Genomic DNA, 40,575 nt, shown 5'->3' with positions numbered 1-40,575 from the left:
GTATTGAATTCTATATACGGCATGTGCCGAAAAGTTAACTTCCATCCCTATAGAATACAGGCAAAGGAGTCATTCATCCACGGGCATGCCCGTGGTGTTCTGGTTGCTACGCAACCCCTAAGATAAAAAACCCCGCATTACTGCAGGGTTTTTGTTTAAACGAATTTCAGCTTTTGAATTAAGACTTTAAGTCATCAAAAAATTTCTTAACGCTATCAAAAAAGCCCGTCTCTTTTGGACTATGCTTTTTTGAGCTTGAGCTCATTTTTGATTCTAGTTGACGCAATAGCTCAACTTGATCTCCAGTAAGGTTGACTGGTGTTTCGACAACAACCTTACACATCAAATCACCCACACTGTGACTGCGTACTGATTTAACACCCTTACCACGCAAACGGAACATTTTGCCTGTTTGAGTCTCTTTAGGTACTTTAAGTTTTACCTTACCTTCAAGCGTAGGTACTTCAATTTCTCCACCTAGCGCCGCTGTAGCAAAACTTATTGGCATTTCACAGAACAAGTTATTTTCGTCACGAACAAAAATTGGATGGTCTTTTACATGTACCTGTACGTATAAATCGCCTGCTGGTGCACCTTGCTCACCGGCTTCACCTTCACCAGTAAGACGAATGCGATCGCCCGTATCAACACCTGCTGGAATTTTTGCGTTAAGTGTTTTGGTTTTTTGTACACGACCTTGACCATGACACGCATTACACGGATCAGAAATAACCTGACCTTTGCCGCTACATGTTGGACAAGTTTGTTGTACCGCAAACATGCCTTGGCGCATTTGTACTTGACCGTGCCCATGACACGTACCACATGTTTTAGGCTGTGTACCTTTTTTAGCACCAGAGCCTTCACAAGTACCGCAGTGCACATAGGTAGGCACTTTAATTTCAACCGACTTGCCTTTTACAGCATCTTCTAGTGTCAATTCTAAGTTATAGCGTAGATCGCTACCGCGACGAGCTCGTTGGCCACCACCGCCACGACGACCACCGCCAAAAATGTCACCAAAAACGTCACCAAATATATCGCCAAAGTCAGCACCGCCGCCAAAGCCGCCGCCACCGCCGCCCATACCACCTTGTTCAAATGCAGCATGGCCATACTGATCATAAGCAGCACGCTTTTGATCGTTAACTAGCACTTCATAGGCTTCTTTAATTTGCTTAAAGGTTTCTTCTTTCTCTTTATCGCCTTGAGTACGATCAGGGTGATACTTCATCGCAAGGCGCTTGTATGCCTTTTTAATGTCACGTTCAGACGCGTCTCTAGCAACGCCTAGCGTTTCATAATAATCTTTCTTTGACATAGCCTATTCTTTCTTTTTACTACTAATTTCGAAAATTAATTTATTTATTGGCTGTTAAAACCATTAAACAAATTATTTCTTGATTTATGTGCTTTTAGAACACAATAAAGCGTCGGTGACGACGCTTTATTCACATACTCAAGATAAAGTTTTAAGTAATCTGGTTTAAGAGCCGCCTACTAGCGGCTCTGGGACACAATTACTTGTCGTCTTTAACTTCTTCAAATTCTGCATCGACTACGTCGTCAGCAGCGTTTGAGCCAGCATTTTGTGCTTGACCAGCGTCAGCACCTGGTTGCGCACCATTTTGTTGTGCTTTAGCTTGAGCAATTTCCATTAGCTTGTGAGAAGCTTCGATAACCGCTTGTGATTTAGCATCGATTTCTTCTTTGCTGTCACCTTTGATTGCCGTTTCAAGCTCAGCTAATGCCGCTTCAATTTTCTCTTTGTCTTCAGCAGGTAAATCATCACCAGCTTCAGTGATTTGAGTACGCGTAGCGTGTACCATGCCATCAGCTTGGTTACGTGCAGTCACTAACTCTTCAAATTTAGCGTCAGCGTCAGCATTTGCTTCAGCATCACGTACCATTTGCTCTACTTCATCGTCTGATAAACCTGAAGAAGCCTTGATAGTGATCTTTTGCTCTTTACCTGTATTTTTGTCTTTAGCAGACACATGTAAAATACCGTCAGCATCAATATCGAAAGTCACTTCGATTTGTGGCATACCACGTGGAGCTGGGTCAATACCTTCTAAGTTGAACTGACCAAGAGACTTGTTAGCAGACGCTTGTTTACGCTCACCTTGAATCACGTGAACAGTTACTGCAGCTTGGTTATCTTCAGCTGTAGAGAAAGTTTGTGATTGCTTTGTTGGGATAGTTGTATTCTTGTCGATAACTTTAGTCATCACGCCACCCATTGTCTCAATACCTAGAGATAATGGCGTTACGTCTAGAAGTAATACGTCAGTTACGTCACCCGCTAAAACACCCGCTTGTACTGCAGCACCTGAAGCAACTGCTTCATCAGGGTTAACATCTTTACGCGGCTCTTTACCGAAGAAATCTGTTACTGTTTTTTGCACAAGTGGCATACGTGTTTGACCACCTACTAAAATAACATCAGTAATGTCAGACGTTGATAAGTCTGCATCAGCTAGTGCTGTTTTTAGTGGTTCTAACGTTGCTTTAACCATGTCTTCAACTAAAGACTCTAACTTAGCACGAGTCACTTTGATGTTCATGTGCTTAGGACCTGAAGCATCAGCTGTGATGTATGGTAAGTTAACATCTGTTTGTTGGGCAGAAGAAAGTTCACACTTCGCTTTTTCAGCTGCTTCTTTTAAGCGCTGCATCGCAAGAGGATCTTTTGTTAAATCCATGCCTTGGTCTTTTTTGAACTCTTCTACTAAGTAGTTGATTAAACGGTTATCGAAATCTTCACCACCTAAGTGAGTATCACCATTGGTTGCAAGAACTTCGAACGTGTGCTCGCCTTCAACTTCGTCAATTTCAATGATTGAAATATCGAAAGTACCACCACCTAAGTCATATACCGCAACAACTTTGTCGCCTTTAGACTTGTCCATGCCGTACGCAAGAGCAGCGGCTGTTGGCTCGTTGATAATACGTTTAACTTCTAAACCAGCAATACGACCAGCGTCTTTAGTTGCTTGACGTTGTGAATCGTTAAAGTATGCAGGTACAGTGATTACCGCTTCAGTTACTTTTTCACCTAAGTAATCTTCAGCTGTTTTCTTCATTTTCTTCAATACTTCAGCAGAAACTTGTGGTGGCGCCATTTTTTCGCCTTTAGCTTCTACCCAAGCATCGCCATTATCGGCTTTAACAATACCAAATGGCATAATGCCGATATCGCGTTGTACTTCTTTGTCTTCAAAACGACGACCAATTAAACGCTTAATCGCGAAAAGTGTGTTTTGAGGATTAGTTACCGCTTGACGCTTTGCTGGTTGACCAACAAGTGTTTCACCGTCTTGTGTATATGCGATAATTGAAGGAGTTGTGCGATCGCCTTCCGCATTTTCAATAACACGTACTTTGTCGCCGTCAAGAACAGCTACACATGAGTTAGTTGTCCCTAGGTCAATACCAATAATTTTGCCCATCTTAAGGATCTCCAAATTCTTTCATTACAATTTATTACTTTGTTGATCCAATTAGTGGGGGCTGCAAAATCGATTTCAACTGTAAAAAATGAAAAAAGTAAAAAAATATTAAAAAATTTGTGGGTATTAATGAAAAAACCGAGCACAAAGCTCGGTTTTACACGTTAAATTGTGTTCTTTTAAGTTAAGCTTGAGTATCTACCACAGGCTTAGCTTTAGACACCATCACCATCGCAGGACGAACTAAACGGCCGTTCAGTTCATAACCTTTTTGCATCACAGCGATAACGGTATTAGGTTCTACACCTTCAATTTCTTGCATCGACATAGCTTGATGATGTTCTGGGTTAAACGGTTGGTCTTGTGGGTCAATCGCTTTAACATCAAATTTTTCAAGTGTGCTTAAAAAGCTTTGTAATGTTAGCTCTACACCTTCAAGCATCGCTTTGTGTTCATCATTTTCTTTATCAAATGCTGCGATAGCGCGCTCAAGGTTATCAACAACAGGCAACAACTCACCAACAAACTTTTCTAAAGCAAACTTACGCGCTTTATCTACGTCTTGTGCACTGCGGCGACGCACGTTATCAACTTCTGCTTTAGCACGGATTACAGAATCTTTTTGATCTGCAACCGTTGCCTGCGCAGCTGCTAACGCTAACTCCAGTTCGTTAATCTTTTCTTGCTCTGCACTGATAACTTCATGTGCGTGTTCATGCTGCTCTTCCACTTGGGCTTCAGCTTCGTTAATTATTTCTGCAGCTAATTCTTCAGCTGACTTATTTTGATTTGCTTCGTTCGACATGAAGAAACTCCAGGATATCTCATTCTAACGGGGTAACTATAGACAATGTTGCTAATTATGGGGATTGAATCGTTTGATTCAAGCAAAATGTGCAATAAAGTTAAATTAGTTATCTTTACAAGGGGGCAAAATACAGCGAAACTTTCGGTATTCCAAGGAGATGTTTAAACCTAATGACAAAACAGTTATATAAAACCGTCGGGCTTATTGGTAAACCAAAACACCAAGGAGCAAAAGCAACTATCGAAACCTTGCTTGAGTATCTCAATCAGCGGGGATATCAAGTGTTGATTGAAAGTTCTGTCGCCACCTCAATAGAAGGTGGGCAATTTGAATCTCGCTCATTAGTCGCAATAGGCGAACAAGCAGACTTAGCGATAGTTGTTGGCGGCGACGGCTATATGCTTGGCGCTGCTCGCGTTTTATCTTGTTATAACATTGGTGTTATTGGGGTAAACCGCGGTAATTTGGGGTTTTTAACGGATCTGTCTCCAGACAACTTAATAGAGCCTTTGGAAAAAATTCTCGAAGGTGAATCGCGCTCTGAACAGCGTTTTATTATTGAAGCTGAAGTGTACCGTCATGGAAAACTAAAAAGCTCAAACAGCGCAGTAAATGAAGCGGTACTTCACGCCGGTAAAGTCGCCAGCATGATTGAGTTTGAAGTATACATTGACGGAAGTTTTATGTTTTCTCAGCGCTCTGATGGTTTGATAGTTTCTACGCCTACAGGGTCAACCGCTTATTCTATGTCGGCAGGTGGACCGATTATGACACCAAACCTAAACGCCCTATCTTTAGTGCCGATGTTTCCTCACACACTAACCAGTAGGCCGATAGTGGTAGACGGTGATAGCGAAATCAAAATGGTTTTAGCAAACGAAAACTATGAGAACTTACAAGTTAGTTGTGACGGCCATGTCATCTTAGCTGTTATGCCAGGTGATGAAGTTATTATTCGCAAGTCAAAAAATACACTGAGGTTAATTCATCCAATTGATCACAGCTATTTTAACGTACTGCGCCAAAAACTAAGTTGGGGCAACAAACTTTATTAATATTTTCAATTACTAAACATTAACTGTTTAAATATTAATAAAGATAGCTTGCACAAAATCAAATTACTGTATAAATTAACACCTATATATTTAAACAGTATTATTTAATCATGTTATTGCAGCTAACTATTCGACATTTTGCCATCGTAAAATCATTGGATATCGACTGGCGTTTGGGCATGACCACCATCACAGGTGAAACAGGTGCTGGTAAATCAATTGCAATTGATGCCTTAGGTTTATGTTTAGGTGAACGGGCAACAACTAATGTTGTTCGTCCAGGCTATAAACAGGCAGAACTGACCGCTAGTTTTGATGTGGAAAAAAACAAACTCGCTAAAAGTTGGCTAAAAAAGCATGACTTTAATACTGACGATATCTGCATATTGCGCCGTATTATCTCTGCTGAAGGCAGATCTAGGTCTTACATTAATGGCACACCTGTTCCACTAACCCAGTTAAAAGAAATAGGACAGTTGCTTATTAACATTCACGGGCAACATGATCATCAGCTTATTACTAAATCTTCAACACAGCGTGCTATGTTGGACGATTACAGTAATCACCAGCACTTGTTAGATGACGTTAAATTTCATTACCAACAATTTCAACACTTGTCACATGAACTTCAACAACTACAAGAAGCACAATCACAGCGAAGTGCTGAGCAGCAGCTACTCGCTTATCAAGTGAAAGAATTAGACGAATTTAACTTAGCAGAAGATGAGTTTAATCAGCTCGAAGCTGACTATAAAAAATTTAGTAACTACCAACATATTCTTGATAATTCGTTACGCTCTGTAGAGTTATTATCAGAGAATGATGAGTTCACTATTACCGGAGCGCTGCGCACAGTACTTGACCTAACCGCTGAATTAGCCGAGGTTGATACCAACTTAGCGCCACTAGTTGAGCAACTAAATGATGCGCTTATTCAAACAGAAGACGTTAGTCATGAGCTTCGCGCCTATGCCGAGCGACTTGAACTTGACCCTCAGCAATACCAGTTGATAGAAGACAGGTACTCAACCGCAATTCAATTAGCGAAAAAACATCAAGTTGCGCCAGAGGATTTAGCAAATTTCCATTTGTCTTTGCAGCAGCAAATTCAAAACTTTCACTCTGACGAATCTAGACTTTCAGGCATACATCAAGAAATAGAGTTAGCCAAAACTAATTATCTAGATGCTGCGAAAGTATTAAGTGAATCGAGACACCACTTTGCTACAAAATTAAGTACCTCAATCACTAAAAGTATGCGTGAACTTAATATGGAACACGGGCAGTTTAACATTGACGTTTCTACAGATTACGCCAGCAAAATGACAACTTTTGGTTGTGATGATATTTGTTTTAAAGTCAGTTTAAACCCAGGACAAGAGCTAGGAGTAATGAGTAAAGTCGCCTCAGGTGGTGAACTTTCACGAATTAGCCTTGCTATGCAAGTGATTTTGTCGAATAAAGTAACAACACCTTCATTAATATTTGACGAGGTCGATGTTGGTATTAGTGGTCCAACTGCCGCCAAAGTTGGTGCAAAACTAAAACAGCTTGCTAAGAATACCCAAGTAATTTGTGTGACCCACCTACCTCAAGTTGCGTCTAAAGGTGATCAACAATTGTTTGTTAGCAAAATTACTGATGGCGAACATACTGAAACCAGTGTGACGGAACTAAGTGATAAAGCAAGAGTCAAAGAAATCGCTAGATTACTTGCAGGTGATAAAGTGACAGATTCGAGTTTAGCCAATGCACAGGAATTATTGGCCGGCTAATAACTTGTCCTAGTGATTACATTGCGCTTTATAATCAAGTAAAGTAAATGACAAACGACTAACACTTCACTTTCAAATGCAAGGAATAGTGTTAGTCTACTAAAAAAACTTTGTATAAAAGCAAATGCTTGGTTATTATCCTCACTCTTTAAAAAAGGTTAGTTATATAAGTCATGTTGTATCGTGTTATTCCATTAATTGCAGTTTTAACCCTGTCCGCTTGTACTGGCTGGATATATCGTATTGATATCCCACAAGGGAACTTTCTAGAGCAAAAAGACATAGACAAACTACAAATAGGCATGACCAAAGAACAGGTAAAGTTTGTATTAGGAACACCTGTTGTTACTGACGCCTTTAATGATGATGTTTGGCATTACGTATACCGTTTTAAATCGGGTAGAGATGAAGCCTTTAACAAAGAAAAAGTCTTCGTGGTAAGCTTTCAAGAAAATAAACTAACCAAAGCCGAAGGTGATTTTGAATTACCTGAAAGTTTCTATAATCCTATCGTAAATGACTAAATTATGTTTCGGTCACTCAGTTAAAAAAAAGCAGCTTTTTAGCTGCTTTTTTATTTAAGATTTTGTATCACCGCGTAGTGGATTAACTCTGCCGCCAGTCACTTTATCAGCGCGCCCTTCTTCTTTGGCTTTGTCAGCCCGGCGTTTTCTGACTTCTTTTGGATCGGCAATTAAAGGACGATAAATTTCAATACGATCCATGTCTTGTACAATATCGTTCAATTTAGCGGCTCTATTCCAGATACCTACTTTATTTTCTTTTAAATCAATTTCTTTAAATACCGTTAACATACCTGAAAGTTCAATAGTTTGCTCCACCGTAGAGCCTTGAGGTACGCTAAGTGATAACAGCTCTTGGCGAGTAGGTGTGCCATAAACCACTTCTACTTGAATATCAGAGTGTTGTTCTAACTCTTGCACGTTGTTATCCAATGGTTATGCTCCATAAACTTGTTTTGCACGTTGAGTAAATGCCTGCACCATATTATTGGCGATACCATTAAAAACTCGACCAAACGCTAAATCAAATACTTTACTTGAAAACTCATAATCTAATTGCAAACTAACTTTACACGCCTCGTCAGATAACGGTGTAAGTAGCCACTTACCCGTTAAATATTTAAACGGGCCATCGATTAATGACATATTTACTTCTTGATTAGTCACTAGCGTGTTTTCTGTGGTAAACCACTTTTTTAATCCGCCTTTTGACACTAATAACGAAGCGGTAACTTTATTATTATCACTGGAAATAATTTTGCTATCACCACAATCGGGTAAAAACTCGGGATAAGCGAGTATATCGTTAATTAACTGAAACATTTGCTCTGCATTAAACATGACTAATGCATTACGACTAATACTTGGCATTGAACCCCCTACTCATCAGCCCCATATAATATCAAAGGCTTGGGCAAAAGACATTATTGTTAAAAAATCGATTTCAATCATTGCAACTCTGCGTATAATGAGCACCGTTATGGGAAAGAAAAAATCAAAACAATCAAATAGCAACACCATTGCGCTAAATAAAAAAGCACGCCACAACTATACTTTATCTGACAAATTTGAAGCGGGAATGAGCCTTCAAGGTTGGGAGATCAAAAGTATTCGGAGTGGCAAAGTGAACATTTCAGATTGTTATGTCATGCTTAAAGATGGTGAAGCTTACTTGGTAGGTTCAGAAATACTACCACTAAATGCAGCGTCTACTCACGTTGTATGCGATCCAGTGCGTTCTAGAAAGTTATTACTTAATAGACGAGAACTCGATCGACTTATCGGCTCAGTAGAACGTGACGGTTTTTCATTAATTGCCACGGCAATGTATTGGAAACAATGTTGGGTAAAACTAGAATTTTACCTCGGTAAAGGTAAAAAGACTCACGATAAGCGTGCAGATATTAAAGATCGCGAATGGCAAATTGACAAAGGCCGTTTGATGAAAAACAAAAATCTGAATAAATAACGCACAATCAATTGGTTAAAAAATACCACGTTGTTTATTTAAGTAAATCGCAGTAAAATGCGTACTTGAGATTTATCTCAACAACTTTGGGGCGGATTTAGGATTCGACGGGATTCGCGAAACCCAAGGTGCATGCCCAGGGGCGGTTGGCCTGGTAAAAAGCCGCAAAACTATAGTTGCAAACGACGAAACGTTCGCACTAGCAGCTTAATGCTAGCCATCCCCACGAAGTTTTACCTTTAGACTTGTGGAGCGATGGTCATACTATAAAGGTTAGCGAGGGAACCTTGTCTGAGGGTGAACCGCAAAACAGTATCAGACTCACCAGAAAGAAGCCTGTCGTTCGGCGTCTAACTGGTTAAACAAAAGATCGACTAAGCATGTAGTACCGAGGATGTAGGTTTTTCGGACGGGGGTTCAACTCCCCCCCGCTCCACCAAATTCCAAAATAGAAAAGACGCTTTAAAGCGTCTTTTTTGTGTCTGAAATTTACCCTTAATTGATAACACTACTATATATCAACGACCTTTTTTATAGCATTTACTTCTGCAAGCACTATTTCCATTACCTGTTTAATATCCTTGCGGTAATGTCGAAGTAAAAGACTTGTCGTGGGCATATGCGTTGCCGCTGGGGATTTAGCTTCAACAATAGGTGTATAATAAAAGTTAAGTTCGTCATTAACGCTAATATAACCTGTTGTGCTGTTTTTGCTTGTATCGGCAATTTGTTGAAGGACTACTTTCGCCGCCATCTGCGCAGTAGGAGCTTTCCTCACGCGCTTAATATATTCACTGAATTTACCTGACTTATTAGGTAATAATTGAATTGAGCTTGTATCGATAAGCCAATGACCATCTTTAGCAATATAGGCGGTCGCATTTTCATGCTTGATGGGTTTAAGCCAATCAAATGACTGTGCAATTGATGAAACAGAATTAAACAACATTAACATCAGTAAAAGCTTCATTGCACTTTTCATAATAACATCCCTATTTTGTTTTAATCAGCTCTAGACATTAAATGACGCAAGATTAACATCCGTGAAGGTCTAGTAACATCCAACACTTTACCCTTATTTGTCAACATCATGTTATCACAACTCATTGCTATTCCTTTGTTCATCACCCCAACGATTTAGCCGTGTTAATAAGAATATTGAAACTTTGTTAAGTGTTTTTAATAAACTCTTTAAAGAAGGTCACTAGACCACTGACCGCAGCTAACACTAGGCATAACCAAAATAGAGGGATAAGGGCAAATGGCTCAACAAGCATGCCATTTTCATCAATATAAGAGCCTTGCAGTTGATAACTCACCAAACATATTAAGCTTATGATCAACAAAGCGATGCTTAATTTATAGGTCGTGATGAACTTCATTTATCCTCCAAACGCCGTAATTTATAATGACTATAAGCTTCTTTTTTTCAGCAGTTGTTTCACTTGCTCAACGCCCTGTTTACCCATTTGTTGATACTGTTCAGGGGTATGGGCGGGTAAGGCTTTACTTGAATCAAACCATTTATGCTCTGGTACTTTTTGTAATTCTTCTTTTTCGCCTAGTACCACTTGGATAAATTCAGGGATGCTAGGAGCAAACGCACCACCATGCAGTGAAAAGTACTTTATGGCGTTATTAATTTTTTGCTCATCAATTTTGTCGCGCACTAAAAATAAGGCTCGGGTTAATTCAGCTTTGTACAAATTGGTTTTTTCTTGGCTGCGATTACCTGTGTATTGGTAAATACCTTCAAAGCGCTTAGTGATGTTATTCACCAAATTAACCACTTGCTCAGTCACCACAGCTTTGTTTTGCTGTGTTGGGTGTTGTCCTACTTGCGCCTGAACATTAGACGATAATTCACGTAAACTTTTCATGTATTAACCCTCTAAATCTAAACCATCAGCCCAACTGGTGTCGTCAAAGTTCACTTGAGGTTTGGCTGTGCTTCCGCCGGTAAAGTAAGCTTTGTTTTCATTGGAAATCCAAGTATTTAAATAACTATTAAAACCGATTTCCACTTGAGAATAATGCTTTAATGGGATCTCTTGTTCAAATGCTTTGTTGATAAAAGAATCCCACACTTGCACTATCGGAGTACGCAAGGTCGAAGTGTTCACATTATTAACCAGCTGCATGTCTGGCTTACCTTTGAGCGAAAGCCATTTTTCCACCAGTTTCTTACGTTCTTGCTCTTTGCGCTGAACCGTTTGGTTGTATCGATAGTTTCCTTGTTTAAAACCAATCATCACTTTGCGAGCATAGGCCTTAAAACGTTTACGCGCGATATCCATGGTGGGTACACGTTCGCCGTCTGAGTCCATTTTGGCCGCGAAGGTTTGCCAAATATCCATGTAGAAATCACGATCATAACCATTGGAAGCAATAAGGCTTGCCACTTCTTGTTCAATAGCAGCAGGCAAAATATCTTCCCAGCAAAACTGTTTTTTCGCCGCAGGTTGTGCCTGTTGCCTCGCTTGGCTCATATCGATAATCGGTACATCAGATTCTGTTTGATTAGTGTGCGGTAAAACACTAACTTTGCCGATTTCAGGCATTGAGTACCAAACAGAGTTTTTAGATTTTTGCGAAGAAAATTCTTTCTTTTGCACAAAACCTTTTTCCACTAATCGATACAGCAACCTTTTCAGTTTTCCCTTTTCAATATAAGGAAACAGCTCTTCAAGGCTGGTGGTTGACAGCTCAATCCAATATTTGTCTTCAATAAAGTTGGTGTCTAACTTTTTATATACATCCAATATTGATCGAAACTGAAACAAAATAGCCGCAGCTTCAACGCCTAACTCTTTTGCCTCTTCAATATTGAATTGATGGAACTGTGTCATAAAACTACTAACCGTATAACCTGAAACTGTTTTGCAATGCTGTGGCAAATTATCACATAGTTAAACAATATTTGATATTATTCGTTACCGACATTTTTAGCGAAATCAACGTACCTTTTAAATGAGCTATAACCTAAATACACCAGAGACTTTTGATAACGGCGACGATGATTCTATTCACAGCGCCTACAACGCCGGTTTTAGAGCGGGTAAAAATAACAAACCTGCTGCTTGCCCTGAACAATATGGCGTTCAGGAACAGTCTTGGTTAAAAGGTTGGCAAGATGGTGATGAAGTCAGATATGAGCAACAAAAGGTATTTGATAAAAGAGCAGATACCAGTGCCAACGAAGGCGTGGCAAAAATTTTGCGCCAGCTGCTAGCTAACGCAAAAAACAACAAACAAAATAAAAATTAGCATACTGCTAACAAGGCTATACACTTAGTTGTCAGATTGTTTGGCTAAATTGAGTTTAGGTGAAATAAGCTGCGTCAACACCTGCTTTGCTAAGCGAGGTTGCTGATGTTCGATATACCAAAAATAACACAAAAAATCATAAGCTAACTGGAAGCAATTTAGCTTTTTAACTGCCAGCTCATTAGTTATTGTTAGCTTACAATGAGCTAAATAATAGGTTAACAATCGAGCTTTATCTTCAGTACCTAGCAGTAAACTTGAGCTAACCGACGCTAAATCAAAAAACACATCATTGTTCCCAGAGTATTCAAAGTCGATTAACTTCACTTCGTTATCACACTGCAACATGTTGTCTAACACCAAGTCGTTGTGACAAAAACCAAGGTGTTTATCAAAAGCACTTAATTTGGCCTTTAGCACCTCAATGACAGGCCTGTGTATAGCAAACTCAGCCAAACCTTGATATTGATTAAACTTTTGCTGAAAGTCCATGCATGCACTGTTGTGTTTAATTTGGTGTAGTCGGCTAAGCAGTTCACCGATTGCAGGAAGTTGCTCAGCGGTGCACGGCGTCTTAGACGGCCAATATTGTGACAATTGCAAACCTTTAGCAGGCTCAGTTGCTAACACTTCAGGAGTAATAGCCAATTCATGCAGTTTAGGTTGAATCGCTATTTGTGATGTTATTAGCGGCTGATGGGCAAATTTAAGCACGTATTGTTGCCCATTTGCGGACACTAAATAGTTATCGCTAGAAAACCCTTGTGCCAGCAGTGTCATACTGCTAGCACTAAGGTTAACGTTTAACACGTCCAGTGCTTTTTGAATATCAGTGAGTGTGCGCAAGCTGATATTGCCCTTGGTAATGATTTCGCCAAGTAAAATAGCCCGCTACCGCAAGACCAGTATATATAATGAAAAGCACCACCGTAGGGTAATAACCTTTGGCTAAAAATAGATAAATGGATACTGCATCGATCACCACCCAATACAGCCAATTTTCAAGTACTTTTTTCGCCACTAAATAGGTTGTTACCACGGCAAAACAACTGGTTGCTGTATCTAGATAAGGGAAATCAGCATGGGTATAGTTATCCATCACATAACCTAATATCAAGGACACCAATGCTGTTACGCCTACTATCGTCAGGTGTTTCGACATCGACCAAGACGTGATAGGCAAGGATTGGTTTTCATTTGTTGATACGCTAGTGTTTTTCCAACAATAAAAGCCATAAAACGCCATCAATAAATAGTAAAAGTTTAACGCTGACTCCATCAACAAAGCACCATTCCAAAAAAGCACCATGTAAATTAGCGTATTAAAAAAAGCGCAAGGCCAAGCCCATAAACTTTCTTTCATGGCAAATACGATGTAACCAACGCCAAAAAGCACCGCTAAATATTCCCAATAACTCATCGCGGTAAAGCCAGCCAAAGCTTGTGATACAAACTCCATAACGCTGCCTTATTGATTTGGCGACAAATTGCCACCAATAAACTTACAAACAAATATCGATTTGCCGTAAGTTTGATGTGAGCGTTTAATTTCTTCACTTAGCACTTTCATTACCGTGTCATGGTCGCCAAAAAGTTGTGTCGACATGGTGTTGGTGATGACTTCTATTCCCTGGTGTTGATTTAATCGTTCAATAAAATCTTTGATATATGGGATGTAATCTTGGTGCAGTGGATATTTACTAATTTCGACAGATAATTGCATATTAATATCTCATTTAAAGAGCGCGGCAAGCCGCGCCCTCGGTTAGTTAAAATGAATAATTCATGTTAAGGCCAAACATACGTGGTTCAGCAAACTGAAGGTAAGTATGCGGCGCATAATAATCACGAGGATCATTCCCAAAGCGGAAGCCTCTTGTGGCGTAGTCACGTTCAAAGGCGTTTCTGATCCAAAGCGTAAATTCAACATCGTTAATTTGATAATTGACGTTAGCGTTCACTAAATTAACGTGCTCTGCTTTTTCATCGTGGCTATCGGAGAAAAAGTATTCGTCTTTACCTTCAACGCTAACACTCAGCGACAGCGCGTTATTAACACTGTAACGTACTTGTGTTGAATAGGTATAACGTGGTGCTTGTGCCTGATCACGGCCGTTTTGACTTTGTCCATCAGCGTTAACATAGTCTTCAATTTTAGTGTCTAACCAGCCAAGTGCCGTTTGCCATGATAAGTTGTCAGTCACTTGATAACTAACTTCTAGTTCTACGCCATAATTAACGCCACTTGCAGCATTGCCTATATACCCGACAAAGGTTGGCTCTTTGTCGTCACCCGCAGGGTACTCTTTGTATGATTTGAGCTGCATATCGTCACGGTGCATGTAAAATGCGGCAAGTCTATAAGCAATATTTTGCTCTGGTATCAAACCTTTAATGCCCAGTTCAGTGCTTAACAAATATTCAGATTCAAACAAGTCGTTTTGTTCAAAAAAGCTCTGCTCCACACCATCTTCTTTAGCTTTTGCTAACGCTTCACCATTAATGCCACCAACGGTATAACCGCGTGTCATACTGGCATAAGTCATGGTGTGATCATTTAATTGGTATTCTAACGCAAGTTTTGCACCCAGCATGGTATCGTCGGTCGACTTCACATAACCATTGTTATCGATATAATCAATTTGATAATTTTCTAGTCGAGCACCTGCTATTAGCGTTAACTTGTCGTTAAGTGTAAATTCTTTTTGACCATAAATGGCTACATTTTCAATTTGATAATTAGAACTAAAATCTTGGTCAAGGCCGGTATATTGGCGGAATAAATCTTCTTCTTTGCTTTGGTAATAAACACCAGTGACCCAGCTTTTATCTTTGCTAGACAATACTAACTCAGCACTATTGTCAGTGCGCTCTCGTTCGTATTCGTCAAAATAACTAAAGCCCCAATCATGTAAGCCCGCTTCACAAAGCTTAGCTTGCTTGGGGTCATTACACACCCAGTCGACATCAAAGCTGTAAAGAGAATCTGCGTTAAGTGAAGTTAACGTTAAAGCAATATCAACATTTGATAATCCGGTATAAGTATTTTTCCAAGCAAAGGCAAAACTTTCTTGAATATCTTCACCAGGTTGGTCGGCTATGCTAGTTCGAGAATTGTCTAAGGTAAAACCATCATAGCCATTATCGATGTTAATGTAGTGGCCTGTCAGCTGACTTTGCCAATTGTTAGATAATTGACTGCTCAGTTTAAATCGCAGCAGCTGCTCGTCTTGATCTTGTGTTTCAGTGTTTAAGTAGGCATTGTCAACAGATCCATCAGACTTCGCTTGATAAGCACTAACTCTAAAAGCAGTATCTGTTGTTATGTCTTTGCCAAAAGCAACACCGGCCTGCCAACTGTCATAATTTCCAACGCCTAAAAGCAATTTATTTGATGTATCACTACCCGCTTCGTTAGTTTTGATGTGGATCATGCCTGCTAACGCATCGGCACCAAATCGGGTGCCTTGTGGACCACGATAAATTTCGGCTTGTTGCGTATCAAACAACAAGGATGAACCGCCTAAGCCCGAATAATTAATGCCATCGATAACCATACCAACTGGTGGGTTTACTGGATCGACAAACTGCGAGCGTAAGCCAATACCACGAATTTGTACAAAGCGGCCACGAGAAGCGCCAGCAGTATAATTAACATTCGCGGCTGAATTTAATAAGTTTTCTAGATGAACCGCATTGCGTTCACTGATATTTTTTTCATCAAATACCTGAACACTGCTACTAATTTGTTGAATGGTTTGTTGTTTAAAGTCCCCTGTGACTTCGATACGTTCAATATCGACTGTATCAGTAGCGTGAGAAAAAAGAGATAGACCACTCAGAGCACATATAAGTGCGGTGGAAATTTGCGAGCATTTAAAGTTCATAAAATTAACCTAAAAAAGGCTTCAAATACTTAACGAGAGTTAACCATTAAAACCAATCTAATTATATTTAAAAGATGAGAGTTATTTGCATTTGGAATTTTAACTGATATTGGTTAGTAAATGCGACCTAAGTCGCCATTTTTATGAAACTTTTACCGTTAATTGTTCGGGAATGACCTGTAATTTAAAAATGACTAGGTTGAATCTTCACGAGGAACCTTGCGATACTTCTTAGGAAATGCCCGTATTGTTTGCTCCTCACGTGTTGTTTTGTCTCGATACATCATAATGTCAGCTTCATGCAAGCCGTGGTCTGGTGTTTCATCAGGCAACAATTGGTGATGTCCAAAACTGACGCCCACTTTAAATTCTGATAACCCCATAGCCAACTCTTGCCGCAAAGTAATGAGCTCATTTTCGTTAAATTGCAAATGATACAATGCTATAAACTCGTCTCCACCTAAGCGGTACGAATTTTCAATGCCAAACTTTTGTTGTAAATTTGTCGCGAACTGTTTGAGCAGCTTATCACCTATCACATGGCCATGTTGATCATTTGCTGCTTTGAATTTGTCTAAATCACAATAAAGAATGGTAATTGCATCTGCCCTCTGTTTTTCTAAGCGTTTAAACAGTGCCTTTCGATTGGGTAACCCCGTCAACTCATCATGAAAAGCTGCGTGCTCTAGCTTCTTTTGCAGCTTGTTTTTTGTTGAATTTCAAATCTTAGTTGGATGATAAACTTCTTTTTCTCCTGGATTACCCGAAACATTGACAAGCCAATTAGAAAAAAACCACCATTTTTAAAAATGGTGTCTAATGTATCAAATACTCTGGTACCAGGAATGGGCAAATGCTCTACAAAATCAAAAAATAGTCCCAGAATATAAAGCAAGAAACCAGCAGATATAAATCGTAAACGCATGAAGCAATATAAGTAATTAAACAAGCAGATAGCGCCCAGTAGCCATAGTAGCTCTTCCAGTATTTCTACCGTCAAAAGTCCGCTTTGCTCAAGTATGCCAAAAGCGAGAATGCCAACAATAAACGTTAATAAAAAAATTGCTTTCATAAAAACCATCTATGTTCACTTAATGTACAGTATGGTCATGAAATAGAACTTATCAAAAAATCAACGCAACATAATTGTTAATCAGCAATTTTGTCTTCTAGCTATAAAGCTAAGCTTTTACCTTAATCATTAATAAAAAATGTTACCGTGCGATAAATAGCATTTTATTTCGCCAGCTTTGTTCTATAGTTAATTTAAGCATTATATTTTTCACGCATGAAGAAAGGAAATATGCCTGGAAATAACGATTTATTCATACTCGATGACGACCCCCAATATGCGGAGCTGCTCGTTGAAATTGCACAAGACCACGGATGGCAAGTAGAACATTCAACGGATCCTATTGCCTTTTTAGAACGTTCATTGTCTGAAGAAACTATTTTAGTTCTCGATTTAATTTTACCCGACGTCGATGGTATAGAAGTTATCAGAGCACTTGCAGAGCGCCGTTGCTATTGCCCTCTAATCTTGATCAGTGGCTTTGATAACAAGGTATTACATTCCGCGCAGCAATTGGCTGAGGCACACAATATGCCAGTTATTGCGACCTTAACTAAACCATTTGATATTGGCAGTTTTATTACATTGCTCGATCAAATAAAAAGTGGTCATGCAAAGAAAAAAAACTCGCCGGTTCGGTCAGAGGTAACATTTTCTGAAAAAGACTTAATTCAAGCGCTAGATCGTGAGCAATTTATATTGCATTACCAGCCTCAAGTTTCAATTAAAACGGGTGAAGTGACCAGTATTGAAGCTTTGGTACGTTGGTTACACCCGCACAAAGGATTAATCTATCCGGACAAATTTATTTATCAAATTGAAGAGTTCAAGCTTATCAATCAGCTCACCAGTTATGTTTTAAGATTAGCCTGTGAAGATTTACGTCAATTAAAAACTCAGCACCCATTTATTAAGCTATCTGTTAACGTTACCGCCGATAACATCGTGTCCTTGGTGTTTCCAGAACTATTAAAAAACATTACAGATCAGAACAATATCAACCCAACGAGTATCACACTTGAACTTACAGAAAGCGCCGTAATGGGCCATTTAACATCGTCATTAGATGTGCTAAACAGACTAAGAATGAAGGGCTTTAAGTTATCAATTGACGATTTTGGTACAGGGTATTCATCACTTCAGCAACTATATCAAGCACCATTTACCGAATTGAAAATTGACCGCGCATTCACCTCAAAAATGTTGGTCGATAACGAAGCAATGGCCATCGTCAAAATATGCATAATGTTAGGCAAAATGCTGAACATGAAAACACTCGCCGAAGGGGTAGAAACAAAAGAAATCATGGAGGAACTTGATCGACTATCGTGTGATTATGCTCAAGGTTATTACATCGCTAAACCTATGCCTTACTCGGATTTAATGGATTGGATACCAAACGCATTACAACAATTAAAACAACAATATTAGGGCTGCTGCTTACACTAATATTTTTCAGTGTCGAAAGTTTGTCTTCGACATATATCACATCTGCACTCATGGCAGAGAATAACGCTATTCCACTAACTGAAAGATTTAATACTCCCGCTATCTCGCTGATCGCCAACTCAATTGGTAATCGAAACATTGCACCAACGATTACACTGGAAAATGCATCTTTTTATTCTGGCGTATTTTTTGGCTTGATGGCGATCCTATCGCTGCTCAATTTATTCTTTTCACTAATACTTAGAATGCGCAGTCATTTATATTTATCGCTTGCACTTTATAACACAGCAATCGCTTACGGCTTATACAATGGCACTGCCGTAGCTTGGGTTCCTAGTGCGCTAGTAAACAATGTCATCTTAATTTTTATTATCCATGTAGCTTTTGCATTTATTGCTCTTTACTTATTTTGTAGTGCTTTTTTAACTAAACAAAACAGCCTTTTTTCTAATGCGATGAAATATACTGCAATCGCATTTTGGGCTTTAACTTTTCTTTTACAAGCCAGTGACAGTATTCATTTGAGTTTAACTTTCGCCGCAATTGGCGCATTTACCTTTACCGCTTTATGTTTGTTTTGGAGCGTGCAAGCTCTGCAGCGTCATAAAAGCCAAGCCATACTATTAATTGCAGGCTTAAGCTTTTTACTCATCGGCCTTTTAATCGAGTTAAATGAAAATTTATTGATTTTAAGCACAACCTTGCCTGATGTTTTCAACATACAAAATAGTATTTTACTGATGGCCCTTTTACTGACCAGTAGCGCCATAATCAGAATAAAAGAGCAACAGTTAAGCTCGCTCAATAAACGCAAAATTGATCAACAAGCAGATCAACAATTTTCGCAAATTTTTGAACAGTCCCATCAAATGCAGTTTATTTTAGCTACCGACCAGAAAGTATTAGCGGTTAACCAAGCTGTTGAACAATTTACACAAAAAAAACGCCAGCAGATTATTAACAACCCGTTTTGCAATAGCTTCGCTACACTAAGAGAAAATTTAGATAAAGAACAATTAGAAGAAAAATTCAATCAAGCGTTAACAGGTGAACAAACAGAGCTAGATGTAGTCGCTTTTACCGGCCAAAGTTTGTTAAGAGACCTGGAAATTGTTTTTCAACCCATACTGAATGATTCAGGTGACGTTGTTAATATTATGGTGCGAGTACATGATATTACACAGCAAACACAGGCTTTTAATGCCATCCAAGACATCGTTGTTGGCGTAGCAAGCCTCTCTACCGATAACTTTTTTAAGCACTTAGTGCATGAAGTTTCACGTATTTACAAAACTAAATATGTGTTGATTAGTTTATTAAATGAAACAAAACCTGCCACAGCTACAACCATTGTCTTATCAGAAAACAAAATCGTTATTCCCAACATCACTTATGCCATTAAAGATACGCCAAGTGAGCAGCTTTTAAGTAAACATATCTGTCATTACAACGATGATATGGAACATTTATTTCCAAACGATAACTGGATAAAAATTAACAAAATACGTTCTTATATAGGGGTCAATATAAAAGACATTGAAGGTAATGTGATTGGTTTTTTGTCCGTTTTAGACGATAAACCTATGACCGAAGAAAGCTACTTTATCGAAGTTCTTGATATTTTCGCCTCGAGAATTGCCAGTGAGATCAGGCAACAATCTGCGCAAAACGAGCTAAAACTAGCACTCGATAGATTAGATTTTCACATAACTAATACTCCGTTAGGCGTAATTGAATGGGATGCAAATTTTGAAATCATTAACTGGAATAAAGCAGCTGAAGCGATTTTCGGATTTAAGCAATCTGACTTTGTCGGCAAAGATCCCATTACCGTATTAGTGCCTGAAGAAAGCATTCCTGAAATTATGCGACTGACAGAAGAGTTGGTCACTAAACAAGCTAGCCAATACAACCTCAACAAAAATTTAACTAAAAGTGGGCACAATATTTTATGTGAATGGTACAACACGCCTTTGTTAGATGAAGATAACAACGTTATTGGCATTGCCTCTTTAGTTAACGATGTTACTGCAGAACATGAGGCGCTAAATGCGCTATATCAAAAGGAAAACGAACAAAGAGAAGTGTTTAACTCTTTGCTAGATGCCATTTTTATTTTGGGTGCAAACGGAGAAATACTCATCGTTAATAATGCGGCGAGTTCGTTATTTGATCATCCGTCGGAGAAATTAATTGGCAGTGCTTTTGTCCAATTGTTAGTTGACGAAGATAAAAATTGGCTGCAAGAATTTATTCAAAAAGTCTCAATTGATGGCATGTTAGAACACCCTGCCGTTGAAAAAGAGTCACTCATGATCAATCGTGTCGGTGACACTATCCCTATTCACCTTTCCATTACTTATCTAAAAGCGTCAAGTAGCAGTAGTCAACGCTTTGTTTGTACATGCCGAGACTTAACCATATTTAAGCAGCAACAAGAAACAATAAAACAAACACAGAAAATGGAAGCGTTAGGGAATTTAACTGGCGGTATTGCTCACGATTTTAACAATTTACTCGGTATCATTAACGGTTATGGCGAACTATTAAGTAGCAATTTAACAGAAAATGACAAACTTAATAAGTATGCGCAACAAATCAGAAAGGCGAGCGCTAGGGGCGCAAAACTCACACAAAAACTCCTTTCATTTGCCCGTAAAAATACTATTGAATCAAAGGTTGTCAATATTAATGAAATTTTGACTGATGAATTTGAAATGTTGCAAAAAACCATCACGCCAAGAATTGATTTAACTTACCAGTTAGATGATGCGCTGCCAGCCACTAAGCTAGACAAAGAGGAATTTGAAGATTGTGTTTTAAATCTTTCAATTAACGCAATGCATGCCATAGAAAAACAAGGTGAAATAACCATATCAACTCAGCTTAGGCCTCTTGATACACACAGTTCAGAAAGCATTAAACTTCCACCAGGTAATTATATTGCCGTTGCCATAAAAGACACAGGTAAAGGCATGGATAAACAAACCCTGCAACGTGCAACTGATCCATTCTTTTCTACCAAAGGAGAATCTGGTACAGGATTAGGGTTAAGTCAGGTATACGGGTTTGTAGAACGCTCTAATGGTAGGTTGTTAATAGAATCAGAAGTAAATAAAGGCACCACAGTTACCATGATTTTTCCTGTTACAACAGAGCAAGTTTCTGAGCCAATTAAAGGGAAGAAAATTAGCTTACAATCAGATTTACAAGGCAAAGTGCTTGTTGTTGACGATGAGCCAGCGTTAGCTGAGCTAGCAAAAACGATGTTGGAGACAGCGGGTTATATTGTTGAAGCGGTGCATTCAGCTGCAGATGCTTTACAAGCCATCGATGTATACGACTTTGATCTTGTTGTATGCGACATCATCATGCCTAATATGGATGGTGTGACATTAGCGCACCAAGTAAAGCAAAAACACCCTGAGTTACCATTTTTATTTGTGAGTGGCTACCATGAATATAACGCAGAACAAATTCAAGCATTATCAGCCCCCGTTGTGAATAAACCTTACACTAACGAAGAGTTAATTGAACATGTGAGCCAGCTGACCATAAAATTAGGCCAAAGTGCGTTAAGTTAGTAAAAAACGGCGTGGCGATGAAAGTTTCAATAGGTAAGCAAAGCGGCCCATACTTTTTCACACAGGCCACTTTGATCGACATAAAAACCGGATTATTGACTTGAATCTAAATAAGCAAAAGCGGTTTGAAATGCTGTTTCTTGGAATTTTTTAAGGCCAGTATCACGAAAATCGATAGACACTTGAGTTTTAGCTAAGGCGGTTTTAACAAAAGTTGCTGAAACAATTTCAGTTTCAACACTGTCAATCAGCTGAATTGCCGCTTCTAACTTAAACCCCACAGGGCCGCCAGCAAACTTACCTTTTAATGCTCTTCCTTTGATCACAACTTTATCTATTTGATAATCTGCCAATAACTTCTCAAAGGTAAATTTAAATTTTCTTACCTGTTCTGCATCTGCAGCGTCGTTAATGGATATTTTTGGTACTCGAATATGAGGAAGGTCATACAAACCATTAGCTTTTGACATGACACATAAAATTGCGTCATTGCCTTTAAGTTCTACTCCACAGACTTTCATTCTTTTTCTCAATGATTAAATTACGGCGTTATTATAATCTAGTTAACTAGGTTCAGGTAGCTAAGCAATAAAATAAGAGCTACCTAAAGTAGCTCTTATCAAGTTTCTAATTAGCGCTTAATCGCTTTTTTCTTAGTAACTTTTGCTGACGCTTCAATACGTCTATTTTTAGCATGAGCTTGTGCATTGTTGGCTTGATCTAATAGCTTCGCTTCACCATGCCCAACAGCAGATAAGCGGCTTGCATCGATACCAAAAGACTCAACTAGTTTATCAACAATAGCCTGCGCTCTTTTTTGCGATAGGTTTTGGTTGTAGTCCTCTGCCCCTACAGCAGATGTATGGCCGTGGATAGTTAGCTCAACTTCTGGGTATTGGTTTAAGAAATCAGCCGCTTTCTTAATTTCCGGTAAATATTGATCTTTGATCACTGCTTTGTCGTTATCAAAGTTTACCTGTAATGCCATTGTCTTCACATCTTCTTTAAATAGCGTACAACCTACACTATTAACCTTGTCGCCCATTGGCGTTTTGGGGCACTTATCCATAGCATCAGGCACACCGTCTTTATCTGAATCAGCTGGAGGTGCAACACTTGTTGGCTCCTGCTTTTTAACGATAGGAGCAGATTTTTCTTCTACACCAAAAAAGTACACAAAACCCAGTTTGCTTGAAACGTCAAAATGGTTATCGTCAAGCTGATATTGCCCTTGGCTCTCTACATAAAGCGCGGTATTTTTTGACAAATAATGTCGATAACCCGCACCAAGTGCTGCAGATAAATCAGACTTATCAACATCTAGAAAATGTGCACCACCAACAACGTAAAAGTTTGCTTGATTTGGGAAGTACAATAAATCAAACGCGGTATTTGAACCCGAAGGCACGTCATAACCTTTACTGTCCGTATTAAGGTTTAAGTGTGAAAATGACAAACGAGCTTCATAAAATGGCGAAATACGAAAACCGTACTCCAAACCTAGACCTGAGCCATGATCGATATCTGAATTTTTAGCGTCAGTTAGTAGTCTGTCGTTATCCGTTTTAATATAAATACCATGTCCACCAAGGTAGGATTTACCCACTAAATCTTCAGCATTGGGCGTATTATCCGCCAATACTTGCGAAGTAAATAAAGCGGTTAAAGTGAGTGAAAGGGTTGTAGTTGCGAGCGATTTCAAATGCATTTGTATTTCCTTACAAACGTTAATTGTTATTAAAAAATTGATGTTGTAAAAACAACAGCGACTATTGTGCTAGTAAAATGACCAAAATCCAAGTGACGCACAATATTGAATCACATGGCTGTAAACTTTTTACTGTACAGCTTGTGTTGGCATTACCATCATTGATTTTTCAGCACATAATCAAATGTCCGTGCTAAATACTAGGTTGTCAAAACATGACCTTGTATAACGATCCAAGTTGAAAACTATCGATACAAATAAACACAAGGTTTAGCACGTTTAGCTAATGTTACCGTAAATTTCTTTGCTTTCCAGTAATTGTCATTGAATTAGGTAACATTTTTCACTAACTAACCTCAGGTTTGTATAAGAAGTAGCGCCAAAAAAAGACAACAATAAGTTAGCAGTCTCTTATATTTCTAGGTCGATATGTTTGTCTGAATTCGAGGCATTTTGCAGCAGGGATAGCTAGCTATTTCGCTTAAAAATAACGCAGAAGTCAGTAAAAATAGCACCTAGAAACGCATTGCTTAAGTGAAGCTGAGGTTAACTATAAAGAACAAATTAGCGTTTTCTCGCTTCTTTTTTTAACTTGATGATCAAGTCAATGTGTGGAATGAGCTCTTCTATTTCTCGAATATGGTCACGCAATGATTCCCACTGATTAAGCTCTAATTTGCCCGAGTCTAAAATCGCACGCCTTAATTCCGCTACCAAAGAATTTTCATCTTGTTGCTCTAAGAATTCATTAATGCGTAATAAGTCATCGATGTCACTTTGACTTAGTATTTCTAATTCCTTCTCTTTCACCATGCTACGTCTACCTCACAACAGTTTTTACTAGTGTGTGTTTTCTATCTAGATTATTTTTGCAGCAATTTATGATGCATTAAGAATCTAACCCTTAAAAGATAAACACGCCCTAAGTATAGACGCTATTTTGAGTGGGATGAGTTAAACTGAATCGATAACCCACACCATACACTGATTGAATAAATTCTAGTTCATCACTTAACGCTAGCAGTTTTTTACGAAGCTTTTTGATATGACTGTCTATGGTTCTATCACTCACAATGCGATTGTCATCATACATGTTCCGCATTAATTGCTCTCGAGTAAATATGCGTCCTGGTTCACCCGCCAAAGGTTTTAGTAATTGAAACTCAACAGCAGTTAAGTCCAAACATTTGCCATCAAAATGTGCCTGGTATTTATCAACATCAAGTCTAAAACCAGTATTCTGTTGTGTTGATTGGACTCGGCGCAATACTGCTTTAACTCTAGCGACAACTTCTCTTGGGCTATACGGCTTACATATGTAATCGTCTGCACCTACCTCTAAACCTAACAGGCGATCAATTTCTTCAACTTTAGCGGTAGTCATTAATATTGGCACGTCACTAAACGCCCTAATTTCTTTGCATAGTTGCATACCGTCTTTTACCGGAAGCATTAAATCTAACAAAATAGCACTGGGTTTATTGTCTTTTACCCAGTCAATCACGTCAGCCCCATCATACAAAATATGGCTTTCATACTGAGCCAGAGTTAAATAATCAGCCATAATTGATGCAAGTTTCTTTTCATCTTCAACAATTAAAATGACGTTACTCATCAATAACCTCTAACATGTTCGGATTTACCGTTGGTAAATAAATATGTAAAGCCAAGCCACCTAACACAGATTTTTCAGCATGAATACTGCCTTGGTGTGCGTTAACTATATGTGCACAAATAGACAACCCCAGACCACTGCCGCCAGTCGTTCTGTTGCGTGAACTCTCAACACGATACAAATGTTCAAATAAGTGCGCTAAATGTTGAGTTTCAACTCCTTCACCGTCGTCCTCGAAACATAAATGAATCTGCCGATTTTCTTTATCATATTGCCACGACAAGTTCACTTGAGTTGCACCTTGTGCATATTTAATACTGTTATTTGCTAAGTTTTCAAACAGCTGGCTCAGTCGAGTATAGTCACCATAAATGGCATAAGTTTTATCATCTCCCTGATAAGACAATGCCAACTTTGCACTTGCTAAATAATTACCAAGTTTAACTGCTTGTTCGTCTAAATATTCAGTCATGTTAATGGGGGATTTACGATAGCGCATTCCACCAACATCCGCGCTAGTAAGCGCATGTAAATCTTCAATTAACCGCTGTAAATGTTGTACTTCTTGATGTGCAGATTCAATTTGAGTCATGTTCAGTGGACGAACTCCATCTATCATTGCCTCGAGCTCGCCTTTTAATACCGCAACAGGTGTTCTAAGTTCATGTGATGTATTTGCCAACCAACGCTTTCTAGCACCTTCACTTTCTGCTAACGCAATAGCAAGTTCATTGTAATCGCGTGCCAATTGAGCAAACTCATCACGTCGTTTTACCGATAACCTATTAGCATAATTTCCTTTGGCAAGCGCATGTATGCCCGACGCTAATTTTTCAATGGGCTCAATAAAGTGTTTTGCCAGCGGTATGGTCACTACCACAATGACGATTAACATGATAATCGCTAGATACAAAAGATAATGCTGCTGTTGCTCAACAAAAGCTAACTCATAGCCCTGCAACATGTTATTACGTTTTGAGACAGCAAAATAACCAATCAATTCTCCGTCTAATATCAGTGAACTATAACTAAAGCTGCGATCTTGCGGAAAATGCCCTACCACGAGTTGTTTATCAGCATTTAACAAAGCGTAACTTACCTTAGGTTGTCTAGGGCCATTTTTCAGGTCATTTGACTGATATTGCGCAGTTAGGTCACCTCTGGCTCTTGGAGGCAATGACTCAGCTCTTGGAGGCAATGACTCAGCGTTTGGAGCTTGAAAGCCCGGTTCTGCACGTCGAGGGCGCTCATTAAACCGTTCCCTTTCCACAAAGCGTGGCGGACGATGTGGTACAAAAAACTCAGTGTCTCTTAAACTTTGCCTTAATAAACGATCAAAGCGCCGTCCATTATCTTGCATGAAATGCCAACTATGAGTTTCTTGATAGATTTCGATCAAACTATTTTGTAGTGGTTGTAACGCTTCTAATTCTTTTTGGTTAACATATTCCACCATGCCTCGGCTTAAACTCCATTGAATAACAGCAACCATGCTGACAACGAGCGTAAACGCCAACAAGGTAAAAACTAATAGCAGTTTATGTTGAATTTTCATTACAGCCGAATGTATCAAATAAAAAAATGAAGCTTGTTGTTAACCATACATTGAGATCTCTCTATTTAACAGACAGATAAACAACTATCACACTCTTTGCCGGATATTTGCACATTTGCTGCACATTTTGTTTCTAGTGTAAAAGAGCATTAAGCTCAAACCACTAGGATATGTTATATGAATAAGCTTTTTATTAGAGCCGCAGTATGCTCAATGTTAGCAATGACCGCTATTGAAGCACATTCACAAGAAGCTAGAGGTCGTGGTGTACCGCCGCGCCAAGGGCCACCACCTCAACCTGTAGAAACTAGATTACAGCAAATCATTAGTACCCAGGGTATTCAGCCGATCCAAACAAGCAACTTCCAGATCCCAGAAGTTTCGTCGGCGAGTGTTCAATTAGGAAAAAAACTATTTTTCAGTAAAATTCTTGGCGGCGAACAAAGTGTTGCTTGTGTTAGTTGCCATCACCCATCATTAGGCGGTGCTGATGCGCTGTCACTATCTGTTGGTGTTGATGCCATTGATGAATTAGATAACAACGCTGATAACTTATTAGGACAAGGAAGGTTTAATGGTAATGCGCCGCACCCACAGGTACCACGCAATGCGCCGAGCATATTTAATATTGCCTTGTTTGAGCAAAGCCTATTTTGGGATGGTCGCGTTGAACGATTAAGAAATGGTGCAATTGCGACGCCTGATTCTGAAGTAATTGATGGCAGAAGACGCCCTGACACAAGTTTAACTTTAGACACAACATTAGCTGCCGCTCAAGCGAGATTTCCGGTAACCTCTGTAGAAGAAATGAGAGGTCAGTTTTTGCCAAGCGCTGATAATCATGGTTTACGACAAGCATTAACGTCCCGATTAAATGACGATATCGCTGATATTAGTTCAAATTGGCCGGCAGAATTTGCTGCTGCTTTTGGTGATGAACAAGTAACAACGGAGCGAGTTTATCACGTGATTGGTGAATATCAGCGCTCGATGATGTTTATTAACAGCCCTTGGCAACGCTATTTGCAAGGTGACAGCAACGCATTAACCGAAGAGCAAAAGCAAGGTGCTATTTTATTCTTTTCACCACCACAACAGGGAGGTGCAGGTTGCGCTGGTTGTCATAATGGCAATAACTTTAGTGATGGTCGTTACCATTTAGTTGCCTTTCCGCAAGTTGGACAGGGTAAAAATAATCAAACAGATAGCTCTAATAGCCAAGATTTTGGACGAGAAAATATCACCAATAATCAAGCAGACAGGTATCACTTTAGAACACCAAGCTTGTTGAATATTGAAACATCCGCCCCCTACGGCCATACAGGTGCATATGCCACGCTTGAACAGGTAGTTGAGCATTACAATAATCCTACTCAAGCGATCAACCGTTTATTTGGTGCAATCAACGGGCAAGCATTTACCGAAAATGAAACGCCGTATTGTCAACTGCCGCAGATAGAGCTGATCAGCAGTAAACAGCAAGTCGCCTGCCAGCAAATATTTCCTGATGCTTTCACGAATTCAATCGAAGTAGCTAACTACCTTGCAGCAGTGCAAAGGGGGGAGATAACAGCTAGAGCGCCATTGAGAGCTAGAGCCGCATTATCGCCAACTCAAGTATCACAAGTTGCGCAATTTCTTCGCGCCTTAACAGATCCTTGTACGCTAGATAAATCCTGCTTGTCTCCATGGCTACTCGATAACAATGATGTAGCACACTTTCCAGATAACACACCGCTAATCGCCGTTGACCAAAACGGTAATAGTCTTTAACGCTTTAGCTTGGGAGATAAAAAACTTATCTCCCTTTTTATTTAACTTTGCTTTGCAAAGTTATGCAGGGTTTCTCCTGACATACGGTAACCAATCCATTCTGGTTGAGGCTCAGCGCCTAATGATTCATAAAACTCTCTCGATGGCGTGTTCCAATCTAAACAGCTCCACTCAAATCGACCGCAGCCTTTATCAACAGCGATGCTTGCTAAATGTTTAAGTAACGCAATGCCAGCTCCTTGCCCGCGAAACTCTGGTGAGACATAAAGATCTTCCAGATAAAGGCCTGGTTTTGCTAACCAAGTAGAATAATTATAAAAATAGACGGCAAAGCCTATTGCTTGACCTTGTTGTTCACAAATTAAACCATGAACACCACTTTGCTCAGCAAACATAGAATCAATAATTGTTTGCTCTGTTGCTAAGACCTCATGTTCTGCTTTTTCATAAATGGCCAATTCACGAATAAAATGAAGAATGGTACTCGCGTCAGCTTGTGTCGCTTGTCTAATGGTTAATAAACTCATGGTGTGATTCCTGTTTCAATTTGCAGACATTATCTGCGCAAACCTCAAATGAATCCAATGCATATTAAAAATACCTGTATGTACAAAATTAATATTAACCGCAATAATAGTTTAACCTAACGCTCAGAAAAAACTGGCTCACTAACCATGCTCAAGCAATTTGATCTTAACCTCCTCATCATTTTTGACGCCCTATATACACATCGCTCGGTTTCTAAAGCGGCAGAGGTGCTATTTATAAGTCAATCTGCTTGCAGCCATGCACTTAATCGGTTAAGAGATAGCCTAGAAGATCCGTTGTTTGTACGTGTAAATAATCAAATGGAGCCAACTAAACGAGCGATTAGGCTTGCAACTTATGTGCACCAAGCGCTGCCTTTAATTACTAAAGGACTAAGCCAACACCAAACCTTTGACCCCAAAACCAGCAGCTACCAATTTAAACTAATGGCCACTGACTACACTCAGTATTCTCTGCTTCCCGAGTTAGCACAGCTATTCACGACATTTCCAAAGGTTACACTCACGATACTACCTTCAACACAAGCAAGTGTTGAGCAGCAACTTAGTCAAGAGAACTTGGACTTTGTTTTAGGTTTTGAGCATTCCAACTTTACCTCTTCGTCGGTTGCTCACCATACATGGTTTAGTGACGATTACTGCACTATCGTCAGACAAAATCACCCTCAAATAAACGGCAGCATTAACTTAAAACAGTTTTTATCAGCCCAACATATTCGAATCGCCCCATGGGGAGAAGCGGAGGGTATTGTTGATAAGGTATTGGCAAAGCAACAGTGTTCTCGCCATGTTGCTATTCACCTTCCTAGCTTGCTTGCAGCACCTCATATTGTCGCGACAAGTGACATGATCTTAACCCTACCTCGGTTTGTTGCGATAAACTTTTCCAACACACTCAACTATCAAATATTGACGCCTCCGATTGAGTTACCTAAGTACCACCTGAATTTATATTGGCACAGAACACAGCATGGTAATGGCGCGATAGAATGGTTTATCAATTTGGTGAAATCGTTTAAGTCATAAAACTGTATAGGTATTATTTTTCGAATTTTGTATCTGTTTTTTAATGGAACAACTACCTATAGTGGTTGTCTATTTTACCTGCCTGCCAGTGCTTCAACCTATAGGGAACAAACGTGTTACAAAAAACAATTCATCAAAAAATTATTGCCAGTTTGATCGGCTTATCCTTAATGAGTGCAGCAAGTGCCCAGCAAGTTAGTCAAATAGCAGACAGTACTGCAAGTTATGCTTTAGCCACTTATAAACAGGATATGGTTAAAAGTTTAGCCGCTTTAGTCAAACATAATACCGTTGCCCAGCAAGGTGTTCCTTCAGACAAAAACCCTCTACATATTGCTTTTAAACAAGAACTAAAAAAACAAGCTCAGGCGCTGGGTTTAGATTTTAAAGATGACGGGTACGTCGTGATCATTGGTTTAGGTGATAGCAAAGATAGAGTCGGTGTTATTACACATGGGGATATACAACCTGTTAACCCAAAAAAGTGGGCAAAATCTCCGTTTGAATTAGATCTAACCTCGGAGCCAGGCAAGCTTATTGGTCGTGGTACAGAAGATGACAAAGGCCCTATTTCTACCGCGCTTTATGCAATGAAAGCCATTAAAGATAAAAACATTCCGCTAAATAAACGTATCGAGCTATACGTCTACATGGCAGAAGAGTCAGATTGGCAACCGTTAATTAAATACGTCAGTGAGCATGAAATGCCACAAACCAATATCACCATTGACGCAGAATACCCAGTGGTTACCGCTGAAAAAGGCTTTGGCACCTTAAGAATAGCGTTTAAAAAGCATCAAAAATACAGTTTAGATCCTTTTATTAGTCATTTTGAAGGTGGTTATTTTATTTCGCAAATTCCTGAAGATGCGATAGCAAAAATTGAAAACGCCGACTTTGCAATGTTAGAAAAGTTGATGCAAAAAGCGCAGAGTTATCAAGGAATTAATTTTGAATTTAACCTTGCTGGTACACAACTTACCGTTACAGCTTTAGGTAAGTCAGCTCACTCTTCAAAACCACAAGATGGCATCAATGCCATCCCATACTTGGCAGATTTATTATCTGACATTAATTGGCCCAACAATGGTGCAGGCACTTTAGTTAATTTCATCAACGATAATATTGGTTTGGGTCTAGAAGGCAAAAAATTTGGCAACATAGCTTATCAAGATGACTTTATGGGGCCAATGACAGTTTCACCGACAGTAATTAAACAGCACGATGATAATATTGAGCTTAATATTAATATTCGTCGTCCTGTTGGTAAAAAAAAAGAACAATTACGTGAAGAGATCACGGCTGCTATTTCTACATGGAAATTACAAAACCTCGCAGATTTAACTGAGTTAAACCATGATATTGGTGAACCATTTGTTCAAAAAGATGCACCTCATATTGAAACTCTATTAGCGGTATTTTCTAAATACACAGGAATAACAGATGCCAAGCCTATCTCAATTGGTGGTGGTACCAACTCTCGCTTATTCCCAGGTGCTGTATCATTTGGCCCATCTATGCCAGGCAAAGAATACACTGGTCACTCAGAGCACGAATTCATTACTATGGAACAGTTTGAGCTGAACTTGAAAATGTATACTGCGGTATTAGTTGAATTAGCTAAATAAAACAAAAAAGAGCGCCAAATCGGCGCTCTTTTCAATTTTTAATATGGTCCTGAATACTCTGTTAAATCTGGCCACATGGAGTGCCAAACATTTTCACCATGTATGTAATAAATATGCTGGTCATGAAAAATAGATCTGTCTTGCCAACCTTGACCAAACATAATCTCACTATCATCTTCACGTGCTTTAATATAACCAACGTCGCGTAAATCACTGTCATTTGTGATGCCTGTAACTTCTAATATGGCTAGTTGATTTTCGGTATACCAAACATCATATTTTTGCTCATCATCACCAACTCTAGTTTCAGTTTTCCAACGCTCAATGGGCACGGCAAATCGCGTAGTATAATCAGCCATTTTTAAGTAGCTTAGCGCATGATAGTCAAACTCAATAGGCGTATACGCACCTTCAAATACAATAGATCTGATTTCTTTTGGTTGTGCCAAGTTACTAACGTCAAATAAGGAAACTTTAGCACCTTCAATAATAGGCGAGGGCTCAGCATTATCAGTTCCACCGCCAGTCAATATGCCTGGATTGACGTTTTGACCAACGCCCAGAAGCAACTGATCTGAAATAGGATGGAGGTACGCTGAGTACCCCGGAACTTCTAATGCTCCCATCATAAAAGGGCTCAGTGGGTTCTCCAAATCTAGCACATAGAGTGGATCGGAATTAAGAAACGTAACAATATATGCTTTATCACCAAAAAACCTAACTGCCTCAATATCTTCATAAACGATGCCATCTTTTTCCACTTTACCAATAGGGGTGGAATGCTCTTCATTTGGCAATTGAGCAACAACTGCTAACTGCCCTACTGCCTCTTTAAGCACGTTTAATCTATGAGTAAAGCCCTCTTGGCGATTTCCTGATGTTGTCACTACTCTTAAATAGTCACCACTTTCACTAAAGCGTAGATTTGAGAGTTGCCAATTAAAGCGCCCATCAAGAGTGCCAGATGCTCGATAATTTGCATCTGATTCAGTCAGTGTAAATTTATGAATTGTTGACGTTTCGCTAACTATTTCTTGTTCAATTTGATAGTCAGTACCATATAAATATAATGAATTTGACGACGCATAAAGCCCTTGAACTTGCGAGTTAATGCAACTGGACTTCATGTTTTGTGGATTACTTAAATCTATCGCGGTAATAGTAACTAGCCCGTCAAAACCATCTTTTTCTGTTGCATCTTCTGAAATTAAACAATCAGCTGCAGATACTAGCGGGTGAACAGTGCCATCGCTATCAGTGTAACTAGGTAACAATTCAGAAATATCCGTTTGCATAATACGGTTATACTGATTAATTTTTTCTTGTTGTTGATCTGAGTAAACAATGCCTTCCATCGATGCTCGATAACTGCTAACGATATAAAGGGTATTATTAATTCTTCGGCTATCTATTACTGCACCATCGATAGTAAAACTCAAAATTTCATTAGTTGAAGCCGGATTGGTAACATCCAATAACGATAAATTGAACGTATTATTGGTTGGAAAAAATGCAATTTCACCCAGGCCGTAATCGTAACTATAAATATCAGATAACACCGCTAGTTTATCTTGATGTAAATAAATACCGTTAATACTTGTCGCTTCTTCATTGACAACTAATCGATTAACCTCAGCCATTGCGCCTGAAGTATCACGCTCCAACACTCTAATATAAGTATTGGCTTGTGTTTTGCCATCACCTTCAAAAATACCCACACCATGATTTTCTTGAGTAATAAATAAGTATTGGCCGTCGTACTTTATTCGATCCGCCTCATCAACACCCTGTTCTTGTAGATTTGTGGTAGAAAAGCTCCCCCGTGTTTGAGCATTAGTTTGTTCATTAGTATCACCAAAATTGATACGGTATTGCTCGTGTGCACGCAAGAAAACGCCTTGTTTTAAATGACGTTCAAAAGCTGATGAAGATGCCTTGTTAAGTGCCCCTGTAGGTACAGACATAGCATTGAGCGGTGGCAGTGCATCAACCGGCTGATATCCTACTGGCGATTTTTCGCTACTAGAACTACCGCCACAAGCAGTCAATGTAACCAGCAATAAAGGGACAACCCCCTTATATTTAAACATGGAAAGTCTCCTTGATATTTCCTTTAAAATAGCTCAATTTATAGCCTACTCACTTTAAATGGATAATCTGTTGTCAATTGCTAACAAATGTAATTTTCTGTAACTCAGCCTAGTAAATTAGCCTAATAGTGATAAATTACTCATCATGAGTTAATTGCCCTTATTCCAACATTGAAATTTCCGCGTTTTTATCTATTTATTGCATTGTTTTGCGCCGCTAGTCAGGCCGTTGCTGATACTTCAACGGTTGAGCAAGATGGCGAAATTTATGCGCCTGTAAATCAATGGCAATTTTCCGTTGCTCTTGGTGGTGGGGTAATAACAAACCCCTTGCATGGTGGTAAAAATATTCCACTTATCGTTTTACCCTACATTCACTACTACGGTGAAAATTTTTTCATCGAAAACAATGTGTTAGGCTATAGCTCTTATCAAAGTGACACATTAGTTATCAGTGCCATTTCTCAGTTAAATAAAGAAAATTTATATTTTAGAGACTGGCAACCCGAACACCTATTTACTCCTTTTTCTGGTGCAGATCATTGGATTGGCCCATCAACCGAAGAAACTAAACGTATTTCAAAAAATGACATTTCGAAACGCAAATGGGCAATTGATGGTGGATTACAAATCAACTGGTTTGTTTCACCACAAAGTGAAATAAAATTTAAACTGCTACACGATCTCAATAATGTGTATAAAGGCTTAAATAGTTCTTTATCTTTTCATCACAACGTTTCATTTGATTCAACACCTAAATTACGTGCGAGAGTTGGAGTTGGTATTGATTGGCAAAGTCAAAATTTAAGTCAGTATTATTATGGTTTAAATGAAAAGGACGCTATTTCACATTCTCAGTTATATCGAGCACACTCAGGCTTTAATCCTTTTGTTTCAATTTCAGCGAACTATGAATTAGCCAAACGCTGGCAACTACAAGGAACCATCAAACATCAATGGTTAGGTAGTCATATAGCCAAAAGCCCACTAATGCAGGATGACCAAGTGTCATCGGCTTTTATTGGAGTGGTTTATGCGTTTTAAAGGATTAAAACTGTGTATAGCATGGTTGCTGTTTCTTCCCCTAAGTACTTTTGCAAATTCACTCACAACAGAAAGTAGCGACTCTGCAGTAAATTTTAATATTAAACCACTTGCTTGTATCGTTGCGCAGCCAGGACAGCCTTGTCAAATGACGATAACAGCTCAGTGGCAAACCCCAACCCCAATTTCAGCCTGTCTTTTACAAGACCAAGTACAGCTGGCTTGTTGGCAACAAACAACACAAGTAAAGCAAAGATTTAATATCTCATTAACTACTGATATGGTGTTTACGTTAAATAATGCATCAGGTCAGTTAATTGCTCAGCAAAAAATAAAAGTTAATGCCGCTCAATCGACAAAATATAGGCGCAGGTTGCGCTCTCAATGGAGTTTGTTTTGATGACTCATATCGTTTTGGTAGAAGATGACGCTAGGTTAGCTAGTTTAATCCAACAGTTTTTACGCCAGCATAATTTTCAAGTCACCTTGTTGTCCACTGGTCATCAAGCACCGGAAAAAATCAAACAACTCAATCCAGATCTCGTCATATTGGATATCATGTTGCCCAAAATGGATGGTTTTTCAATCTGTAAAGAATTGAGAAAATCATTCGATAAACCCATTATCTTTTTAACAGCAAAAGACAGTGACTTTGACCATGTGCTTGGCTTAGAAATTGGTGCAGATGATTACATCATTAAACCTGTTGTACCACACGTGCTACTCGCCCATATCAATGTAGTAATGAAACGATTTCAAGTCACTAAGCCAATCAACGCAGAAGAACTAGTTTTTGACGAACTTCGAATTGAGCGTAAATCTCGCAAAGTATTTTATTTTGGCAACCCGATAGAGCTTACCAGCCATGAATTTGAATTATTATGGTTACTCGCTTCCAATGCAGGTGAACCGTTAAGTAGAGACTTTATCCATCAAAAAATGATCGGCAGAGAATATGACGGCCTAGATCGCAGTGTCGATGTTCGTGTATCGCGCCTAAGAAAAAAGCTATATGACGATACAAACACCCCTTATAAGATTATTACCGTTTGGGGCAAAGGCTATTTATTTAGCTCGACCGCTTGGCGTGAACAAAATTTTGCGTGATAACTAAATTATGGCTCGCCTTTTTATTAGCTTATATCTTGTAATTATTGTTGGCTTGCACGCGATAAATTGGGGCTCTGAAACGCTTTGGCATAAAATTAACAACGAAGAAAGTAAGTCACTGTTGCAACAAAAGCAGTTGTTAAAGGTGTTAGCCCAGCATATTGATGTAACCCCAGATACTTTATCTGCAATGGATCAAAAACTAACACTACTTGCTTTTAACGATGTTGCTTGGTTACCCGAACAAGCCCAGGCGCTACAACGTGGCGAAGTCATAACCTTGTATGATTCAAACCAGCACTTATTTTTAGTTGTCGGATTAAAGAACAATTCAGATTTACTGCAAATTGGTCCTATTGCCCCGATTCAATACCCTATTTTCAACAAAATGCTCGTTTTAGGACTCTCTTATGTGCTTTTGGCAATAGTCATTGCTATGTGGACGCGCCCTATTTGGCGTGACTTACAACAACTGACGTCACTAGCGCAGCAAATTAACAATCACTCTCACTCAAGTCCTTTGCAGCCTTTAGTTAAGTCTCGCTCCCCCATAGCACCTATCGTTAATTCCGTTAACTTTATGATAATGCGTATTCAAGGTTTAATTGACGAACAAAAACATTTGATTAATGCGCTCTCACACGAACTTCGCACGCCTTTATCTCGTATGCGTTTTTCCGTAGCAATGTTGGCCAGTAGTGACAACAACCAGCAGCAAGAAATTAATCAAGATCTAGGTGAAATTGAACACCTAGTTGACGAAATGTTGAGTTATTCACGAATTGAACATCTTGCATCAAAACAAGCATTTAGCAATGTTGAAATTCATCAGTTACTGCAAAATCAAATAGAAAAACACCAACGAACATCTAGTAAGCAGCTTAACTTGTCAGTATCAGAGCCCATTGTTTGTTTTTGTAATGGTGATTTGCTCGAACGAGCTTGTCAAAATTTGATCACTAACGCTCTGCGTTACGCAAAACAATGTGTCAATGTATCTGCCGTTAGATTAGAAGATAAATTAGTGATAACCGTCGAGGATGACGGTAAAGGTATTCCTGAAAAAGCACGCGAAACCTTATTTGAACCGTTTAAACGGCTCGATAAGAGTCGAAATAAATCACAAGGCGGTTATGGACTTGGTCTAGCCATTGTTTACAAGGTTTGCCAATGGCATCAGGGAAACTGTGCCATTTCAGACAGCGCATTGGGTGGCGCCAAGTTTACCATCAAGGTACCATTAAAAAGCCAAGATATTTAAGCGAGACTTTCAAACTCGGTCTCAATAATATCTCGAATAAATGGCGCTTCGCTCTTTGCCAAAAACCACTCTAACATAGCGCTGTTGATCAAAAACATCACAAAGGCAAAGGTTAAAGTAAAGTTCACAAAGATTATAATTGCGGGCAATAAAGCAAGTATCGCTATGATAAAATAACGTCCTTGCATATCGACACTTTTTTCTCTTCTAAACAGCGCGATAGACGATTTAATAATACGTCTTCTTTCCGCGACGCTAAGCTCGCGTAGTGTAGGTATGTTCCATAAAAACAGATAGTGCATCATGCTAATCCCTTTTCAGCTGTGCAATATTGCAATCGAGTGTTACAACTTTATTATTATTTTGCTTAACCCTATCAATTAAACAGAAATCACGCAATAGCGTAGATAAACATTTATCCCAATCACCACTGCAACTTGTAGTACCTTGTGGCGAGCTCTTCCTCAACCAACAACTAAACTTGCTTAATTTCTATTTAGTTAACTTGCCTATTACACCTTCCATGAATATAAAAACAACGGCGGTATCTTCCAAAGTATAGAAAAGCTTGAATATTTTGCATGACAAATAATCAAATAAAACAAAATAAACGATTTATTGGTTGAATTTGTTGCTTCTATTATTGTCCGCGTTAAGGTAATACATATATCATCTCGCGAAGACTAAGTAGTTTTAATACCACTACTCATTTTGATAAGAATTAAAGAAAATATTATGACTAAACACACATGCATCGTCACTGGTGGCAGCTCAGGTATAGGCCTAAGCATAGTAAAAACATTTTTAGAACGCGGCTACCATGTTTGCAATCTTGATCAAAAAAACAGTGACATGGGTGAGTTTTATCAGTGTGATGTTACCAACCATCAGCAAGTGCAGAGTATCGTTACTTCCATTGCCAAAAAGTATCAAGTATCAACTTTAGTATCTAACGCCGGTATACACTTCTCCGCCAGTATTGAAAATACCTCTGAAGCCGACTTACAACGAGTATTTGATATCAATGTAAAAGGTGCCTATTCAGCAATTCAAGCCGTGTTGCCTACAATGAAACAACAAAAGAATGGCAGTATTATTTTAATATCTTCTGATCAAGCGTTAGTTGGCAAACGAAACTCTTTTGCCTACAACTTATCTAAAGCAGCTTTAGCTTCTATGGCAAAAACTACTGCTCTTGATTTTGCCAGCTACAACATTAGAGCGAATGCTGTTTGTCCTGGCACCATTGAAACGCCACTTTATCATCACGCCATCAATAATTATTGTGAGAGATCAGGTGCAAATGCTGACGAGGTACATCTCGAAGAAGCTTCTTTACAGCCTCTTAATCGTTTAGGGCAACCAGAAGAAGTAGCAGCTTTAGTCGCATTCTTAGCCTCTGACGACGCAAAATTTATCACCGGTAGCCTGCAGGTTATCGACGGTGGTTACACAGCGCAATAAACGTGATGAAGATTATCGACCCACATTTACATTTATTTGATTTAAGCAAAGGAAAATACCACTGGCTCAAACCAAATAATCCACCAAATTGGCCAGATAAAGCTTTAATTAACAAAAACTTTGATGAACTAAGCATCAAGTTGGATAAACCGCTTGCATTAGCGGGATTTGTTCATATTGAAGCAGGCTTTGACAATGAAAATCCAGAAAAAGAAATTGATTGGTTAGAGTCAACGATTGTTAGCCCGTTTAAAAGTATCGCGTGTATTGATTTAACGGCATCGACGATACAATTTCGCGAAACATTAAAACGATTAAAGCAACGAAAATCTGTAATTGGTGTACGTCATATTCTAGATGACAATGCTCAAGAAATATTATCTGATAACAATACCAGCAAAAACTTAACGGCTTTGGCTGAGCAGCAACTACTCTTTGAGTGTCAGATATCTTTCTATGACACGAGAGCCGTTAATACCCTTGTTCAATTGTTACGAAACCTTCCAACACTAACAGTAATAATCAACCACGCGGGCTTTGTTGATACCAGTACAAATGACACATGGCAATTGTGGCACAACTCACTTGAACTACTCTCACAGTTGCCAAAGCTTGCCATCAAGTGTTCAGGCTGGGAAATGACCGATAGACATTATCAAGCTCAGACAATTTTGAAAACCACCCAAGCTTGTATTGAGGTAATGAGCAAAGACCGAGTAATGATGGCCAGTAATTTCCCACTATGTTTATTTAACTGCAGCTACCAAGGTTACTGGCAAAGTGTCTATCACTTACTTCCTGAGATACAACGTTCCTCGCTGTGCTATGAAAATGCTAAAAACTGGTATAAATTAGTATAAGTTTTCAATTACAACACCATGTGTGAAATATTGTGGATAAGTTTGACCAAAAAATCGTAAAAATATTACAAGAAGATAGCACACTGGCCGTGAGTGAAATTGCAGCAAAAATTGGCCTATCAACCACACCTTGCTGGCGACGAATTCAAGCATTAGAAAAATCGGGTGTGATCACCCGTCGTGTTGCACTAGCAGACCCTGAAAAACTCAATGTCGCTTTAACCGTATTTGTTATGGTAAAAACCAATCAACATAACCCGCAATGGTTAGCGTCATTTGCTCAAGTGGCGCAGGAATTTCCTGAAATTATTGAATTTTATCGTATGAGTGGAGAAGTTGATTACTTGCTAAAAGTTGTTGTACCAGACATGAAGGCATACGACAGCTTTTATAAGAAACTTATTGATAAAGCAAGCTTTGCCGATATCAGCTCAAGTTTTGCCATGGAAGAAATTAAATACACCACAGCGCTTCCCGTTGAATACATCAAAAATAAATAGCAGCACAATAAAAAACGCCAAATACAGTATTGTATTTGGCGTTTGACCAACT

The 40,575-nt window shown here is 39.1% G+C and carries 40 protein-coding genes and 1 other RNA gene; 18 read left to right on the top strand and 23 right to left on the bottom strand.

The annotated features are described in order from the left end of the window. Positions 1–178 precede the first annotated feature (178 nt). The 3 genes from dnaJ to grpE form a co-directional block, all read right to left on the bottom strand. The gene (gene dnaJ / locus IE199_RS03320; RefSeq protein ID WP_189767276.1) at positions 179–1,321 is read right to left on the bottom strand and encodes a molecular chaperone DnaJ; all 1,143 of its coding nucleotides are present in this window, start codon (positions 1,319–1,321) and stop codon (positions 179–181) included. 199 nt (positions 1,322–1,520) lie between these two features. Then, positions 1,521–3,452 carry a molecular chaperone DnaK gene (gene dnaK / locus IE199_RS03315; RefSeq protein WP_189767275.1) on the bottom strand — a complete coding sequence of 644 codons (1,932 nt, stop codon included), beginning with the start codon at positions 3,450–3,452 and terminating at the stop codon, positions 1,521–1,523. 184 nt (positions 3,453–3,636) lie between these two features. Beyond that, complete coding sequence (grpE, locus tag IE199_RS03310) at positions 3,637–4,257, bottom strand: nucleotide exchange factor GrpE (RefSeq protein ID WP_189767274.1); 621 nt, start codon at positions 4,255–4,257, stop codon at positions 3,637–3,639. 173 nt (positions 4,258–4,430) lie between these two features. Between grpE and nadK the strand changes: the two genes are divergently transcribed. From nadK to IE199_RS03295, 3 genes are all read left to right on the top strand, one after another. Next, positions 4,431–5,315 (top strand): NAD(+) kinase, encoded by an 885-nt coding sequence (nadK, locus tag IE199_RS03305; RefSeq protein ID WP_189767273.1) that lies wholly within the window; start codon positions 4,431–4,433, stop codon positions 5,313–5,315. Between the two features lie 110 nt (positions 5,316–5,425). Further along, complete coding sequence (gene recN, locus IE199_RS03300) at positions 5,426–7,090, top strand: DNA repair protein RecN (protein WP_189767272.1); 1,665 nt, start codon at positions 5,426–5,428, stop codon at positions 7,088–7,090. A 173-nt stretch (positions 7,091–7,263) separates the two neighbouring features. After that, positions 7,264–7,614: an outer membrane protein assembly factor BamE gene (locus tag IE199_RS03295; protein WP_189767271.1), complete on the top strand. Its 351-nt coding sequence runs from the start codon at positions 7,264–7,266 to the stop codon at positions 7,612–7,614. Positions 7,615–7,668: 54 nt separating this feature from the next. Here IE199_RS03295 and IE199_RS03290 read toward each other — a convergent pair whose 3' ends face one another. After that, entirely contained in the window at positions 7,669–8,046 is a 378-nt protein-coding gene (locus tag IE199_RS03290; RefSeq protein ID WP_229854504.1) for an RnfH family protein, read from the bottom strand. A 3-nt stretch (positions 8,047–8,049) separates the two neighbouring features. After that, positions 8,050–8,484: an SRPBCC family protein gene (locus IE199_RS03285; RefSeq protein ID WP_189767270.1), complete on the bottom strand. Its 435-nt coding sequence runs from the start codon at positions 8,482–8,484 to the stop codon at positions 8,050–8,052. Between the two features lie 109 nt (positions 8,485–8,593). Between IE199_RS03285 and smpB the strand changes: the two genes are divergently transcribed. Next, positions 8,594–9,082, top strand: a complete 489-nt coding sequence (smpB, locus tag IE199_RS03280) for an SsrA-binding protein SmpB (RefSeq protein ID WP_189767269.1) — start codon at positions 8,594–8,596, stop codon at positions 9,080–9,082. 88 nt (positions 9,083–9,170) lie between these two features. Then, positions 9,171–9,521: a transfer-messenger RNA gene (gene ssrA / locus IE199_RS03275) on the top strand. Positions 9,522–9,593: 72 nt separating this feature from the next. Here the strand turns inward: ssrA and IE199_RS03270 are convergent. The 4 genes from IE199_RS03270 to IE199_RS03255 all read right to left on the bottom strand — a co-directional run bounded on the left by IE199_RS03270 (position 9,594) and on the right by IE199_RS03255 (position 11,931). Next, positions 9,594–10,064 carry a hypothetical protein gene (locus IE199_RS03270; RefSeq protein ID WP_189767268.1) on the bottom strand — a complete coding sequence of 157 codons (471 nt, stop codon included), beginning with the start codon at positions 10,062–10,064 and terminating at the stop codon, positions 9,594–9,596. Positions 10,065–10,251: 187 nt separating this feature from the next. Continuing rightward, positions 10,252–10,464: a DUF3955 domain-containing protein gene (locus IE199_RS03265; RefSeq protein WP_189767267.1), complete on the bottom strand. Its 213-nt coding sequence runs from the start codon at positions 10,462–10,464 to the stop codon at positions 10,252–10,254. Between the two features lie 30 nt (positions 10,465–10,494). Then, on the bottom strand, positions 10,495–10,962 hold the full coding sequence (locus IE199_RS03260; protein WP_189767266.1) for a hypothetical protein: 468 nt from the start codon (positions 10,960–10,962) through the stop codon (positions 10,495–10,497). A 3-nt stretch (positions 10,963–10,965) separates the two neighbouring features. Continuing rightward, the gene (locus IE199_RS03255) at positions 10,966–11,931 is read right to left on the bottom strand and encodes a hypothetical protein (RefSeq protein ID WP_189767265.1); all 966 of its coding nucleotides are present in this window, start codon (positions 11,929–11,931) and stop codon (positions 10,966–10,968) included. A gap of 121 nt (positions 11,932–12,052) precedes the next feature. On the opposite strand from IE199_RS03255, the gene IE199_RS03250 reads away from it, so the two are divergent. Then, a complete protein-coding gene (locus tag IE199_RS03250) occupies positions 12,053–12,349 on the top strand; it encodes a ribosome modulation factor (protein WP_189767264.1) in 297 nt (98 codons plus the stop codon). A gap of 24 nt (positions 12,350–12,373) precedes the next feature. Here the strand turns inward: IE199_RS03250 and IE199_RS03245 are convergent, their stop codons facing one another. From IE199_RS03245 to IE199_RS03220, 6 genes are all read right to left on the bottom strand, one after another. Then, positions 12,374–13,195: a phosphotransferase gene (locus IE199_RS03245; RefSeq protein WP_189767263.1), complete on the bottom strand. Its 822-nt coding sequence runs from the start codon at positions 13,193–13,195 to the stop codon at positions 12,374–12,376. Further along, positions 13,179–13,808 carry a nicotinamide riboside transporter PnuC gene (gene pnuC / locus IE199_RS03240; protein ID WP_189767262.1) on the bottom strand — a complete coding sequence of 210 codons (630 nt, stop codon included), beginning with the start codon at positions 13,806–13,808 and terminating at the stop codon, positions 13,179–13,181. Before pnuC ends, IE199_RS03245 begins: the two co-directional genes overlap by 17 nt. A 9-nt stretch (positions 13,809–13,817) precedes the next feature. Then, positions 13,818–14,072: a YkoF family thiamine/hydroxymethylpyrimidine-binding protein gene (locus tag IE199_RS03235; RefSeq protein WP_189767261.1), complete on the bottom strand. Its 255-nt coding sequence runs from the start codon at positions 14,070–14,072 to the stop codon at positions 13,818–13,820. Between the two features lie 46 nt (positions 14,073–14,118). Beyond that, the gene (locus IE199_RS03230; RefSeq protein ID WP_189767260.1) at positions 14,119–16,236 is read right to left on the bottom strand and encodes a TonB-dependent receptor; all 2,118 of its coding nucleotides are present in this window, start codon (positions 16,234–16,236) and stop codon (positions 14,119–14,121) included. A gap of 194 nt (positions 16,237–16,430) precedes the next feature. Beyond that, on the bottom strand, positions 16,431–16,937 hold the full coding sequence (locus IE199_RS03225) for a GGDEF domain-containing protein (protein ID WP_268245315.1): 507 nt from the start codon (positions 16,935–16,937) through the stop codon (positions 16,431–16,433). Next, the gene (locus tag IE199_RS03220; protein ID WP_189767258.1) at positions 16,922–17,308 is read right to left on the bottom strand and encodes a hypothetical protein; all 387 of its coding nucleotides are present in this window, start codon (positions 17,306–17,308) and stop codon (positions 16,922–16,924) included. Before IE199_RS03220 ends, IE199_RS03225 begins: the two co-directional genes overlap by 16 nt. A 231-nt stretch (positions 17,309–17,539) precedes the next feature. On the opposite strand from IE199_RS03220, the gene IE199_RS03215 reads away from it, so the two are divergent. Next, on the top strand, positions 17,540–18,739 hold the full coding sequence (locus IE199_RS03215; RefSeq protein ID WP_189767257.1) for an EAL domain-containing response regulator: 1,200 nt from the start codon (positions 17,540–17,542) through the stop codon (positions 18,737–18,739). Next, positions 18,697–22,341, top strand: coding sequence for a PAS domain S-box protein (locus tag IE199_RS03210; RefSeq protein WP_189767256.1), 3,645 nt, complete (start codon positions 18,697–18,699; stop codon positions 22,339–22,341). The genes IE199_RS03215 and IE199_RS03210 overlap by 43 nt, the downstream gene beginning before the upstream one ends. 92 nt (positions 22,342–22,433) lie before the next feature. Here IE199_RS03210 and IE199_RS03205 read toward each other — a convergent pair whose 3' ends face one another. The 5 genes from IE199_RS03205 to IE199_RS03185 all read right to left on the bottom strand — a co-directional run bounded on the left by IE199_RS03205 (position 22,434) and on the right by IE199_RS03185 (position 27,219). Then, entirely contained in the window at positions 22,434–22,862 is a 429-nt protein-coding gene (locus IE199_RS03205; protein ID WP_189767255.1) for a DUF3010 family protein, read from the bottom strand. Positions 22,863–22,972: 110 nt separating this feature from the next. Continuing rightward, positions 22,973–24,049, bottom strand: a complete 1,077-nt coding sequence (locus tag IE199_RS03200; protein ID WP_189767254.1) for an OmpA family protein — start codon at positions 24,047–24,049, stop codon at positions 22,973–22,975. Positions 24,050–24,613: 564 nt separating this feature from the next. After that, the gene (locus tag IE199_RS03195) at positions 24,614–24,862 is read right to left on the bottom strand and encodes a hypothetical protein (RefSeq protein ID WP_189767253.1); all 249 of its coding nucleotides are present in this window, start codon (positions 24,860–24,862) and stop codon (positions 24,614–24,616) included. A gap of 109 nt (positions 24,863–24,971) precedes the next feature. Beyond that, positions 24,972–25,664, bottom strand: coding sequence for a response regulator (locus tag IE199_RS03190; protein WP_189767252.1), 693 nt, complete (start codon positions 25,662–25,664; stop codon positions 24,972–24,974). Beyond that, positions 25,657–27,219: an ATP-binding protein gene (locus IE199_RS03185; RefSeq protein WP_189767251.1), complete on the bottom strand. Its 1,563-nt coding sequence runs from the start codon at positions 27,217–27,219 to the stop codon at positions 25,657–25,659. The genes IE199_RS03190 and IE199_RS03185 overlap by 8 nt, the downstream gene beginning before the upstream one ends. Before the next feature lie 177 nt (positions 27,220–27,396). On the opposite strand from IE199_RS03185, the gene IE199_RS03180 reads away from it, so the two are divergent. Then, complete coding sequence (locus IE199_RS03180; RefSeq protein WP_189767250.1) at positions 27,397–28,992, top strand: cytochrome-c peroxidase; 1,596 nt, start codon at positions 27,397–27,399, stop codon at positions 28,990–28,992. 41 nt (positions 28,993–29,033) lie between these two features. Here IE199_RS03180 and IE199_RS03175 read toward each other — a convergent pair whose 3' ends face one another. Next, complete coding sequence (locus tag IE199_RS03175) at positions 29,034–29,519, bottom strand: GNAT family N-acetyltransferase (protein ID WP_189767249.1); 486 nt, start codon at positions 29,517–29,519, stop codon at positions 29,034–29,036. Between the two features lie 147 nt (positions 29,520–29,666). Between IE199_RS03175 and IE199_RS03170 the strand changes: the two genes are divergently transcribed. Together IE199_RS03170 and IE199_RS03165 are read left to right on the top strand one after the other, a co-directional pair. Then, positions 29,667–30,566: a LysR family transcriptional regulator gene (locus IE199_RS03170; RefSeq protein WP_189767248.1), complete on the top strand. Its 900-nt coding sequence runs from the start codon at positions 29,667–29,669 to the stop codon at positions 30,564–30,566. Positions 30,567–30,679: 113 nt separating this feature from the next. Next, positions 30,680–32,194, top strand: a complete 1,515-nt coding sequence (locus IE199_RS03165; RefSeq protein ID WP_268245314.1) for a dipeptidase — start codon at positions 30,680–30,682, stop codon at positions 32,192–32,194. Between the two features lie 38 nt (positions 32,195–32,232). On the opposite strand, the gene IE199_RS03160 is transcribed toward IE199_RS03165, so the two are convergent. Further along, positions 32,233–34,284 (bottom strand): beta-propeller domain-containing protein, encoded by a 2,052-nt coding sequence (locus IE199_RS03160; RefSeq protein WP_189767247.1) that lies wholly within the window; start codon positions 34,282–34,284, stop codon positions 32,233–32,235. 171 nt (positions 34,285–34,455) lie between these two features. On the opposite strand from IE199_RS03160, the gene IE199_RS03155 reads away from it, so the two are divergent. From IE199_RS03155 to IE199_RS03140, 4 genes are read left to right on the top strand one after another with little or no spacing between them, the layout of a single operon-like run. Next, a complete protein-coding gene (locus IE199_RS03155) occupies positions 34,456–35,328 on the top strand; it encodes a MipA/OmpV family protein (protein ID WP_189767246.1) in 873 nt (290 codons plus the stop codon). Further along, positions 35,318–35,728: a DUF3019 domain-containing protein gene (locus IE199_RS03150; RefSeq protein WP_189767245.1), complete on the top strand. Its 411-nt coding sequence runs from the start codon at positions 35,318–35,320 to the stop codon at positions 35,726–35,728. Before IE199_RS03155 ends, IE199_RS03150 begins: the two co-directional genes overlap by 11 nt. Then, positions 35,728–36,435 (top strand): response regulator, encoded by a 708-nt coding sequence (locus IE199_RS03145; protein WP_189767244.1) that lies wholly within the window; start codon positions 35,728–35,730, stop codon positions 36,433–36,435. Before IE199_RS03150 ends, IE199_RS03145 begins: the two co-directional genes overlap by 1 nt. A 10-nt stretch (positions 36,436–36,445) precedes the next feature. Beyond that, the gene (locus IE199_RS03140; RefSeq protein WP_189767243.1) at positions 36,446–37,699 is read left to right on the top strand and encodes an ATP-binding protein; all 1,254 of its coding nucleotides are present in this window, start codon (positions 36,446–36,448) and stop codon (positions 37,697–37,699) included. Here IE199_RS03140 and IE199_RS03135 read toward each other — a convergent pair. Beyond that, entirely contained in the window at positions 37,696–38,004 is a 309-nt protein-coding gene (locus tag IE199_RS03135) for a hypothetical protein (RefSeq protein WP_189767242.1), read from the bottom strand. The genes IE199_RS03140 and IE199_RS03135 overlap by 4 nt on opposite strands. A gap of 430 nt (positions 38,005–38,434) precedes the next feature. Here IE199_RS03135 and IE199_RS03130 point away from each other — a divergent pair, with 430 nt between their 5' ends. Genes IE199_RS03130 through IE199_RS03120 form a run of 3 tightly spaced genes read left to right on the top strand, consistent with a single transcriptional unit; the run spans position 38,435 to position 40,523 of the window. Further along, positions 38,435–39,163, top strand: coding sequence for an SDR family NAD(P)-dependent oxidoreductase (locus IE199_RS03130; protein ID WP_189767241.1), 729 nt, complete (start codon positions 38,435–38,437; stop codon positions 39,161–39,163). A gap of 5 nt (positions 39,164–39,168) precedes the next feature. Further along, positions 39,169–40,023 (top strand): amidohydrolase family protein, encoded by an 855-nt coding sequence (locus IE199_RS03125; RefSeq protein WP_189767326.1) that lies wholly within the window; start codon positions 39,169–39,171, stop codon positions 40,021–40,023. Positions 40,024–40,055: 32 nt separating this feature from the next. Continuing rightward, positions 40,056–40,523, top strand: a complete 468-nt coding sequence (locus IE199_RS03120) for an Lrp/AsnC family transcriptional regulator (RefSeq protein ID WP_189767240.1) — start codon at positions 40,056–40,058, stop codon at positions 40,521–40,523. Positions 40,524–40,575 lie beyond the last annotated feature (52 nt).

Source organism: Thalassotalea marina (assembly GCF_014656435.1).
Classification (GTDB): domain Bacteria; phylum Pseudomonadota; class Gammaproteobacteria; order Enterobacterales; family Alteromonadaceae; genus Thalassotalea_C; species Thalassotalea_C marina.
Note: the sequence above shows the minus strand (reverse complement) of the source record. Positions and strands in the feature narration are given on the sequence as shown.

Excerpts from the sequence above, each read along its gene's own strand:
- IE199_RS03135 (WP_189767242.1), bottom strand. The coding sequence starts at position 38,004 with ATGATGCACTATCTGTTTTTATGGAACATACCTACACTACGCGAGCTT.
- nadK (WP_189767273.1), top strand. The coding sequence starts at position 4,431 with ATGACAAAACAGTTATATAAAACCGTCGGGCTTATTGGTAAACCAAAA.
- IE199_RS03270 (WP_189767268.1), bottom strand. The coding sequence starts at position 10,064 with ATGAAAAGTGCAATGAAGCTTTTACTGATGTTAATGTTGTTTAATTCT.
- grpE (WP_189767274.1), bottom strand. The coding sequence starts at position 4,257 with ATGTCGAACGAAGCAAATCAAAATAAGTCAGCTGAAGAATTAGCTGCA.
- IE199_RS03260 (WP_189767266.1), bottom strand. The coding sequence starts at position 10,962 with ATGAAAAGTTTACGTGAATTATCGTCTAATGTTCAGGCGCAAGTAGGA.
- IE199_RS03220 (WP_189767258.1), bottom strand. The coding sequence starts at position 17,308 with ATGAAAGCAATTTTTTTATTAACGTTTATTGTTGGCATTCTCGCTTTT.
- IE199_RS03175 (WP_189767249.1), bottom strand. The coding sequence starts at position 29,519 with ATGAGTTTATTAACCATTAGACAAGCGACACAAGCTGACGCGAGTACC.
- IE199_RS03185 (WP_189767251.1), bottom strand. The coding sequence starts at position 27,219 with ATGAAAATTCAACATAAACTGCTATTAGTTTTTACCTTGTTGGCGTTT.
- IE199_RS03230 (WP_189767260.1), bottom strand. The coding sequence starts at position 16,236 with ATGAACTTTAAATGCTCGCAAATTTCCACCGCACTTATATGTGCTCTG.
- IE199_RS03235 (WP_189767261.1), bottom strand. The coding sequence starts at position 14,072 with ATGCAATTATCTGTCGAAATTAGTAAATATCCACTGCACCAAGATTAC.
- dnaJ (WP_189767276.1), bottom strand. The coding sequence starts at position 1,321 with ATGTCAAAGAAAGATTATTATGAAACGCTAGGCGTTGCTAGAGACGCG.
- IE199_RS03180 (WP_189767250.1), top strand. The coding sequence starts at position 27,397 with ATGAATAAGCTTTTTATTAGAGCCGCAGTATGCTCAATGTTAGCAATG.
- IE199_RS03250 (WP_189767264.1), top strand. The coding sequence starts at position 12,053 with ATGAGCTATAACCTAAATACACCAGAGACTTTTGATAACGGCGACGAT.
- IE199_RS03285 (WP_189767270.1), bottom strand. The coding sequence starts at position 8,484 with ATGCCAAGTATTAGTCGTAATGCATTAGTCATGTTTAATGCAGAGCAA.
- smpB (WP_189767269.1), top strand. The coding sequence starts at position 8,594 with ATGGGAAAGAAAAAATCAAAACAATCAAATAGCAACACCATTGCGCTA.
- IE199_RS03195 (WP_189767253.1), bottom strand. The coding sequence starts at position 24,862 with ATGGTGAAAGAGAAGGAATTAGAAATACTAAGTCAAAGTGACATCGAT.
- IE199_RS03145 (WP_189767244.1), top strand. The coding sequence starts at position 35,728 with ATGACTCATATCGTTTTGGTAGAAGATGACGCTAGGTTAGCTAGTTTA.
- IE199_RS03215 (WP_189767257.1), top strand. The coding sequence starts at position 17,540 with ATGCCTGGAAATAACGATTTATTCATACTCGATGACGACCCCCAATAT.
- IE199_RS03295 (WP_189767271.1), top strand. The coding sequence starts at position 7,264 with ATGTTGTATCGTGTTATTCCATTAATTGCAGTTTTAACCCTGTCCGCT.
- IE199_RS03190 (WP_189767252.1), bottom strand. The coding sequence starts at position 25,664 with ATGAGTAACGTCATTTTAATTGTTGAAGATGAAAAGAAACTTGCATCA.
- IE199_RS03130 (WP_189767241.1), top strand. The coding sequence starts at position 38,435 with ATGACTAAACACACATGCATCGTCACTGGTGGCAGCTCAGGTATAGGC.
- pnuC (WP_189767262.1), bottom strand. The coding sequence starts at position 13,808 with ATGGAGTTTGTATCACAAGCTTTGGCTGGCTTTACCGCGATGAGTTAT.
- IE199_RS03255 (WP_189767265.1), bottom strand. The coding sequence starts at position 11,931 with ATGACACAGTTCCATCAATTCAATATTGAAGAGGCAAAAGAGTTAGGC.
- IE199_RS03200 (WP_189767254.1), bottom strand. The coding sequence starts at position 24,049 with ATGCATTTGAAATCGCTCGCAACTACAACCCTTTCACTCACTTTAACC.
- IE199_RS03160 (WP_189767247.1), bottom strand. The coding sequence starts at position 34,284 with ATGTTTAAATATAAGGGGGTTGTCCCTTTATTGCTGGTTACATTGACT.
- recN (WP_189767272.1), top strand. The coding sequence starts at position 5,426 with ATGTTATTGCAGCTAACTATTCGACATTTTGCCATCGTAAAATCATTG.
- dnaK (WP_189767275.1), bottom strand. The coding sequence starts at position 3,452 with ATGGGCAAAATTATTGGTATTGACCTAGGGACAACTAACTCATGTGTA.
- IE199_RS03170 (WP_189767248.1), top strand. The coding sequence starts at position 29,667 with ATGCTCAAGCAATTTGATCTTAACCTCCTCATCATTTTTGACGCCCTA.
- IE199_RS03150 (WP_189767245.1), top strand. The coding sequence starts at position 35,318 with ATGCGTTTTAAAGGATTAAAACTGTGTATAGCATGGTTGCTGTTTCTT.
- IE199_RS03205 (WP_189767255.1), bottom strand. The coding sequence starts at position 22,862 with ATGAAAGTCTGTGGAGTAGAACTTAAAGGCAATGACGCAATTTTATGT.
- IE199_RS03125 (WP_189767326.1), top strand. The coding sequence starts at position 39,169 with ATGAAGATTATCGACCCACATTTACATTTATTTGATTTAAGCAAAGGA.
- IE199_RS03140 (WP_189767243.1), top strand. The coding sequence starts at position 36,446 with ATGGCTCGCCTTTTTATTAGCTTATATCTTGTAATTATTGTTGGCTTG.
- IE199_RS03265 (WP_189767267.1), bottom strand. The coding sequence starts at position 10,464 with ATGAAGTTCATCACGACCTATAAATTAAGCATCGCTTTGTTGATCATA.